52 protein-coding genes and 3 pseudogenes (2 of these 55 only partly in view) are annotated in these 55,796 nt (G+C 71.6%); 36 read left to right on the top strand and 19 right to left on the bottom strand.

All coding sequences use genetic code 11. The annotated features are described in order from the left end of the window. From ACFZBP_RS32315 to ACFZBP_RS32260, 12 genes are all read left to right on the top strand, one after another. On the top strand, window positions 1-189 hold the end of the coding sequence (locus ACFZBP_RS32315) for an NUDIX domain-containing protein (protein ID WP_383449889.1). It extends 441 nt beyond the left edge of the window; 189 of the gene's 630 nt are visible here — the last part of the coding sequence; the start codon falls outside the window, past its left edge; its stop codon occupies window positions 187-189. Between the two features lie 286 nt (window positions 190-475). After that, window positions 476-2,563, top strand: coding sequence for a tetratricopeptide repeat protein (locus tag ACFZBP_RS32310; protein WP_391418227.1), 2,088 nt, complete (start codon window positions 476-478; stop codon window positions 2,561-2,563). Window positions 2,564-2,698: 135 nt separating this feature from the next. Continuing rightward, the gene (gene ald, locus ACFZBP_RS32305) at window positions 2,699-3,823 is read left to right on the top strand and encodes an alanine dehydrogenase (protein ID WP_391418225.1); all 1,125 of its coding nucleotides are present in this window, start codon (window positions 2,699-2,701) and stop codon (window positions 3,821-3,823) included. Between the two features lie 399 nt (window positions 3,824-4,222). Beyond that, the gene (locus tag ACFZBP_RS32300; protein ID WP_383449892.1) at window positions 4,223-5,359 is read left to right on the top strand and encodes a ParA family protein; all 1,137 of its coding nucleotides are present in this window, start codon (window positions 4,223-4,225) and stop codon (window positions 5,357-5,359) included. Next, window positions 5,344-5,955 (top strand): hypothetical protein, encoded by a 612-nt coding sequence (locus ACFZBP_RS32295; protein ID WP_391418219.1) that lies wholly within the window; start codon window positions 5,344-5,346, stop codon window positions 5,953-5,955. The genes ACFZBP_RS32300 and ACFZBP_RS32295 overlap by 16 nt, the downstream gene beginning before the upstream one ends. Window positions 5,956-5,973: 18 nt before the next feature. After that, window positions 5,974-7,131, top strand: a complete 1,158-nt coding sequence (locus tag ACFZBP_RS32290) for a segregation/condensation protein A (protein ID WP_391418213.1) — start codon at window positions 5,974-5,976, stop codon at window positions 7,129-7,131. Further along, window positions 7,128-7,811 (top strand): SMC-Scp complex subunit ScpB, encoded by a 684-nt coding sequence (gene scpB, locus ACFZBP_RS32285; RefSeq protein WP_391418207.1) that lies wholly within the window; start codon window positions 7,128-7,130, stop codon window positions 7,809-7,811. Before ACFZBP_RS32290 ends, scpB begins: the two co-directional genes overlap by 4 nt. Further along, window positions 7,811-8,938 (top strand): pseudouridine synthase, encoded by a 1,128-nt coding sequence (locus ACFZBP_RS32280; protein WP_383449896.1) that lies wholly within the window; start codon window positions 7,811-7,813, stop codon window positions 8,936-8,938. Before scpB ends, ACFZBP_RS32280 begins: the two co-directional genes overlap by 1 nt. A gap of 212 nt (window positions 8,939-9,150) precedes the next feature. After that, a complete protein-coding gene (locus ACFZBP_RS32275; protein ID WP_383449897.1) occupies window positions 9,151-9,696 on the top strand; it encodes a TIGR03086 family metal-binding protein in 546 nt (181 codons plus the stop codon). Between the two features lie 81 nt (window positions 9,697-9,777). Then, complete coding sequence (locus ACFZBP_RS32270) at window positions 9,778-10,494, top strand: NUDIX domain-containing protein (protein WP_391418296.1); 717 nt, start codon at window positions 9,778-9,780, stop codon at window positions 10,492-10,494. Continuing rightward, window positions 10,491-11,513, top strand: coding sequence for an ADP-ribosylglycohydrolase family protein (locus ACFZBP_RS32265; RefSeq protein ID WP_391418202.1), 1,023 nt, complete (start codon window positions 10,491-10,493; stop codon window positions 11,511-11,513). Before ACFZBP_RS32270 ends, ACFZBP_RS32265 begins: the two co-directional genes overlap by 4 nt. Before the next feature lie 3 nt (window positions 11,514-11,516). After that, entirely contained in the window at window positions 11,517-12,266 is a 750-nt protein-coding gene (locus tag ACFZBP_RS32260) for a DNA polymerase beta superfamily protein (protein WP_383449899.1), read from the top strand. Here the strand turns inward: ACFZBP_RS32260 and ACFZBP_RS32255 are convergent. From ACFZBP_RS32255 to ACFZBP_RS32245, 3 genes and pseudogenes are all read right to left on the bottom strand, one after another. Beyond that, window positions 12,192-12,935, bottom strand: a complete 744-nt coding sequence (locus tag ACFZBP_RS32255) for a DNA polymerase beta superfamily protein (RefSeq protein WP_391418197.1) — start codon at window positions 12,933-12,935, stop codon at window positions 12,192-12,194. The two genes, ACFZBP_RS32260 and ACFZBP_RS32255, sit on opposite strands and share 75 nt — an antisense overlap. A 21-nt stretch (window positions 12,936-12,956) precedes the next feature. Then, window positions 12,957-13,409, bottom strand: coding sequence for a Rieske 2Fe-2S domain-containing protein (locus ACFZBP_RS32250; protein ID WP_391418193.1), 453 nt, complete (start codon window positions 13,407-13,409; stop codon window positions 12,957-12,959). Next, window positions 13,406-13,576: pseudogene (locus ACFZBP_RS32245) on the bottom strand (DUF6529 family protein); the annotation flags it as partial. The gene ACFZBP_RS32250 and the pseudogene ACFZBP_RS32245, both read right to left, overlap by 4 nt. A 115-nt stretch (window positions 13,577-13,691) precedes the next feature. Here ACFZBP_RS32245 and aroH point away from each other — a divergent pair. The 5 genes from aroH to der all read left to right on the top strand — a co-directional run bounded on the left by aroH (window position 13,692) and on the right by der (window position 18,329). After that, window positions 13,692-14,060, top strand: coding sequence for a chorismate mutase (gene aroH, locus ACFZBP_RS32240; protein ID WP_062724417.1), 369 nt, complete (start codon window positions 13,692-13,694; stop codon window positions 14,058-14,060). Then, entirely contained in the window at window positions 14,057-15,142 is a 1,086-nt protein-coding gene (locus tag ACFZBP_RS32235) for a prephenate dehydrogenase (protein ID WP_383449901.1), read from the top strand. The genes aroH and ACFZBP_RS32235 overlap by 4 nt, the downstream gene beginning before the upstream one ends. A 292-nt stretch (window positions 15,143-15,434) precedes the next feature. Next, complete coding sequence (gene cmk / locus ACFZBP_RS32230; protein WP_383449902.1) at window positions 15,435-16,121, top strand: (d)CMP kinase; 687 nt, start codon at window positions 15,435-15,437, stop codon at window positions 16,119-16,121. Window positions 16,122-16,174: 53 nt separating this feature from the next. Then, window positions 16,175-16,777 (top strand): 1-acyl-sn-glycerol-3-phosphate acyltransferase, encoded by a 603-nt coding sequence (locus tag ACFZBP_RS32225; protein ID WP_391418294.1) that lies wholly within the window; start codon window positions 16,175-16,177, stop codon window positions 16,775-16,777. 73 nt (window positions 16,778-16,850) lie between these two features. Continuing rightward, a complete protein-coding gene (der, locus tag ACFZBP_RS32220; RefSeq protein WP_391418186.1) occupies window positions 16,851-18,329 on the top strand; it encodes a ribosome biogenesis GTPase Der in 1,479 nt (492 codons plus the stop codon). 80 nt (window positions 18,330-18,409) lie between these two features. Here the strand turns inward: der and ACFZBP_RS32215 are convergent, their stop codons facing one another. Beyond that, a complete protein-coding gene (locus ACFZBP_RS32215) occupies window positions 18,410-18,760 on the bottom strand; it encodes a hypothetical protein (protein ID WP_383449904.1) in 351 nt (116 codons plus the stop codon). A gap of 80 nt (window positions 18,761-18,840) precedes the next feature. Beyond that, entirely contained in the window at window positions 18,841-19,623 is a 783-nt protein-coding gene (locus ACFZBP_RS32210; protein ID WP_391418182.1) for a hypothetical protein, read from the bottom strand. 536 nt (window positions 19,624-20,159) lie between these two features. Here ACFZBP_RS32210 and ACFZBP_RS32205 point away from each other — a divergent pair. Continuing rightward, on the top strand, window positions 20,160-20,831 hold the full coding sequence (locus ACFZBP_RS32205) for a transglycosylase family protein (protein WP_391418180.1): 672 nt from the start codon (window positions 20,160-20,162) through the stop codon (window positions 20,829-20,831). A gap of 116 nt (window positions 20,832-20,947) precedes the next feature. Then, window positions 20,948-21,553 (top strand): transglycosylase family protein, encoded by a 606-nt coding sequence (locus ACFZBP_RS32200; protein WP_391418177.1) that lies wholly within the window; start codon window positions 20,948-20,950, stop codon window positions 21,551-21,553. Here the strand turns inward: ACFZBP_RS32200 and ACFZBP_RS32195 are convergent. Genes ACFZBP_RS32195 through ACFZBP_RS32185 form a run of 3 tightly spaced genes read right to left on the bottom strand, consistent with a single transcriptional unit; the run spans window position 21,486 to window position 25,452 of the window. Continuing rightward, a complete protein-coding gene (locus ACFZBP_RS32195) occupies window positions 21,486-22,181 on the bottom strand; it encodes an ATP-binding cassette domain-containing protein (RefSeq protein WP_391418173.1) in 696 nt (231 codons plus the stop codon). The two genes, ACFZBP_RS32200 and ACFZBP_RS32195, sit on opposite strands and share 68 nt — an antisense overlap. Then, on the bottom strand, window positions 22,178-24,964 hold the full coding sequence (locus tag ACFZBP_RS32190; RefSeq protein WP_391418168.1) for an ATP-binding cassette domain-containing protein: 2,787 nt from the start codon (window positions 24,962-24,964) through the stop codon (window positions 22,178-22,180). Before ACFZBP_RS32190 ends, ACFZBP_RS32195 begins: the two co-directional genes overlap by 4 nt. A gap of 11 nt (window positions 24,965-24,975) precedes the next feature. Continuing rightward, the gene (locus ACFZBP_RS32185) at window positions 24,976-25,452 is read right to left on the bottom strand and encodes a hypothetical protein (RefSeq protein WP_383449910.1); all 477 of its coding nucleotides are present in this window, start codon (window positions 25,450-25,452) and stop codon (window positions 24,976-24,978) included. 155 nt (window positions 25,453-25,607) lie between these two features. Between ACFZBP_RS32185 and ACFZBP_RS32180 the strand changes: the two genes are divergently transcribed. The 4 genes from ACFZBP_RS32180 (at window position 25,608) to ACFZBP_RS32165 (ending at window position 29,018) form a co-directional block, all read left to right on the top strand. Then, window positions 25,608-26,153, top strand: a complete 546-nt coding sequence (locus tag ACFZBP_RS32180) for a hypothetical protein (protein ID WP_391418164.1) — start codon at window positions 25,608-25,610, stop codon at window positions 26,151-26,153. Then, window positions 26,128-27,423: an ABC transporter substrate-binding protein gene (locus tag ACFZBP_RS32175; RefSeq protein ID WP_391418162.1), complete on the top strand. Its 1,296-nt coding sequence runs from the start codon at window positions 26,128-26,130 to the stop codon at window positions 27,421-27,423. Before ACFZBP_RS32180 ends, ACFZBP_RS32175 begins: the two co-directional genes overlap by 26 nt. A gap of 90 nt (window positions 27,424-27,513) precedes the next feature. Beyond that, window positions 27,514-27,957, top strand: coding sequence for a hypothetical protein (locus tag ACFZBP_RS32170; RefSeq protein WP_391418159.1), 444 nt, complete (start codon window positions 27,514-27,516; stop codon window positions 27,955-27,957). Between the two features lie 20 nt (window positions 27,958-27,977). After that, a complete protein-coding gene (locus ACFZBP_RS32165) occupies window positions 27,978-29,018 on the top strand; it encodes a helix-turn-helix transcriptional regulator (RefSeq protein WP_383449914.1) in 1,041 nt (346 codons plus the stop codon). 40 nt (window positions 29,019-29,058) lie between these two features. Here ACFZBP_RS32165 and ctaD read toward each other — a convergent pair. Further along, window positions 29,059-30,591: pseudogene (gene ctaD / locus ACFZBP_RS32160) on the bottom strand (cytochrome c oxidase subunit I); the annotation flags it as partial. Window positions 30,592-31,060: 469 nt separating this feature from the next. On the opposite strand from ctaD, the gene ACFZBP_RS32155 reads away from it, so the two are divergent. Next, window positions 31,061-31,276, top strand: coding sequence for an I78 family peptidase inhibitor (locus tag ACFZBP_RS32155; protein ID WP_062724402.1), 216 nt, complete (start codon window positions 31,061-31,063; stop codon window positions 31,274-31,276). Window positions 31,277-31,399: 123 nt separating this feature from the next. Here ACFZBP_RS32155 and ACFZBP_RS32150 read toward each other — a convergent pair whose 3' ends face one another. Next, complete coding sequence (locus tag ACFZBP_RS32150; RefSeq protein WP_391418154.1) at window positions 31,400-32,443, bottom strand: phosphatase PAP2 family protein; 1,044 nt, start codon at window positions 32,441-32,443, stop codon at window positions 31,400-31,402. Between the two features lie 237 nt (window positions 32,444-32,680). Next, entirely contained in the window at window positions 32,681-33,871 is a 1,191-nt protein-coding gene (locus tag ACFZBP_RS32145; RefSeq protein ID WP_391418150.1) for a mannosyltransferase family protein, read from the bottom strand. A 259-nt stretch (window positions 33,872-34,130) separates the two neighbouring features. On the opposite strand from ACFZBP_RS32145, the gene ACFZBP_RS32140 reads away from it, so the two are divergent. Together ACFZBP_RS32140 and ACFZBP_RS32135 are read left to right on the top strand one after the other, a co-directional pair. Then, the gene (locus ACFZBP_RS32140) at window positions 34,131-35,732 is read left to right on the top strand and encodes an MFS transporter (protein WP_383449917.1); all 1,602 of its coding nucleotides are present in this window, start codon (window positions 34,131-34,133) and stop codon (window positions 35,730-35,732) included. A gap of 213 nt (window positions 35,733-35,945) precedes the next feature. Further along, window positions 35,946-37,136 carry an acyl-CoA dehydrogenase family protein gene (locus tag ACFZBP_RS32135; RefSeq protein WP_391418145.1) on the top strand — a complete coding sequence of 397 codons (1,191 nt, stop codon included), beginning with the start codon at window positions 35,946-35,948 and terminating at the stop codon, window positions 37,134-37,136. A gap of 39 nt (window positions 37,137-37,175) precedes the next feature. On the opposite strand, the gene ACFZBP_RS32130 is transcribed toward ACFZBP_RS32135, so the two are convergent. After that, a complete protein-coding gene (locus ACFZBP_RS32130) occupies window positions 37,176-37,613 on the bottom strand; it encodes a cell division protein SepF (protein ID WP_234766830.1) in 438 nt (145 codons plus the stop codon). A gap of 322 nt (window positions 37,614-37,935) precedes the next feature. Here ACFZBP_RS32130 and ACFZBP_RS32125 point away from each other — a divergent pair, with 322 nt between their 5' ends. The 4 genes and pseudogenes from ACFZBP_RS32125 (at window position 37,936) to ACFZBP_RS32110 (ending at window position 42,477) form a co-directional block, all read left to right on the top strand. Further along, window positions 37,936-39,225 (top strand): DUF5685 family protein, encoded by a 1,290-nt coding sequence (locus ACFZBP_RS32125; protein ID WP_383449919.1) that lies wholly within the window; start codon window positions 37,936-37,938, stop codon window positions 39,223-39,225. A gap of 253 nt (window positions 39,226-39,478) precedes the next feature. Continuing rightward, complete coding sequence (locus ACFZBP_RS32120) at window positions 39,479-40,384, top strand: trypsin-like serine protease (protein ID WP_391418141.1); 906 nt, start codon at window positions 39,479-39,481, stop codon at window positions 40,382-40,384. A gap of 185 nt (window positions 40,385-40,569) precedes the next feature. Continuing rightward, window positions 40,570-41,117, top strand: a pseudogene (locus ACFZBP_RS32115) (hypothetical protein). Window positions 41,118-41,394: 277 nt separating this feature from the next. Further along, window positions 41,395-42,477 carry an alpha-lytic protease prodomain-containing protein gene (locus ACFZBP_RS32110; protein ID WP_391418139.1) on the top strand — a complete coding sequence of 361 codons (1,083 nt, stop codon included), beginning with the start codon at window positions 41,395-41,397 and terminating at the stop codon, window positions 42,475-42,477. A 427-nt stretch (window positions 42,478-42,904) separates the two neighbouring features. On the opposite strand, the gene ACFZBP_RS32105 is transcribed toward ACFZBP_RS32110, so the two are convergent. Next, a complete protein-coding gene (locus ACFZBP_RS32105) occupies window positions 42,905-43,936 on the bottom strand; it encodes a DUF3533 domain-containing protein (protein ID WP_391418136.1) in 1,032 nt (343 codons plus the stop codon). A 160-nt stretch (window positions 43,937-44,096) separates the two neighbouring features. Here ACFZBP_RS32105 and ACFZBP_RS32100 point away from each other — a divergent pair, with 160 nt between their 5' ends. From ACFZBP_RS32100 to ACFZBP_RS32090, 3 genes are all read left to right on the top strand, one after another. Beyond that, on the top strand, window positions 44,097-47,546 hold the full coding sequence (locus ACFZBP_RS32100; protein ID WP_391418134.1) for a DNA polymerase III subunit alpha: 3,450 nt from the start codon (window positions 44,097-44,099) through the stop codon (window positions 47,544-47,546). Then, on the top strand, window positions 47,543-48,517 hold the full coding sequence (locus ACFZBP_RS32095; protein WP_391418122.1) for a hypothetical protein: 975 nt from the start codon (window positions 47,543-47,545) through the stop codon (window positions 48,515-48,517). The genes ACFZBP_RS32100 and ACFZBP_RS32095 overlap by 4 nt, the downstream gene beginning before the upstream one ends. 176 nt (window positions 48,518-48,693) lie before the next feature. After that, the gene (locus ACFZBP_RS32090) at window positions 48,694-49,602 is read left to right on the top strand and encodes an alpha/beta fold hydrolase (protein WP_391418120.1); all 909 of its coding nucleotides are present in this window, start codon (window positions 48,694-48,696) and stop codon (window positions 49,600-49,602) included. A gap of 71 nt (window positions 49,603-49,673) precedes the next feature. Here ACFZBP_RS32090 and ACFZBP_RS32085 read toward each other — a convergent pair whose 3' ends face one another. Further along, window positions 49,674-50,717, bottom strand: a complete 1,044-nt coding sequence (locus tag ACFZBP_RS32085) for a lytic polysaccharide monooxygenase (protein ID WP_391418113.1) — start codon at window positions 50,715-50,717, stop codon at window positions 49,674-49,676. A gap of 181 nt (window positions 50,718-50,898) precedes the next feature. Between ACFZBP_RS32085 and ACFZBP_RS32080 the strand changes: the two genes are divergently transcribed. Next, the gene (locus ACFZBP_RS32080) at window positions 50,899-51,348 is read left to right on the top strand and encodes a GNAT family N-acetyltransferase (protein ID WP_383449927.1); all 450 of its coding nucleotides are present in this window, start codon (window positions 50,899-50,901) and stop codon (window positions 51,346-51,348) included. A 24-nt stretch (window positions 51,349-51,372) separates the two neighbouring features. On the opposite strand, the gene ACFZBP_RS32075 is transcribed toward ACFZBP_RS32080, so the two are convergent. Next, window positions 51,373-51,510: a hypothetical protein gene (locus ACFZBP_RS32075; protein ID WP_383449928.1), complete on the bottom strand. Its 138-nt coding sequence runs from the start codon at window positions 51,508-51,510 to the stop codon at window positions 51,373-51,375. Between the two features lie 139 nt (window positions 51,511-51,649). On the opposite strand from ACFZBP_RS32075, the gene ACFZBP_RS32070 reads away from it, so the two are divergent. Further along, entirely contained in the window at window positions 51,650-52,282 is a 633-nt protein-coding gene (locus ACFZBP_RS32070) for a methyltransferase domain-containing protein (protein WP_391418109.1), read from the top strand. Between the two features lie 37 nt (window positions 52,283-52,319). Here the strand turns inward: ACFZBP_RS32070 and ACFZBP_RS32065 are convergent, their stop codons facing one another. Both ACFZBP_RS32065 and ACFZBP_RS32060 read right to left on the bottom strand, forming a co-directional pair. Further along, on the bottom strand, window positions 52,320-52,820 hold the full coding sequence (locus tag ACFZBP_RS32065) for a DUF402 domain-containing protein (protein WP_383449930.1): 501 nt from the start codon (window positions 52,818-52,820) through the stop codon (window positions 52,320-52,322). Next, window positions 52,801-53,730, bottom strand: a complete 930-nt coding sequence (locus ACFZBP_RS32060) for a GNAT family N-acetyltransferase (protein ID WP_391418106.1) — start codon at window positions 53,728-53,730, stop codon at window positions 52,801-52,803. Before ACFZBP_RS32060 ends, ACFZBP_RS32065 begins: the two co-directional genes overlap by 20 nt. A gap of 70 nt (window positions 53,731-53,800) precedes the next feature. Between ACFZBP_RS32060 and ACFZBP_RS32055 the strand changes: the two genes are divergently transcribed. Continuing rightward, the gene (locus ACFZBP_RS32055) at window positions 53,801-54,169 is read left to right on the top strand and encodes a GntR family transcriptional regulator (RefSeq protein ID WP_383449932.1); all 369 of its coding nucleotides are present in this window, start codon (window positions 53,801-53,803) and stop codon (window positions 54,167-54,169) included. Here the strand turns inward: ACFZBP_RS32055 and ACFZBP_RS32050 are convergent, their stop codons facing one another. Together ACFZBP_RS32050 and ACFZBP_RS32045 are read right to left on the bottom strand one after the other, a co-directional pair. After that, window positions 54,170-54,952 (bottom strand): DUF72 domain-containing protein, encoded by a 783-nt coding sequence (locus tag ACFZBP_RS32050; RefSeq protein ID WP_391418104.1) that lies wholly within the window; start codon window positions 54,950-54,952, stop codon window positions 54,170-54,172. A gap of 16 nt (window positions 54,953-54,968) precedes the next feature. Further along, on the bottom strand, window positions 54,969-55,796 hold the 3' portion of the coding sequence (locus tag ACFZBP_RS32045) for a DUF5925 domain-containing protein (protein WP_391418102.1). 267 nt of this gene lie beyond the right edge of the window; only the last 828 of its 1,095 coding nucleotides appear in the window; its start codon lies off the right edge, out of view; it ends in the stop codon at window positions 54,969-54,971.

Below are 55,796 nucleotides of genomic sequence, written 5' to 3'. Positions count from 1 at the left end.
GAGGCCGACATGGAACACGCGCGCGTGCCGGTCGACGAACTGGTCCGGGGTGTCCTCGCGGGCGAGCTGCACAACAACTGCCTCGTCGTGGGCGTGCTGTCGCTGGTCGCGGCGCGGGCCTCCGGCGGGGTGGACGGGTTGCGGTCGGCGGATGTGGAGTGGCCGGCGCGGCCGTTCGCCTCGCTGTAGGCGCCGTACGGATGCGCCGTGGGGGTGCGGTGGTCTGCGGGCTGCCGCGCCGACGTGGCTGGTCGCGCCCACGCGGCGGAGCCGCATATCGACACAGCCCCGCGCTCCTTTGGGGGCGCGGCCCGCGCGCCCGCTCGATGGTGCCGGTCGTACCATCTGCTGATCCGGTCGGGGGATGTATCCGCCGTGCTGCGCCCAGATCGTCGCAGAGCGTGAACTAGGCTCTGGAAACGCCCTGACCGGAGTCCCGGCGGGCTTGCGCGTGCGTGGGACGGGAGCGTGGCCCGTGACGGATCAGGTGGTGGACACAGGCGGCGTGCAGGTGTCGGCTCGGACTTCCGCCGCGAACCAATTCCTCGGCCGCACCCGCGAGTTGAAGGAGCTCCGCGCCGACATCGAGCGCGCGGGCCTGGACACCCTCTCCGGGCGCAAGGCGCCACGCGCGCGCGTGCTGCTCATCGCGGGCCGCCCGGGCTCGGGCCGCACGGCGCTCGCCGAGGAGCTCGTACGGCAGGTGGCGGACCGTTACGCCGACGGCGTGCTGCGCGCCCGCCTCAGCGAGGCCGACGGCACCCCCGTCCCCGTCGAACGCACCGCCCGTGAACTGCTCACCGCCCTGGACCGCCCCGCCCCGGCCGGCGCCGCCGAGGACGACCTCACCGCGGAGCTCCGCGAGACCCTCGCCGACCGCCGGATCCTGCTGCTGCTCGACGACGCGGCCGAGTCGGAGCAGGTCGACGCGCTGCTCCCGGACGCCCCGGAGTGCCTGGTCGTCGCCGTCTCCCACGGCCCGCTGACCGGGATCCCGGACGTGCGGCCCTGCACGCTCGGCGGTCTCGACACCAAGTCGGCGGTGGAGCTGCTGTCCCGGCACGCCGGCTCGGTCCGCATCACCGTCGACCCGCGGGCCGCCGAGGGCCTGGTCGAGGTGTGCCAGGGCCAGCCGGCCGCGCTGACACTGGCCGGCCGCTGGCTCGCCGCCCGCCCCAAGGTGGCCGTCTCCGACCTCGCCAAACAGGTACGTGCCGAGGGCGAGGAGGGCAGCCCGCTCAGCCGGGTCTTCCGCCTCGTGTACGGCGCACTGCCGACGCCCGCGGCCCGGATACTGCGGCTGCTCACCCTCGCGCCGGGCGGCGTCGTCGACCCGCACACCGCCTCCGCGCTCGCCGGCTGCTCCGTGGACGGCGCCCGCGCCACCCTGGACGACGTCGTCGCCCTCGGCCTGCTGCGCGTCGTGGACTCGCCGCTGCCGCAGTACGAGGTCCCGGCGTGTCTGCACCCGCTCCTGAAGGCGCTCACCGAGACCCAGGACCGCCCCGCCGAGCTCCAGCTCGCCCGCGCCCGGATGCTGGAGCGGACCGTACGGCTGCTCCAGTCGTGCCGGGCGATCACCGAGACCGACAGCCCCGAGACCCGCCAGAAGCTCCTCGGCATGCCCCAGGCCCTGCGCTTCCCCAACCCGCGGGCCGCCGCCGAGTGGCTGGGCATCCGCAGGCCCGCCCTGCTGGCCTCGGCCCGTGCCGCGGTCGCCGACGGCGAGCTGGACACCCTCGCCCGCCGACTGATGTCCCAGCTGGTCAGAGCGCTGGTCGCGCACTTCGGCACCCAGGAGGCCGCCGCCGAACTGTACGGCATCCACAGCATGGTCCTCGACGTCGCCGAGCGCCGGAAGCTGCCCCGCGAGAAGGCCGCCGCGCTGCTGAACCTCGGCGATCTCGACGCCCGCACGGGGCGTACCCGGGGGGCGCTGGTGCGGTACCGGGCCGCTCTGGACGCCGGATGGGAGGCGAACGACCCGTACGCGACCGGCCGCGCGATGGAATCCGTAGGCGGCGCCCATCTGGAGCTCGGGGACTACGACCGGGCCGCCGACTGGTTCGGCCGGGCGCTCGCCCAGCGGCTGGCCCGGGGCGAGCGGGCCGACGCCGCCCGGCTGTACGGCCGTATCGGCGAGGCGCACACCTATGCGGGCCGGTACGGCGACGCGCTGCGCAGCTGGCGGGCCGCCATCGCCGGGCACCGCAAGAACGGCGATGTCGCCGGGCACGCACGGGCGTTGAGCGAACTGGCCCGGGTCCAGGAGTACGCCGGCCGGCCCGAGGAATCGCTGCGCACCTGCCAGGAGGCGGTGGAGTGGGCGCGGCGGGCCGAGGACGTACGGCTCCAGGGGGCCCTGCATCTGCGGCTCGCCGACACGCTGGACCATCTCGGCGACTCCTCGGCGGCCCAGCTGCACCGCGGGGCGGCCGAGCGGATGCTGGGAGAGGAGCCTCGGGAGTCCGATGCGGCCGTGCCTGAGCCCGGGCAAGACGCTTTCGAGCCGGAACACGACGCTAACGCCTGCGAAATCCGTAGTACATCTGCAGAAGATTGATGCAATGAAAGGCTAGACAGCGGGAACACCTTCATTAGACTGGCTCTGCCGCACCTTCTCCTGCGGTGTACCCCGGTGTGCCCCCGCATGCCTGGGAATGTCATGCAATGCCCCACACCCTCTGAGCCAAGGACCGTGATCGACGTGAAGGTCGGCATCCCCCGCGAGGTCAAGAACAACGAGTTCCGGGTGGCCATCACCCCCGCCGGCGTGCTGGAGCTGGTGCGCCACGGCCACCAGGTCGTCATCGAGCAGAACGCCGGTGTCGGCTCGTCGATCCCGGACAGCGAGTACGTCGCCGCAGGCGCCCGGATCCTGCCGACCGCCGACGAGGTGTGGGCCACCGCCGACCTGCTGCTGAAGGTCAAGGAACCCATCGCCGAGGAGTACCACCGCCTCCGCAAGGACCAGACGCTCTTCACCTACCTGCACCTCGCCGCCTCCAAGGAGTGCACGGACGCCCTCGTCGAGTCCGGCACCACGGCGATCGCCTACGAGACGGTCGAGCTGCCCTCCCGGGCCCTGCCGCTGCTCGCCCCCATGTCCGAGGTGGCCGGCCGGCTCGCCCCGCAGGTCGGCGCCTACCACCTGATGCGCGCCAACGGCGGCCGCGGTGTGCTGCCGGGCGGTGTCCCGGGCGTGCTGGCCGGCCGGGCCGTCGTCATCGGCGGCGGCGTCTCCGGCTGGAACGCCGCGCAGATCGCCATCGGCATGGGCTTCCACGTGACCCTGCTCGACAAGGACATCAACAAGCTCAAGGAGGCGGACAAGGTCTTCGGCACGAAGATCCAGACCGTCGTCTCCAACGCCCTGGAGCTGGAGAAGGCCTGCCTCGAGGCCGACCTCGTCATCGGCGCCGTCCTCATCCCGGGTGCCAAGGCCCCGAAGCTGGTCACCAATGAGCTGGTCTCCCGGATGAAGCCGGGAAGTGTCCTTGTCGACATCGCGATCGACCAGGGCGGCTGCTTCGAGGACTCGCACCCCACCACGCACGCCGAGCCGACCTTCCCGGTCCACAACTCGGTCTTCTACTGCGTCGCCAACATGCCGGGCGCGGTGCCCAACACCTCCACCTACGCGCTGACCAACGCGACGCTGCCGTACATCCTCGAACTCGCCAACAAGGGCTGGGTCGAGGCGCTGCGCCGCGACGTCGCGCTGGCCAAGGGCCTCAACACGCATGACGGCAAGGTCGTTTACCGGGAGGTCGCCGAGGCGCACGGCCTGGAGCACGTGGAGCTCGAAACGCTGCTCGGCTGAGCCGATCGGCTAAGTCACTTTCTGGTAAAGGCGATACGTCAACACGAGTCGTCAACCGAACGCACCCGGCCGGACCTTGCCCGCAAAGGTCCGGCCGGATGTGTGTATGGTCACTTTGCGACTCTCGGTCAACTCGCCTCGAACGCAACCCTTCGCCCGATTCGCACACCCGTGAAACCTGCCGTGCGACGGCCGTACGCCCTTGACAGCGGGATGTTTCATTGTCGACACATCTGCCCGGTCCGGCGGATTGTGTTGCTGCGGATGCCCGACACGCCATAGAGTCGCCGACTGTCGGCATGGTGCCACGCTGACCTGTCTAGAAGTTTCCTGGTCACCAAGGAGGTAAGACGACTTGTGAATGAGTCGACATTTTCTCCCGGGGGTGGTCAACCAGGAATGCCGGTACGGGGCCAGGGTCCCGCGGGATTCGAGGCTGTCGGCTCCGTTGCGGTGCGCACCTTCGCAGCCCACCAGAGTCACCAGATCTCAGGGTTGACTCAGACAGCACACCAGAGCATGGATGGCCATCACGTGAACGCCATGGCCGGCGACGGAAGTGGCGCGCCCCACAACCAATTCGCCGACTACGACGAACTGCCCGACGGGCACTTCTACGACCCCGACGCGGAGTACGAGCCCGACCCCGAGTACGCGGCCACCCTCGCGCCCGACGCTGCCCGCCAGCGCCGCGAGCGCATCGGCCCGACCGGGCGTCCGCTGCCGTACTTCCCGATCCCGGGTCCGCTGACCGACCACGGCCCCGCGAAGATCATCGCGATGTGCAACCAGAAGGGCGGCGTCGGCAAGACGACGTCGACCATCAACCTGGGTGCGGCACTCGCGGAATACGGACGCCGGGTCCTGCTCGTCGACTTCGACCCCCAGGGCGCGCTCTCGGTCGGACTCGGCGTCAACCCGATGGAGCTCGACCTCACGGTCTACAACCTGCTCATGGAGCGGGGCATGTCGGCCGACGAGGTGCTCCTGAAGACGGCGGTCCCCAACATGGACCTGCTCCCGAGCAACATCGACCTGTCGGCCGCCGAGGTCCAGTTGGTCAGCGAGGTCGCCCGCGAGTCGACGCTGCAGCGCGCCCTGAAGCCGCTGATGGACGACTACGACTTCATCGTCATCGACTGTCAGCCCTCGCTAGGTCTGCTCACGGTCAACGCGCTGACGGCCGCCCACAAGGTGATCGTGCCGCTGGAGTGCGAGTTCTTCGCGCTGCGTGGCGTGGCCCTGCTGACCGAGACCATCGAGAAGGTCCAGGAGCGGCTCAACCCCGAGCTCGAGCTCGACGGAATCCTCGCCACGATGTACGACTCGCGCACGGTCCACAGCCGCGAGGTGCTGGCCCGTGTGGTCGAGGCGTTCGACGACCACGTCTACCACACGGTCATCGGGCGCACGGTCCGCTTCCCGGAGACCACGGTCGCCGGTGAGCCGATCACCACGTACGCCTCCAACTCCGTCGGCGCCGCCGCCTATCGCCAGCTCGCCAGGGAGGTGCTCGCCCGGTGTCACGCCGAGTGAGTCTGCCGGGGGCCGACGAACTGTTCCGTACGACAGGGGGTATGGCGCTCCAGCCGTCCACTCCCCGGCGCCCGGCCAACGGCGAGGCCCGGGTGCCGGCTCCCGCGGGGGAGAGCGATCCCGCCGCGGCCGCCGAGGACGCGCCGCAGTCGGTGCCCGTACAGGGTGGCGACGGTGACGGCGCGGAGCATGTGGCGGCCGACGCGGAGTCCGTCGACGCCGGTGAGTCCCGTAGCCGGGCCGCGGAGCGCTCCGCGCGTCGGCAGGGGGCGGAGCAGGAAGGTTCTGCCGGGGGTGCCTCCGGCGGTACGGCCGGGGCCGGTGCCGCTGCTTCCGCCTCCGCCACGCCGCGCAAGCGGGGGCGGAGCGCCTCGCGTCGGCCCAGTGGGCGCGAACGGCACGACGAGAAGATCACCGTGTACGTCTCCGCCGAGGAGCTCATGGACCTCGAGCACGCGCGTCTGGTGCTGCGCGGCGAGCACGGGCTGGCCGTCGACCGGGGGCGGATCGTCCGCGAGGCGGTGGCCGTGGTCCTCGCGGATCTGGAGAGCCGCGGAGACGCCAGCATCCTCGTACGACGACTTCGCGGGCGGTAGCGGTAGCCTGCGGGGGCCATGACCTCGAACGACGTTCCCGCCTCGGCCGCCGGTGCAGCAGCCGGTCGTCGGCGTGCGCTGGGGCGAGGACCGGGGGCTCCGGCCGTGGCTCCGCCGGTCGAGGCGGTTCCTTCGCCTCCTGCGGAGGCGGAGAGCGGGGCGTCGGCTGAGGTCCGGTCCACGGCTGCGGCCGGTGAGCCGTCGTGCCCACCCGTGCCGCCCGGCGGAACCGCTGCCCACCACGGCGGCGGCGATGACGACGAGCCGACCGCTGCGCAGCCGCCGGAGGCCGTTGCCGAACGACCCGCCCAAGAGACCGCAACGGCCCCTCCCGAACCGCCCGCCGCAGAACCGGAAGAACCCGACGACGGCGTCTTCAAGGTCCGGCTCTCCAACTTCGAGGGCCCCTTCGATCTCCTCCTCCAGCTGATCTCCAAGCACAAGCTCGACGTCACCGAGGTGGCGCTGTCCAAGGTGACCGACGAGTTCATGGCGCACATCAGGGCCATGGGGTCGGACTGGGACCTGGACGAGACGACCGAGTTCCTGGTCGTCGCGGCCACGCTGCTCGATCTGAAGGCGGCCCGGCTGCTGCCCGCCGCCGAGGTCGAGGACGAGGCCGACCTCGCGCTGCTGGAGGCGCGTGACCTGCTGTTCGCGCGGCTGCTGCAGTACCGGGCGTACAAACAGATCGCCGACATCTTCAGCCGGCGGCTCGACGACGAGGCGCGGCGCTATCCGCGGACCGTCGGGCTGGAGCCGCAGCACGCCGAGCTGCTGCCCGAGGTCGTCATCAGCATCGGGGCGGAAGGATTCGCCAAGCTCGCGGTCAAGGCGATGCAGCCCAGGCCCAAGCCGCAGGTCTACGTCGACCACATCCACGCGCCGCTGGTCAGCGTGCAGGAACAGGCCGGGATCGTCGTCGCCCGGCTGAAGGAGCTCGGCGAGGCGAGCTTCCGGGCCCTCGTCGAGGACACCGACGACACCCTCACCGTAGTGGCGCGGTTCCTGGCCCTGCTGGAGCTCTACCGGGAGAAGGCCGTGGCCCTGGACCAGGAGACCGCGCTCGGGGAGCTCACCGTGCGCTGGACCGGTGGCGACGGGGACGAGACGCCCACGGTGACCGACGAGTTCGACCGGCCGCCCGAGCCGCCGAAGGAGGAGAAGAAGGCGTGAGTGAGGAGACCACCGAGCTTCCGGCCGCGCTGCGCGGCGTCGCGGACCTCGACCTGAAGCCCGCCCTGGAGGCGATGCTGATGGTCGTGGACGAGCCCGCGACCGAGGAGCGCCTCGCCAAACTCCTAAAGCGGCCGCGCCGGCAGATCGCCGGTGCCCTGCGGGAGCTGGCCGACGACTACGTCGTGCAGGGGCGCGGTTTCGAGCTGCGGTTCGTCGCGGGCGGCTGGCGTTTCTACACCCGCCCCGAGTACGCGGCCGCCGTCGAGCGGCTGGTGCTGGACGGGCAGACCGCCCGGCTCACCCAGGCCGCCCTGGAGACGCTGGCCGTCGTCGCGTACCGCCAGCCCGTCAGCCGCAGCCGCGTCTCGGCGGTGCGCGGAGTGAACTGCGACGGTGTCATGCGCACCCTCCTTCAGCGCGGGCTGGTCGAGGAGGCGGGCACGGAACCCGAAACAGGTGCGATCCTGTACAGGACGACGAACTACTTCCTGGAGCGGATGGGCCTGCGCGGTCTGGACGAACTCCCGGAGCTCGCGCCCTTCCTCCCGGAGGCGGAGGCGATCGAGGCCGAGACCCAGGAAGGGGTGCCGTCGTTCGACCCGGACGCTCCCGATGACGGTCCGGGCGCCCCGGTGAGCCGGGGTACCGACGACGCAGACGACCAGACGGAACTTTGATGCGAAGCAGCAGCGGCAGGAACAGCAGCGGAAACAACGGCGGGAGCCGTGGTGGCAACAGCGGCGGCCGCGGCGGGAGCAGCGGGGGCCGCGGCAACTACCGCGGCGCCGGTAACAACCGCGACGACAAGCAGGGCGGCCGGCCGAAGAAGCCGCGCCCGGAGGAGCGGCGCTACGACGTAGGCCCCGGCGCCACCCAGGACGGCCCGAAGTCCGGGCGCGGTGCCTCCGCGCGCGGCGGCGCCAAGGGCGGGCCCAAGCAGGGCCGGCAGGGCGGCACCGGACGGGGCCGTTGGGCACCGGCGACCTCCCGTGAGTACGACGCCCGCGCCGAGGAGCGCAACCGGGAGCGCTACGCGGGCAAGAAGGACGTCAAGCTGCCCAAGACGTTCCCGGGCGCGGAGCAGGAGGGCGAGCGTCTCCAGAAGGTGCTCGCGCGGGCCGGCTACGGCTCCCGGCGCGCCTGCGAGGAGCTCATCGAGCAGGCGCGGGTCGAGGTCAACGGCGAGATCGTGCTGGAGCAGGGCAAGCGGGTCGACCCGGAGAAGGACGAGGTCAAGGTCGACGGGCTGACCGTCGCCACGCAGTCGTACCAGTTCTTCTCGCTCAACAAGCCCGCCGGTGTCGTCTCGACCATGGAGGACCCGGAGGGCCGTCAGTGTCTCGGCGACTACGTCACCAACCGTGAGACCCGGCTCTTCCACGTCGGCCGGCTCGACACCGAGACCGAGGGCGTCATCCTGCTCACCAACCACGGCGAGCTGGCCCACCGCCTCACCCACCCCAAGTACGGCGTCAAGAAGACCTACCTCGCTGCCATCGTCGGCCCGATCCCGCGCGACCTGGGCAAGAAGCTCAAGGACGGCATCCAGCTGGAGGACGGCTACGCGCGCGCGGACCACTTCCGGGTCGTCGAGCAGACCGGCAAGAACTACCTGGTCGAGGTCACCCTGCACGAGGGCCGCAAGCACATCGTGCGCCGCATGCTGGCCGAGGCGGGCTTCCCCGTCGAGAAGCTGGTGCGCACCTCCTTCGGGCCGATCACCCTCGGCGACCAGAAGTCGGGCTGGCTGCGGCGGCTGTCGAACACCGAGGTCGGGATGCTGATGCAGGAGGTCGACCTGTAGGTCGTCGCCGCGGGTCGCTTCTGAGCGTCGGCCGGTTCTGGGTTGTTCCAGGACCGGCCGATTCGTTTTCGCCGCTCCACCGGTCTGTATCGGTGACGGAGGGAGCGGGAAATGGACTCGACGGCGGACACGACCGCGGGGACGGACACGGCCGGCCAGGAGACGCCTCGGACGGCGCCTGAGGGGCCGCTGACGGCCTTGCGAGGGCTGTCATGACCTCCGGGGAGCTGCTGGAGCGTTCGCTCGCCTACGCGCTGGGGAGCGTCGCCGAGGTGGGGGCGGGGAGCCTCGGGGACCGGACGCCGTGCGCCGGGTGGGACCTGCGGCAGCTGCTCGGGCATCTCGACGACTCCCTGGACGCGCTCTACGAGGGGCTGACGGGTGGACGGATCGGGCCGTTCCCGCGTGCCGACCGGGCCTGCGGCTTCCGTACGCGCGCGTGCGCCGTGCTCGGTGCCTGGGCGGCCGGGCCCGCCGGGCAGCGGGTGCTGGTCGGTGAACGGCCGCTGGACGTACGGGTGATGGGTGCCGTCGGCGCCGTCGAGATCGCCGTGCACGGCTGGGACGTCGCCCAGGCCTGCGGTCGGCCCAGGCCGATCCCGGTGTCGCTCGCGGCCGAGCTGCTGAACGTCGCCCGCTGCGTGGTCACCGAGGCGGACCGGGGCGTGCGGTTCGGGCCGCCGGTCGAGGTGCGGCCACGCGCGCGTGCGGACGTCCGGCTGCTGGCCTTCCTGGGGCGCCGCGAGTCCTGTGCGTGACCGGGGGTTGTGGTGGCCCCCTCGGCTCTTTATAGTCGTACTGACTATTAAAACTGTCGAGGGGGTGGGCCGTTCATGGGCATGGACTACGACAAGTACGCGCACGAACCCTTCGCCGTCACCGCCGACCTCGCCGTCCTCACCCTCCGCGACGGCGCCCTGCACGTCCTGCTCGTGGAGCGCGGGCAGGAGCCCTACAAGGGCCACTGGGCCTTGCCCGGCGGCTTCGTGCAGCCCGACGAGTCGGCGGAGACGGCGGCCCGGCGTGAACTCGCCGAGGAGACGGGCCTGTCGGACGTCTCCGGGCTGCACCTGGAGCAGCTGCGGACCTACAGCGAGCCCGACCGCGACCCCCGGATGCGCGTCGTCACGGTCGCCTTCACCGCCCTGCTGCCCCACCCTCCCGAACCGCACGGCGGCAGCGACGCGGCCCAGGCGCGCTGGGTGCCGTACGACACGGCCGGTCCCCTCGCCTTCGACCACGACCGGATCCTGGCCGACGCCCATGACCGCGTCGGCGCCAAGCTGGAGTACACCGGCCTCGCCACCGCCTTCTGCCCGCCCGAGTTCACGCTCGGCGAGCTGCAACGGGTCTACGAGACGGTGTGGGGCACCGCCCTCGACCGGCCCAACTTCCGCCGCAAGGTCCTCGCCACGCCGGGCTTCGTCGAAGCCGTGCCCGGCGCCGCCCGGCTCACCGGCGGCCGCGGCAAACCGGCCGCGCTGTACCGCGCGGGCACCGCCGCCACCCTCCACCCGCCCCTGCTGCGGCCCACCCCGGAAGGACGCCCCGCATGACCACGACCACCGTCCGCAAGCGCGCCGCCACCGGCTCCCTGCTCGGCCTCGCCCTCGGGGACGCGCTCGGCTTCCCGACCGAGTTCAACGACGTGCCCTCGATCCTCGCCAAGTGCGGGCCGTGGGCGTCGATGGAGCTGCCCGCACCGGCGATCGTCACCGACGACACGCAGATGACGCTGGCCTTGGGGAAGGGGCTGCGGACGGCGACGGACCTGGGTGTGCTCGGGCCCGAGGCGATGGTGGAGCCGGTGCGCGCGGAGTTCATCGCGTGGAATCGCTCACCGGAGAACAACCGCGCCCCAGGCAACACCTGCCTCAGGGCCTGCGACCTCCTGGAGCGCACGGACCTGCCCTGGCAGGACGCCAGCCAGATCGGCTCCAAGGGCTGCGGTGCAAACATGCGCGTGGCGCCGGTCGGGCTCGTCCCGGGGCTGAGCGACGAACAGCGGGCGGGCGCCGCCCAGTTGCAGGCCGCCCTCACCCACGGACATCCGACGGCGCTCGCCGCCTCCGACCTGACCGCCCACGCCGTACGCCTCCTCGCACAGGGCGCGGAACCGACCGGACTGGTCGGGCTGCTGCGGTCGTACGCCCTGGAGAACCGCGGCCACTACCACGAGCGCTGGCTCGGCGACCTGTGGACGCGCAGCCAGGACCCGACGCCCGAGCACTTCATCGCGCGCGGCTGGGACGAGTGCCTGGCAGTCCTGGACCGGCTCCAAAAGGCCGTGCGGACCGTCTCGCCCGAAACCGACCCGTGCCTGACGACCGGTGCGGGCTGGATCGCGGAGGAGGCCCTGGCCACCGGGCTGCTCTGCTTCCTCTGGTTCGTCGACGAGCCGCTGACGGCCCTGCGGCGGGCCGCCTGCACCTCCGGCGACTCGGACTCGATCGCGTGCCTCGCCGGCGCGTTCGCGGGCGCCCACCTCGGGGCCGACGCCTGGCCGACGGAGTGGGCGGACCGGATCGAGTACCGGGGTGACCTGCTGACCCTCGGGGCGCTCTGGGACGCTTGACGGATGATCGACGCCCTGGACATCGACCTCGCGCCCGTCATCGCCGAGCAGCCCGACCCGGTGCTGTTCGCGACGGTATCCGGCGCCCATCTGTACGGCTTCCCCTCGCGCGACTCGGACGTCGACCTGCGCGGCGTGCACCTGCTGCCCACCGCCGACCTCGTCGGGCTGCGGGAGCCGGACGAGACGCGGTCGCGGATGTGGGTGCGGGACGGCGTCGAGATGGACCTGGTCACCCACGACCTGCGCAAGTTCGTACGGCTGATGCTGCGCCGCAACGGCTATGTCCTGGAGCAGCTGCTCTCGCCGCTCGTCGTGCACACCACGGACGCCCACCGGGAGCTGGCCGGGCTGGCGCCGGGCGTGCTCACCAGCCATCACGCCCATCACTACCGCGGCTTCGGCAATACGCAGTGGCGGCTGTTCGAGAAGACCGGCGAGCTGAAGCCGCTGCTCTACACTTTCCGGGTGCTGCTCACCGGCATCCATCTGATGCGCAGTGGCGAGGTGCAGCCGCATCTGCCGACGCTGATCGGGGAAGTCGACGCCCCGGGCTATGTGCCGGAGCTGATCACCGCCAAGGCCGAGCAGGAGCACGGCGCCGCCGACGTCGACCACGCGCGCGTGGCGGCCGACGTGGAGCGGCTGCACGGCGCGCTGGACGAGGCGCAGGCCGCCTCAGTGCTGCCGGATGCCCCGACCGCCCACGACGCCCTGCACGCCTTCGTCGTACGGGCCCGGCTGGAGGGCTGACGCGCGGCGGACGCCGATCAGGAAGTCCTCGACCCGGCGGCGGTCCGGCTCGGCCGGGAGCGGGCTGTGGCGGGCGGCCTCCTCCGCCTCCCGCGCCAGCCGGTTCATCCGGGTCTCCACCTGCGGCCACGGGACCTCGCCGCGCTTCACCTCCAGCAGCGGCTCGCGCTGGTCGCCGACGTCGATCGTGAGCCGGCCGGTGCGCAGCAGGTCGCGGGCGCTCGTCAGAAGGCGCAGGAGGTGCATCGCGTGCTTCCAGCGCGGGGCGCCGTGGGAGCGGACGTCCGCCTCCAGCTTCTTGCGCTGGCCGAGCGCGTAACGCGTGAACGTCTCCAGGGCCTGCCGGGACAGGAACGCCCCGCGCAGGGCGAGCAGCTGGCGGCCCGTGTCGTCGGCGTACTCCACGAGCGGGGAGTGCAGGCACTCCAGGATGTTCGGGTTGGCGCGCAGGGCCAGCTCGCAGAAGCGTTCCAGCTCCCAGCTGAACTGCTCCTCCAGCGGGCCGTCGACATGCGTCGGCGGCTTGTCGAAGCGCCAGAAGAGGGACGTCGGGGCGAGGAAGACGCCGCGGCGGTCGGTGTCGCTGTCGTCCGTCGCCAGGCCGAAGGCGCGCGAGCCCATCACACAGGCGTAGATCGTGTGGTCGCGGACCAGCGTCTCGGGGCGCATGCCCGGAGCGTACGCGGCGGATCAGACCAGGCGGATCGAATTTCCGTCCACGGTGATCTTCTTCTCGGGCAGCGGACGCGTCGCCGGCGGATGGGCCACCGAGCCGTCCGTGATGTTGAACTTGCTGCCGTGGCACGGGCAGTTGATCGTGCCGTCCGCGACCGTCGCGACCGTGCACTGCTGATGCGTGCAGATGGCGGAGAACCCCTTGAACTGGCCGGTCTCCGGCTGGGTCACCACCACCTTGTCGTCGGCGAAGATCTTGCCGCCGCCCACCGGGATCTCGGACGTGGTGCCCAGCTCCTTGCCTTCCTGGCCGGTCTGACCGTCCTGGTCGTCCTGGCCGGGGGAGGTGGTGGAGGTCGAGACGGAGTCGCCGTTGCCGTCGGAATCGCCACAGCCCGCGACGAGCGCCGTCGCGCCTGTCGCGCCCGTCGCGATGAGGATCGTGCGCCGCGTCGGACGGTAGGTCATGTCGTCACTCCGAAAGTGCGGAAGAACCAGAGGGCGGAAGAACCCGGGGGGCGGAGGAACCAGAGGGCGCCGGGAAGTCGCTCCGAGCGGAGCAACAGCATCCTTGCACTGAAAGCACCGAAGAAGAAGCAACCTGGGGCAGAGTGCAGGAAAACGCGCGTCTCGTGCATCCGGCCGGCGGGGCGGGCTGTCTCAGCGGGCGGGCGAGACGGGTCAGGCTCACCCGGGCTGACTAGGCTGGACAGCCGAACAGTGATCCGTACGTCAGCAAGGAGCAGCGCCGTGGCGGTACGAGCGGTCCGGGGGGCCGTCCAACTGGAGCGGGACGAGGCCGGCCACATGGACGAGCAGGTCGGTGCCCTGCTCACCGCGATCCTTGAGCGGAACGACCTCACCGCGGACGACCTGATCAGCGTCTGGTTCACGGCCACGCCCGACCTGCACAGCGACTTCCCGGCGGCCGCCGCCCGCAAGCTCGGCAGCGGCTTCGCCGACGTACCCCTGATCTGCGCCCAGGAACTGGACATCGAGGGCGCCATGCCCCGGGTCGTACGGGTCCTCGCGCACATCGAGTCCGACAAGCCCCGCGCCGACATCGCGCACGTCTACCTCGGCGCCGCGGCCGCCCTGCGCAAGGACATCGCCCAGTGAGAACCGCACTCGTCATCGGCACCGGCCTCATCGGTACGTCCGCCGCCCTCGCGCTGGCCGGGCGGGGCGTCACCGTCCACCTCGCCGACCACGACCCCGAGCAGGCCCGGACGGCCGCCGCGCTCGGCGCGGGAACGGACGAGGCGCCCGAGGGCCCCGTGGACCTCGCGATCGTCGCCGCCCCGCCCGCGCACGTGGCCGGCGTACTCGCCGACGTCATGCGCCGGGGCGCGGCCCGCGGCTACCTCGACGTGGCCAGCGTCAAGGGCGGGCCGCGCCGTGAGCTGGAGGCGCTCGGGCTCGACCTGTCGTCGTACATCGGCACGCATCCCATGTCGGGCCGTGAGAAGTCCGGTCCGCTGGCCGCGACGGGCGACCTCTTCGAGGGGCGGCCCTGGGTGCTGACGCCGACCCGGGACACCGACACCGAGGTGCTGAACCTCGCCCTGGAGCTGGTCTCGCACTGCCGCGCCGTGCCGGTCGTGATGGACGCCGACGCCCACGACCGCGCGGTCGCGCTCGTGTCCCACATGCCGCATCTGGTGTCCAGCATGGTCGCCGCGCGGCTGGAGAACGCCGAGGAGGCGGCCGTACGGCTGTGCGGTCAGGGCATCCGTGATGTGACGCGGATCGCGGCGTCCGATCCCGGGATGTGGATCGACATCCTCTCCGCGAACCCCGGGCCCGTCGCCGACCTGCTCACGGATGTCGCCGCCGACCTCGAGGAGACGGTGCGGGCGCTGCGGGCCCTGCAGTCCTCCGACGAGGACAAGCGAGTGGAGGGGACGGCCGGTATCGAGGGCGTGCTGCGGCGGGGGAACGCGGGGCAGGTGCGGGTGCCCGGCAAGCACGGGGCCGCTCCGCGGGTCTACGAGGTGGTCGCCGTGCTCATCGACGACCAGCCGGGGCAGCTGGCTCGGATCTTCGCGGATGCCGGGCGGGCCGGGGTCAACATCGAGGACGTGCGGATCGAGCATGCGACGGGGCAGCAGGCCGGTCTGGTGCAGCTGATGGTGGAGCCCAAGGCAGCGCCCGTCCTGTCGGCGTCGTTGCGGGAGCGGGGCTGGGCCATCCGGCAGTAGCGGATTCCCGCCCCCGCCGCCCCTACCCGTCCCATCCCTGGGGGCTGCGCCCCCAGACCCCCGCAATCGGCCCTTCGGGCCTCGTCCTCAAACGCCGGACGGGCTGAAGTACTCAGCCCCTCCGGCGTTTGAGGAGCGGGTTCTGGGGCGGAGCCCCAGAAGGAGGGGACGGGTAGGGGCGGCGGGGGCGAACCCTGGGCGGCCGGACGAGTGAGTTGAACCCAGTAACCTTGTGCGGGGCGCCCTCGCGTCCCCGCACTCCCGTCACACCGCATCTGGAAGGTGTCCCCCCGTGGAAAACGGTGCCGCCAAGCCCGTGATTGTCGCCATCGACGGCCCCTCCGGCACGGGCAAGTCGAGCACGTCGAAGGCCGTTGCCGCGCAGCTGGGGCTGAGCTACCTGGACACCGGTGCCCAGTACCGGGCGATCACCTGGTGGATGGTGACCAACGGGATCGACATCGAGGACCCGTCCGCCATCGCCGCCGTGGCAGGCAAGCCCGAGATCGTCTCCGGCACCGAGCCGGGCAACCCGACGATCACGGTGGACGGCACCGACGTGGGCGGGCCGATCCGCACCCAGGAGGTCACCTCCAAGGTCAGCGCGGTCAGTGCCGTGCCGGAGGTGCGGGCACGGATCACCGAGCTGCAGCGCTCCCTGGCCAGGTCCGCGGAGATCGGCATGGTCGTCGAGGGCCGTGACATCGGCACGACCGTGCTGCCCGACGCCGACCTGAAGATCTTCCTCACCGCCTCCCCGGAGGCCCGCGCCGCCCGCCGCAGCGGTGAGCTGAAGGGTGCCGACGTCAACGCGACCCGGGAGGCGCTGATCAAGCGGGACGCGGCCGACTCCAGCCGCAAGACCTCGCCGCTCGCCAAGGCCGACGACGCGGTCGAGGTGGACACCACCGAGCTCACCCTGCCGCAGGTCATCGAGTGCGTCGTCACGCTCGTCGAGGAGAAGCGGGCGGGGAAGTGACACAGGCTTCGGAGCGGGGCGCCGAGGTCGGGCGGAGGATCGGCGTCGGCCTGATGTACGGGCTGTGGAAGCCGCGCGTGCTCGGCGCCTGGAAGGTGCCCGCGAGCGGTCCGGTGATCTTCGCCGTCAACCACTCGCACAACATAGACGGCCCGATGGTCATGGGCGTGGCGCCCCGGCCGACGCACTTCCTGATCAAGAAGGAGGCGTTCGTCGGCCCGCTGGACCCGTTCCTGACCGGGATCGGCCAGCTGAAGGTGGACCGCGAGACCACCGACCGTACGGCGATCACCCGGGCCCTCGACGTCCTGTCGGCCGGCGGTGTCCTCGGGATCTTCCCGGAGGGCACCCGCGGCGAGGGCGACTTCGCCTCCCTGCGTGCCGGGCTCGCCTACTTCGCCGTGCGCAGCGGGGCGCCCATCGTCCCGGTCGCCGTGCTGGGAAGTTCCGAGAAGCGGGGACGGTTGATGAAGGGGCTGCCTCCGCTGCGCAGCCGTGTCGACGTCGTCTTCGGCGACCCCTTCGAGGCGGGCGACGGCAGCGGACGACGTACGCGCAAGGCCCTGGACGAGGCGACCGAGCGCATCCAGAAGCAGCTCGCCGCGCACCTGGAAAACGCCAGGCGGCTGACCGGTCGCCGGGCGACACTGGACTGACTGAGTAGTGGATCGGCCGGGGGACACCCGGTGTTCCACCGATCACCACGATGAACGACGAGGTACGGACTTCATGAACGACCACATCCACTCCGAGGGCTCGCTCGAAGAGCACGACCACGGAGAGCTTGGCGATGCCGAGTACGCGGAGTTCATGGAGCTCGCCGCGGAAGAGGGCTTCGACCTCGAGGACGTCGAGGGCGCGATCGAAGCGGCCGGTCACGGTCCGCTTCCCGTGCTCGCCGTCGTCGGACGGCCCAATGTCGGCAAGTCGACTCTCGTCAACCGGATCATCGGGCGCCGCGAGGCCGTCGTCGAGGACAAGCCCGGCGTCACCCGCGACCGCGTGACCTACGAGGCCGAGTGGGCCGGGCGCCGCTTCAAGGTCGTCGACACCGGCGGCTGGGAGCAGGACGTCCTCGGCATCGACGCCTCCGTGGCCGCGCAGGCCGAGTACGCCATCGAGGCCGCCGACGCCGTCGTGTTCGTCGTCGACGCCAAGGTCGGCGCCACCGACACCGACGAGGCGGTCGTACGACTGCTGCGCAAGGCCGGCAAGCCCGTGGTGCTGGCCGCCAACAAGGTCGACGGACCCAGCGGTGAGGCCGACGCCACGTACCTGTGGTCGCTCGGTCTCGGCGAGCCGCACCCCGTGTCCGCCCTGCACGGCCGCGGCACCGGCGACATGCTGGACGCCGTCCTGGAGGCGCTGCCGGACGCCCCCGCGCAGACCTTCGGCGGCGCCGGGGTCGGCGGCCCGCGCCGTATCGCGCTCATCGGCCGCCCGAACGTCGGCAAGTCCTCCCTGCTCAACAAGGTGGCGGGCGAGGAGCGCGTCGTCGTCAACGAACTGGCCGGCACCACCCGTGACCCGGTCGACGAGCTCATCGAACTGGGCGGCGTCACCTGGAAGTTCGTCGACACGGCCGGCATCCGCAAGCGCGTCCACCTCCAGCAGGGCGCGGACTACTACGCCTCGCTGCGCACCGCGGCCGCCGTCGAGAAGGCCGAGGTGGCGGTCATCCTGATCGACGCCGCCGAGTCCATCTCGGTCCAGGACCAGCGGATCGTGACGATGGCCGTCGAGGCCGGACGCGCGATGGTCATCGCCTACAACAAGTGGGACACCCTCGACGAGGAGCGCCGCTACTACCTGGAGCGGGAGATCGAGACCGAGTTCGGCCAGGTCGCCTGGGCGCCGCGGGTCAACGTCTCCGCACGTACCGGCCGGCACATGGAGAAGCTGGTCCCCGCGATCGAGACCGCCCTCGCCGGCTGGGAGACCCGTGTCCCGACGGGCCGCCTCAACGCCTTCCTCGGCGAGCTGGTCGCCGCCCACCCGCACCCGATCCGGGGCGGCAAGCAGCCGCGCATCCTCTTCGGCACCCAGGCCGGCACCAAGCCGCCGCGGTTCGTCCTCTTCGCCTCCGGCTTCATCGAGGCGGGCTACCGCCGCTTCATCGAACGCCGGCTGCGCGAGGAGTTCGGCTTCGAGGGCACGCCGATCCATATCTCCGTGCGGGTGCGGGAGAAGCGCGGCAAGAAGAAGTAGCGGCGAGCGGCAGCAGCCGACATGACTGAAGGGCGGCCCGGTGAGGGCCGCCCTTCAGTCATGTTCAGCCGCAGTTCCGTTCAGCCTCTGCGGGCCGGCGGCAGCGCGGCCGGGACGTGGTGCATTCCCGTGCCCTGCGAACCGATGTGCCCGACGCGCTGCCACTGCGGCTGCTGGCTGTTGCCGTGCCGGGCGCTGTGGGCCCCCGCGCTGTAGGCGCTGTACGAACTGCTGAACGACCCCGGGCGATGGCCGCCGTACGTGCCGGTACTGCGCTGGATGTTCCCGAACGCGACGAACCCCAGGTCCTCCTCACCGCTGCGATCACCCGGCAGCGAACGGAAGGACTTGACGTACTCGGCGTAGAGCGCGTCGTAGATCGGCGTGGGCGAGGGACTGCCCTGGTGGCGGGGAACGTCGTATGCATGCACGTATGTCCAAACGACCCCGGGCCTCATGAGATGCGGTCAGGCAGGGCCTTTAGGGGCGCGGCGCCGTGTCGTGGGCGCGATCACGTCCCCGCGAGCGGCAACGCAGCTCCCACCAACTTCCCGTTCGCCGCCGCCTTGTCCAGCGCGTCCCGCAGCAGATCCTCCCGGGGCTGGCGCCCGATGGACCCCACGGGCGCGGCGAACATCAACACCTGCTGGTGCTTGTTCGCGGCGGCCCGCCAGCCGTCGGTCACCTGAAGCGGCTGATGCGCCTGCCACCAGGCGACCGGCTGGCTCCCGTTCGGCCCCGGCTGCAGCACCGCGTGCAGCTGCCCCATCGCCAGCAGCACCGACCAGCCGTGCAGCACCGGCGGCACGTCGGCCAGCTCCGTCACCGGCATGAACCCCTGCTCGATGAGCAGCGGCAGGAAGTCGTCCCCGGCGTCGACCGCCCCGGGGCGCACGATGGGCCCGGTCGGCTCCACGACCAGGGCGGGGTGCAGCTCCCCGGCGATCAGCACCAGCCCGCTGGTCACGCCGAGCACGGCCTGCTCCGGGACGATCGTCTCCGGCTCCAGGTCGACGCGGTCGCCGGTGATGGACTTCACCGCGCCCCGCAACTGCTCCTCGGTGACCTGGACGACCTGGGAGGGCAGGCAGGTGGCGTGGGCGAAGGCGAGCACGGCGGTCTCGTCCCCGATGAACAGGACGGTGCTGGTGCGCTCCTGTTCGGAGTCGCCCGGGGTGCGGCAGGAGGTGCAGTCGTAACTGCCCGGGGCGTTCTCTCCGGCGAGCAGCCGGTCGGCCTCTTCGTCGCCGATCTCGGCACGTACCTCGTCGCTGACGTCGAGCATGCGCGGCACGGGGGGCTCCCTCGGGATGTGGCGTGGCGGGACCGGGTGGCTCCCGGCCCGTGAACCGGGCGGGTCCCGGGCTCATGAAGAAGACAACGGACGATCTGTGGCGGGAGTCACGCACCACGGCGAACGGAATCGAACCATCCATCGCGCACCGTCACGCCCGGTGCGGAATCGCCCACTCACGGTCAACTCCTCGGAAATCCAAGGAAGTTGGTTGCGTGGGGTGTGTCACAGATCGTCGGAGGGGGTGGTCGACAAATCCTGAAATCAGCGAATGAAGTGGGTGGCCGAAAATCGCCGATACCTGGGGTAACGGCGAACTGGCCTGGAACGACAAGGAGTTGGTTGATGCCGACCGGCCGCTGTCCCTAGATTCCTCGGCCGTGTGCAACGAGCACCGCTCGGGTACGTCCGCCGAACCGCACCAGCCAGCGCACAGCACCACCTCCGGCGGACGGGGCAGCGTCGCTCACCCGCCCCATGGCGTGGTGAGCGGCGCCCAGCCTTGGGGGACCCCGAGCGCTTCGAGAGGGAACTACATGTCCGAATGTGCCGATAACACGCGCGACAACACTCGCAAGGCGCCGAAGGCTTCGGCTCCGAACGGGAACCGGACCCGTACGACGGCGGTCCTCGCCGGAGCGGCACTGCTCGCTCCGCTCGGGCTGCTGGCCGCGACCGGCAACGCCGCAGCGGCGGACAGCGCAGTGTGGGACCGCATCGCCCAGTGCGAGAGCGGCGGCAACTGGCACATCAACACCGGCAACGGCTACTACGGTGGACTGCAGTTCGCCGCATCCACCTGGCGCGCCTACGGCGGCACGGCCTACGCGCCGACGGCCGACCGGGCGAGCAAGGACCAGCAGATCGCCGTGGCCACCAAGGTGCAGCGCGCCCAGGGATGGGGCGCGTGGCCGACCTGTTCGGCCCGGGCCGGAGCGTCCGGGAGCGCACCCGCGGCCTCCGCCGCGGGATCGGCGCCCTCCGCGACCGAGGCGGCCCCGTCCGCTTCCGCACCGACGCCGGAGCGTTCGGCGGGGCACACCAACCGCAGCGCGTCCCGCGGCGACTACACCGTCCGTGCGGGCGACACGCTGAGCGGCATCGCCGCCCGCCACGGGACCACCTGGCGGCAGCTCTACACCGTCAACAAGTCCGTCATCGGCACTGATCCCCACCTGATCGTGCCCGGGCAGCGTCTCGAACTCTGAGTGTCGCTCCCTGCCCAGGGCACCGTGCCCCGCCTGGTCCGCCGACCGGGTGGGGCACCCGCGTCCGTCGGACGCGCCGCCCCGGAAGGTCGCAATAAGCTGCCTAGCGTGCTCATATGAAATGCACACCGCTCAAGATCGTCCTGGCCGCCGCCCTGTTCACCGCCGTGGCCCCGGGAACGTCGAACGCCACGCACGCGCCGAACGCCACGCAGGTGACGCGTCCGTCGCACGCCACGCACGCGACACACACTGCGCGCGCCACACATGCGACACGCGCAAGCCATACGGCGCCCCGACCGGCCTACGGACCGCCGCCCAAACGCGTGGCGTACGAGTGTGCCAAGGACCAATGGCCCTGGGGCTGTGTCGCCCAGTGCGAGAGCGGCGGGAACTGGCACATCAACACCGGCAACGGACACTACGGGGGACTGCAGTTCTCGCAGCAGACCTGGGAGGGCTTCGGCGGGGGCAGGTACGCCGCGCGCGCCGATCTCGCCAGCCGCCAGCAGCAGATCGCCATCGCCCGGAAGGTGGTGGCCTCGCAGGGCTGGGGAGCCTGGCCGCACTGCTCCAGACGGTACGGGCTCAAGGGCCGTATGGAGCTGGGGACACCCGGTGTCCTGGAGCGGCTGACCGCGAAGGCGACGGTGGTCATCCGGAAGGGCTCGACCCGGTTCGGCGCGCGACACGGCGCTCCCATTCGCCCGCCTCGCCGCTGAACACGACCGCGCCGCGCCGCAGTTCGTGGACGAGAGCCGCCCGGCCGTGCAGGACGGGCGGCAGCCGTTGCTCGGCGACGACCACGCACGCGTGGAGTTCGCTCAGCAGTCTGTACGTGTGCGCGGCCACCGTGGGTGACATGCCCTGTGTGGGCTCGTCCACGAGCACGACACGCGCGCGTGCCGACAGGGCGCGGGAGAGTGCGAGCATGCGTTGCTCGCCGCCGGACAGGGTGCCGGCGCGGTGGGCCAGAAGGGGTTCGAGGCCGGGATAGGCGTCGAGGGCGATGTCGTACGAACCGGCCGTGAGTTCGAGGTGCTCGCGCACGGTGAGGGAGGCGAACACCGCCTGTCGTTCGGGGACCAGGCACAGTCCGCGGCGGGCCCTCTCGTGCGCGGGCACATGGGTCACGTCGGTGCCGTCCCAGACCACCGCGCCGCCGGACAGGGGCACGGTTCCGGCGAGGGCCCGCAGGGCGGTCGTACGGCCGGAGCCGTTGCGGCCCAGCAGGACGGTGAGGCCGGGGCCGGGGGCGGTGAGGGTGACGCCGTGGAGGGCCTCCAACGGGCCGTAGCGCACGCGCGCGTCGCGCAGGGAGATCTTGGTCGTGGGCGGGGGAGTGGTCATGCGGGGGTCTCCTGGGAGGCCGCCGCGTCGAGGACGCGGTCGGGAGGGCCCGAGGCGACGATGCGGCCCGCAGCCATGACGTGCACGGTGTCGGCGAGGTCGGCGACGAGGTCCAGGTCGTGTTCGACGACCAGCAGGGCCATGCCGTCTGCGGCGAGGGTCTTCAGGACGCGGGTCAGTGCGGCTACTTCGGCGGTGTCGAGGCCGGCGGTGGGTTCGTCGAGGAGCAGGACGCGCGGGTTGCCCGCGAGGGCCCTGGCCAGTTCTACGCGTCTCAGTGTGCCGGTGGGGAGGTCTGCGGCGGGGAGGGTTCTCACGGGGCCGTCGAGGCCCAGGAGGCGGAGGGAACGCTCTACGGCGGACGGGTCTCGGGTTCTTCCCTGTTCCGCGCCTACGCGGACGTTTTCGGTGACGGTCAGTGAGGGGAAGACGGCTAGTTGCTGGAAGGTGCGGGCGATGCCGAGACGCGTGCGGGTGTGTGCGGGGAGGCGGGTGATGTCGTGGGGGCCCAGATGGACTTGGCCGTGGGTGGGGTGGTGGGTGCCGGCGAGGCAGTGGAACAGGGTTGATTTGCCTGCGCCGTTGGGGCCGATGATGGCGGTGATCCTGCCGGGTGGGACGGTGACGGTTACGTCGTTGAGGGCGGTGAAGCCGTTGTAGTGGGCCTGGAGGTGGTGGGTGGTGAGGGTGCTCGTTCTGGGGGCGGGGGTGTGGGTGGGCACGCGGCCTTCGGCCGCGTTGGAGGTCCCACCCGCACCGTCCGTGCGGCTTTCGTCGTCGGGTGCGGGTGGCCCTTGTGGGGGTTCGGCGCCGCCGGCGGCTGCCGCCCGGTGGGGGGTCGCTGCCGGGCCGGGGCCTGTGAGTCCGTCCGGAGCGGGGGGTGTCCTCGCCACGTCTGCCGCTGTCAGCCCCGTCAAGGTCCGCGGTTGCGTGACCCCACGCCCTACCGGCCGCAACCGCCGACGCACCCTCACCCCTGCCTCCGTCAAGCCCGGCCTCCGTCTCCTCCGCGACCGCCACGCCTCGTACGGGCCCCCGGGGAAGCGGCCCACCAGTACTGCCAGGACGCCGATCAGGGCCGCTGCCACGCCGCCGCGGGTGCCTGCGTCGAGGCCGACCAGGAGGGCTGCGGCGGCCAGGGCGCCCAGGGTGCTGTCGGCGCCGAGGACGATGACCGCGGCGAACCAGAGGAGGCCGCGGACGGGGTCGTACGCGGACGGGTCGAAGGCGCGCAGGCCCATGCCGAGCAGGCCGCCGCCGAGGGCCGCGAGGGCGGCACCGACGACGAAGGCCAGGAGCTTGAGGGAGGGGACCTGGACGCCTGCCGCCGACGCCCCGGACTCGTGGTCGCGCATGGCGGCCAGGGCCCGGCCGATGCGGCCCCCGCGCAGCAGCCAGGTCATGAGGAGGGCGGCGCCCAGGAGCAGCAGTTCGAGGACGTAGTACGCGCGGTCGCCCTCGAAGCCCGTCGGGCGGCCCAGGGACAGGCCCGAGATCGCGTACGGCTGGGCGAAGACGAAGCGGCTCACGCCGACGCCGACCGCGAAGGTCACCAGCGCCAGCGCCAGGCCCCGGCGGCTGATCGCGGGCCAGCCGGTGAGCAGGCCCAGGGGAGCCACCAGGACGACCGCCAGCGCCAGGGCCGCGAGCTCCGGCAGGCGGGGCAGGCCCGGGAAGCGGCCCGCCGCCAGCAGGGCGGTGAACAGGGCGCCGAGTCCCGCGTACGCGGCCTGGCCGAGGGAGATCTGGCCCCCGCGGCCCGTGACGACCACCAGGGAGAGCAGCACCACGGCCAGTGCCGGCACCTGCACCGACGTATGCAGGTCCGAGCCCGCGAAGCCGAGGGGCAGGAGGAAGAGCACGAGCGCCACGATCCAGGCGCCCCCAGGTGTCGGTACGCGCGCGGTGGCCGTGCGGGGGAGGGCGTCGCGGGCGCCGACCCGGGGGAGGGCCAGGGCCGCGATCAGCAGGGCGACGACGAAGAGGTTCGTGCTGACGGCTTGGAGGAGGGGGGCGCCCCAGCTGGACGGGTGCAGGCGCGTCAGCTGGCTCTGGGCGACCCCGATCGTCACGGCCGTCAGCACCGCGACCGGCAGGCTGCGCATCCGGGCGGCCACCGCGACCGCGACGACCTCCATGACCAGCAGGGGCATCCCGTACGGGTCGAGACGCACGTACGGCGCCAGCAGGACGCCCGTCAGGCCCGCGGTGAACGAGCCGAACGCCCATCCCGCCGCCGCCACCCGGTCCGCGTCGACGCCCCCGAGGACGGCCAGCTGCCGGTCGTCCACCACGGCACGCAGTTCCCGGCCGAAACGCGTCCAGCGGACGACCGCCGTGACGCCGGCCGCCAGCAGCAGGGCCACCGCCAGCTGACCCCAGGGATCGGCCGACACCAGCTCCGGCGCGTCGTCCCGCGCCCCCTGGCCCCAGAGCAGCACCGCGCCGCCCACCAGCAGCACGAACACGCCGATGGACGCGACCAGGGTCTGCGCCGGGTCGCCGCCCAGGACGGCCAGCGGCCGGAAGACGAACCGTTCCAGCAGCACCCCGATGCCGGGCGCCAGGACCAGCAGTGTCACCGTCGCGCCCGCCCACAGCGGCCAGCCCCACTCGACCACGCAACCGCGCAGCGCGTACGCGCACACCATGGCGATGGCGCCGTGCGCGAAGTTCAGCACGCCGGTCGCCCGGTAGGTGACGACCAGGCCGATCCCGGTGAGCGCGGCGGCGCCGCCGACCGACAGGCCGGCCAGCGTGAGGTCGTAGGTCAGCGAGGACATCGGCGTCCGCCTCAGTCGTCCGCTTCGGCGGGCTCACAGATCGGGCACGGGCCCAGTTCGCCGCTCCGCACCAGTTTCGCGTCGACGGGCACGGCCTCCGCCTTCCCGGCGACCAGCGGGCAGTCCGCCCGGTGCCAGAGGGTTCCGCCGGGCACCATCAGCAGGTCCCCGCTGACCGCCTGCGGCGCCGCGGCCGCCTGACCCGACTCCTCGGCGCCGGCCGGCTCCACGGCCACCAGCAGGCCGTACAGCTCCTCCACGCGCGCGGCGGCGAGCGCGCCCCGGCCGTGGGTCAGCAGCACCGAACCGGCGATGATCAGCGCGGCGCCGGGGACCGTGCAGGACGCGAGATACGGCAGCTGCCGTTCGGCGAACCGCTCGCCGGAGACGCCGTACCAGCCGATGACACACAGCACCGCGCCGACGGCGAGCGCGGCCCAGCCGGCCCACAGGACAGGGTGCACGGTCCGCAGTCGCGCTGTCCGCATCGCTGGCTCCCACACGTCGGTTTTCGGTGCACGCACATCAGGTTTGGTGCATGTACCTGTCCATGTCAGCCAATGGCTTGCACTATGCCTCCTGCAAGCTGACCCTGAAAGCACCGGGCGCGCACAGCCCGGATCGACACCCGGTGGTGAGCCAGATGGTTCTCGGGAGCGACGTCAGGCGGAGCAGCACATTCAGGGGACGGGGGGCCGCACCGGTGGCCGCCCTGCTCCTCTTCCTCGCCCCGGCCCTTGCCGCGTGCAGCGACGACGAGGGAGGCGGCGGCGGGGCGACCCCGCCGACACCGACCGTCGAACGGACGACCCCGGCCGCGACGGCGCCGCCCGACGTGGGCGGGGCCGAGACGGAGATCAAGCAGAACTGGCAGAAGTTCTTCGACCCGGCGACCTCCACGAAGGAGAAGCAGGCCGTGCTGGAGAACGGCGACCGGATGGGACCGGTCCTTGAGGCGTTCAGCGGTGACGAGCGCGGCGGGCAGGTCGAGGCGAAGGTCTCCAAGGTCGAGTTCACCTCGCCGACCGAGGCGAACGTGACGTACGACCTGACCCTGAAGGGCGCGACCGCCCTGCCGAACGCCTCCGGGACCGCCGTCGATCAGGACGGCACCTGGAAGGTGTCCGTGAAGACGCTGTGCGCGCTGGTCCAGTTGAGCGGCAATGGGTCGCCGGTCCCGGGGTGCTGAGGCGGCGATCGTCGTGGTGCTGCTGGCTCTGAGCACGGCGTGCGGCAGCAGGCTGCCGGAGAGCGACTTCGAGCACCGCGACCGCGGCGGCTCCCCGGCGCCGGCCGACGACCGCACCCCCATCCGGGTCGGCGTCATCACCAGCGCCACCAGCCCGGTCGGCGGCAACGCCTTCACCGGCCCGCGCGACGGCGCCAAGGCCTACTTCGACCGCCTCAACGCGCGCGGCGGCGTCGACGGCCGCCGGGTCGAGGTCCGCGCGTGCGACGACGGAGGCAGCGGCGTCGGCGACAACGAGTGCGTGCACCGGCTGATCGACGAGGACAAGGTCGTCGCCCTGGTCGCCACCACCGCCCTCGACTACGCCGGCGCCTCCCGCGTCGCACGCGCCCGCGTGCCCGACATCGGCGGCCAGCCCATCGGGGCCGCCTACGACACCTACCCGCACCTGTACGGCATCTACGGCAGCCTCGCGCCCCGCGACGGCACGACCGGCTGGGACGGCAGGCAGTACGGCGGCACCGAGGTCTACCGCTACTTCAAGCGCGAGCACGGCGCCCGCACGGCCGCCGTCGTCTCCTACAACCAGCCCGCGTCCGTCGCCTACGCCCGGCTCGTCGAGCGGGGACTGAAGGCCGAGGGCTACAAGGTGGTCACCGAGCAGGTCGACTTCGCGCTGCCCAACTTCCGCGCGGTGGCCGCCGACCTGAAGGAGCAGGGCGCCGACCTCGTCTTCGACGCCATCGACACACATGGCAACGCCCAGCTGTGCGAGGCGATGGACGACGTCGGCGCCGAGGTCACCGCCAAGGTCACCAACGTGCAGAACTGGACGTCCACCGTCGCCGACGACTACAAGGACGCCCCGCGCTGCCGCAACGCCCTGTGGGCGACCGGATCGTCCCGCAACCACCAGGACACGGAGCAGGACGCCGTACGGGAGTTCCGGGACGCCACCAAGGGGCTGAAGACGCACTCGCAGTGGCAACTGGAGGGCTGGGCGGCGGCCATGTGGTTCACGGACGCGGCGAAGTCGTGCGCCCAACAGGGCGTCACGCGCGCGTGCGTCGACGGCTTCATGAACCGCAGCCAGGGCTACACCGCCGACGGCCTGCTGATCCCGGTCAGGTTCGAGCGGCTGGCCGAACCGCCCAGAAGCCGCCACACCTGTCTGTCGGTGGCCCGCTGGGAGGACGGCCGGGGCTGGGTCTCCCAAGGAGACATGAACACCACGTGCTTCGACGTCCCGCAACTGTCGTACCGGCCGTGACGGGCAACCATAAGGCCCTGTCACCGGTCCAACTGACGCAGCAGAACAGGGAGTAGCCCCAGCATCGAGCTCAGGGAGGTACCGCAGCGCATGACGCCCGTGTCGCACGCCGCACCACTGCGCGCCGACTGCATCGCGGATTCGGCCGGCGGACTGACCTTCGACGTCACGGCGGCCGGGACGACCGAGGCGGCCCACCTCGTGCTGCGCCACCGCGAAGGCCACGAGGAGGTCAGCCTTCCGCTGACGCCTGCCACCACCGGCCGCCTGCGCGCCGCCCTGCCCAGCAGCGTCGCCCTGCCGGAGGGCCACTGGGACGCGTACGCGAGTGTGACGGAGGGCGAGCCGCACCGCCTGGCACCGGGCGCGATGAAGGTGCACTCCCTGGCCTCCCGGGTCCCGTACCGGACCCGCCAGGGAAACCTCAGCGTCGAATGCCGGTTAGCGACAACGTCCTCGGGGGCGCGGGGAACCGCGCGATCAACCCCTACGAGCCCGCACCCGCCCGCGATATCCGTCCCCCCGAGCCGTTAGGCGACTGGCAGACTGGGATCATGCTGGACACCTCCGCCAGGCTCCTGCGACTGCTCTCCCTCCTCCAGTCCCACCGGGAATGGTCCGGCGCCCAGCTCGCCGAACGCCTCGGCGTCACGCCCCGCACAGTGCGCCGCGACGTCGACCGCCTGCGCGAACTCGGCTACCCGGTCAACGCCAGCCCCGGCACCGGCGGCGGCTACCAACTGGGCGCCGGCGCCGAGCTGCCACCCCTGCTGCTGGACGACGACGAGGCGGTGGCCGTGGCCGTAGGGCTGCGCACCGCCGCGGGCCACGGCATCGAGGGCATCGGCGAGACCTCCGTACGGGCCCTCGCCAAGCTGGAGCAGGTCCTGCCGAACCGGCTGCGACGCCGCGTGGGCGCCCTCAACGCCTTCACCGTGCCGATGCTGCGCGGCCCCCAGCCCTCCGCCGTGGACCCGGCCGTGCTGACCGAGCTGGCCCACCTGTGCCGGGACTCCGAGCGGCTCAGGTTCGAGTACCGCGACCACGAGGGCGCCCCCACCCGCCGTACCGTCGAACCGCACCGCCTGGTGTGCAGCGAGCGCCGCTGGTACCTGGTCGCCTGGGACCTCGACCGCGAGGACTGGCGGACGTTCCGCGCCGACCGCATCACGCCCCGGCCGCCGCACGGCCCGCGCTGCACGCCGCGCACCCCGCCCGCCGAGGACCTCGCCGCGTACGTCTCCCGGGGCGTCTCCACGCGCGCGTACGCCGAGCATGCCGTCATCCGGCTGCTGGTGCCCCTGGCACAGGCCGCCGAGCACATCTCACCGTCGGACGGGCAGCTGGAGGCGGACGGTCCCGACAGCTGTCTGCTGCGCACCGGCGCCGGCAGCCTCGACGTGATGGTGATCCATGTGATGCTGATGGGCTTCGAGTTCGAGGTCCTGGAGCCGGCCGAGCTCGTGGCGAGGATCAGGACGGCTCACGGCCTGCTTGCTCGCTCTTTGGCTCGGGCTGCGGAGCCTCCAACGCGTGCGCCGGATGGTGCAGGTCGAACGCCGGGGACTCGGAGCGGACCCGCGGCAGCGCGTTGAAGTTGTGCCGCGGGGGCGGGCAGGAGGTCGCCCACTCCAGGGAGCGGCCGTAGCCCCAGGGGTCGTCGACCTCGACCTTCCTGCCGTACTTGGCGGTCTTCCAGACGTTGTAGAGGAACGGCAGCGTCGACAGGCCGAGCAAGAACGCGCCGATCGTCGAGACCGTGTTCAGCGCGGTGAAGCCATCGGCGGCCAGGTAGTCGGCGTAGCGGCGCGGCATGCCCTCCGCGCCCAGCCAGTGCTGCACCAGGAACGTGGTGTGGAAGCCGATGAACAGCGTCCAGAAGTGGATCTTGCCGAGCCGCTCGTCGAGCATCTTCCCGGTGAACTTGGGCCACCAGAAGTGGAACCCGGCGAAGATCGCGAAGACGACCGTGCCGAAGACGACGTAGTGGAAGTGGGCGACGACGAAGTACGAGTCGGAGACGTGGAAGTCCATCGGCGGGGAGGCGAGGATCACGCCGGTCAGACCGCCGAACAGGAACGTCACCAGGAAGCCCGTCGCCCACAGCATCGGGGTCTCGAAGGACAGCGAGCCCTTGATCATGGTGCCGGTCCAGTTGAAGAACTTCACGCCCGTCGGCACCGCGATCAGGAAGCTCATGAAGGAGAAGAACGGCAGCAGCACCGCGCCGGTGACGAACATGTGGTGCGCCCACACCACGATCGACAGACCGGTGATCGCCATCGTCGCCGCGACCAGCGTCAGATAGCCGAACAGCGGCTTGCGGGAGAAGACCGGGATGATCTCGCTGATGATGCCGAAGAACGGCAACGCGATGATGTACACCTCGGGATGCCCGAAGAACCAGAAGAGGTGCTGCCACAGCAGCGCCCCGCCGTTGCCCGCGTCGAACACCACCGAGCCGAACCGGCGGTCCGCCTCCAGCACCAGCAGGGCCGCGGCCAGCACCGGGAACGCCATCAGGATCAGGATCGACGTGAACAGGGTGTTCCAGACGAAGATCGGCATCCGGAACATCGTCATACCGGGGGCGCGCATCCCGATGATCGTGGTGATGAAGTTGACCGCGCCGAGGATGGTGCCGAAGCCCGCCAGCGCCAGGCCCATGATCCACAGGTCGGGGCCGATGCCGGGCGACCGCTCCAGGCTGTTGAGCGGCGCGTAGGCGAACCACCCGAACGAGGCCGGACCGTCCGGCACGATCAGCGAACCCATCACGATCAGCCCGCCGAACAGGAACAGCCAGTACGAGAACATGTTCAGCCGTGGGAAGGCCACGTCCGGGGCGCCGATCTGCAGCGGCATCAGCTCGTTGGCGAAGCCCGCGAAGGTCGGGGTCGCGAACAGCAGCAGCATGATCGTGCCGTGCATGGTGAACAGCTGGTTGAACTGCTCGTTGCTCAGCAACTGCATGCCGGGCCGGGCCAGTTCGGCCCGCATCAGCAGTGCCATGACACCGCCGGCCAGGAAGAACAGGAACGACGTGATCAGGTAGAGATGGCCGATCTTCTTGTGGTCGGTCGTGGTCAGCCAGTCGACGACCACCCGGCCGCCCGGCTGCTTGCCTCGCACGGGTCGTGCCGTCGCCGGTACGGTCTGCGTCCCCATCGCTCGCTCGCCCCTTCGCTCGTCGCGCCCCGGGCCCGCTGAAGCCCGCGCCGCACGCGCCGACGCGAGCCCACGCCATGATGCTCGCGCCGACGGCGCTCCGACAGGGGGCGTACGGGGTTTCTGTGTCGGAACCATGTATTTTCTGTGCGGCATCGGATCCCGCGGCCCGTACGCCCAGCGCGGCGGCAGCCATTGTCGCGGCGGCGGGAAAAGAGGTCGGTGGCAGTTCCCCGGGAACTTTTCCCCCGGGCTATTGGCCGGGTCGGCACGACACGCGGAAATTACGATCGAATGCCTGCGGACGGCCTAGGGAACCGCCCGTCCGTGTGACGAAGAGTGGCCGAAACGCGTGTCGTGATTCTGTGACAAAAGCGTGACCCCAGAGGTACGTGTGACCTGGATGGCCGCTACAAAGGCTCTCTGTCCGCTCTGGCCCCGACCCGCGCGCAGGCCCTAGCGTGGCGGCATGGCACCCATTCCGAAACCCCCCGCCGAACCGCAGGACAGCCCGGACACATATGTCGGTCTGGCCGCCGACCGGGCCGAGCGACTCGCCCGTGACCGAGGGTGGTCGACGGTACGTTCGCTGCCGCCGGGGGCGATCATCACCATGGAGTACCGGAGCGGTCGCCTGAACTTCGAGGTGAAGGACGGCCAGGTGGCGCGGGCCTGGAAGGGCTGACGAAGCCGGCGAGGACCGGCCAACGGGCGAAGGCCCCGGTTCCTGTCGAGGAGCCGGGGCCTTCGCCCTCACCGTGCGGGCGGCCGGGGTGGTCGTGCGTACCGGACCCCGCCGTCCGGGCGGTCAGCCGCCCGTGAGGGGGCGGGCCGTCTGGGGCGTGCCGCGCGGGACGCGGTCCGGGTGCGGCGGGCGGCGGCTGCCGGCCGGGGTCACCGGAGTACGCTCCGCGCGGGCCGTGTGCGGGCCGGGCGCCAGGTAGACGGGCGAATGGACGGTCGCCCGGGGCGAGCGGGCGGCGGGGGCCGACTCGCGGGCGGCGGCCTCGTCCTCGGCGCCCACCGCGCACGGCTTGAGCAGCACCGGGGCCCCGACCGGGGTGGCCGGCACGGAGACGGTGACGGTGCCGGTGCGGCGCTCGCGCCAGCGGTCGCGCAGGTCGAAGATCCAGGCCTCGGACCGGGCGATCAGCGGCTCGAACCACGGCAGGGCGAGCAGGATGAGCAGGCCGGCGGCCCAGCCGAGCAGCACGTCGCTCAGCCAGTGTGTACCGAGGTAGACGGTGGACAGACCCACGCCCAGCGAGGTCACCGCCGACAGGGCCGACAGCCAGCGGCGCGCTCTCGGGGTCGAGGCCAGATAGGCCAGGATTCCCCAGGTCACCACGGCGTTGGCGGTGTGGCCGCTGGGAAATATATCGCCGCCCAGCCACATCTCGTTGGAGCCGACGGTCGTCGCGTAGTGCGGTCCGAGGCGGCCCATGCCGATCTTGGCGGCACCGACCGTGACGTTCAGCAGCAGCAGCGAGACGCCGAGCGCGAGCAGTGGGCGCAGCGTGTGCTGCCGCCAGGAGCGCCAGCCGAGCCATGCCGCGACCATCACGGCGGTCGGGCCGCGCTGGCCGAGCACCACGTAGTAGTCGACGAAGGCGTGGATCTCCGCCCACTGCTGGTAGGGCCGGAAGAACATGACCTGCCAGTCCAGCCGGACCAGCCAGGAAGTGATGATGATGGCCCACACGATGGCCGCGTAGAAGGCCAGGGTCGCGCCGAGGAGCACGATCCGGTGTCGGCTCATCGTCGGCACACTGATGTGGGCCGGTCGTTCCGGCTCACGATCCAGTCTGGCGAACACCCGGTCCAGACGGGTGGGCTTCGGTTTGGTACGCACCCAATCGACGTTACAGCGAGTGAGCTCGGATCCCGGTCGATTCACCGTCTTTGTGATGACGATGTGATGTGGGATTCCTCTCAGGAGGGGGTTTATTTCGAGCGAATGTGCAATCGCCGGAGAGTGTGGCCTTCAATTCCTTTGATCATTCCGGACCGGGCGTTTATCGCGCTTTTGTATTTGTTCACCGACGCATAATGCGGAATTCTCTCGGAGGTTCCCGGAGCTCACCGACGGTCAGGGTGGACCGCTGCCGTTCAGCCAGAACCCCCCGTACACCGCCGAGGCCACGGCCACAGCACCCACCAGCAGCGCCGACCTGCGGGTACGCAGGCCGGCGAGGGACCGGGCGAGCGGCAGGAGCAGCGGGAAGGCGGGCAGCAGCAGGCGCGGTTTCGAGCCGAAGTAGCTCGACGCGCACAGGGCGAGCACGGTGACGACACCCCCGTACACCAGCAGCGGCAACGGCTGGCGCTGCCGTACGCAGACGACGTACAGCCAGACCAGCAGACCGACGCCGACCAGCAGCCCGACCCCTGCCAGGGCCGACGGGAACGACGTGAACTTCTCGGCGACGAACCGGGCGAAGGCGTACCCGCCGTCGAAACCGTTGCGCCAGCCCGCCTGGACGTGGAGATAGCCCAGCGGACCCTTGCCGGTGCGGTGGCCGACCCACAGGACATAGGCGGCGGCGCCGAGCGGGGCGAGCAGCATCCCCAGCGCGCGGCGCACCGGAACACCGCGGAAGAGCCCCCCGCCGTCCGCGCCCGGCGCCCGGGCGGCCCCGCGCTCCCGCACGAACGCGGCGACGCCCGCCGCCCACACCGCCGCCACGACGGCCAGCCCCACCGGCCGGGTCAGCCCGGTCAGCAGGGCCAGGGTGCCCGCCGTGAGCCAGCGGCCGGTCAGGACCGCGTACAGCGACCAGGCGGCCAGCGCCGTGAACAGTGACTCGCTGTACGCCATCGACTGCACGATCCCGACGGGCAGGACCGCCCACAGCAGGACCGCGCAGACACCGACGCGACGGCCGTACACATGCTCCGCCACCGCGAAGATCCCCCAGGCCGCGGCGAGCGACGCCAGCAGGCTGACGACGAAACCGCCGTCGGCGTACGACAGCGGGGACACCCGCGCGACCAGCCGCTCCAGCCAGGGCAGCAGCGGGAAGAACGCGAGATTCGAGTGCACGTCGCCGTTGGGCAGCCGCACCTCGTAGCCGTACCCCAGCTCCGCGATCCTCGTGTACCAGAGCGCGTCCCAGCGGGCGGTCAGCAGCGTGTACGCGTCCTTGTCGCGCACCGCGCTCCACACGGCCAGGACGAGCAGGCCGAGGGCGCGTGCGGCCGCGTACCCGAGGAGCGCCGGGGCGGCCCGGCGCAGCGCCTCGGAACGGGCCGGGGTCACGCGCGTCGCAAGATCGGTCACGGGCTCGATTATCGGCTCGGGGCGGACGGCGAGGTCGGCGGGAGCTCGACGGAAGGGGACGGGAGTGGCGTACGCCACACTGGTTCCGCACAGGTGTGAGAGGTCCGCCACTCGGCGCCGAGACCGACTCGCGTACTCTGACGAGTCACTCGCCCTTCGTCGCGTGGGCCGGAGACCACCGCTCCTCTCCGGCCGGGCCACGGGGAGTCCCCACCCCGTGTGACCGCCGGGGGCGAGGGAACATCTGGGAGGTACGTACATGTCCGGGACGACCACGGCTGCCGCTCGGCTGCGCCGTCGGGCGGCCGGGGCCGGTGCAAACCGCTGGGTCGTCCTCGTCGTCCTCTGCGTCAGCCTGCTGCTCGTCGCGGTCGACGCGACCGTGCTGCACGTGGCTGTGCCCGCCGTCACCGAGGACCTCAGGCCCGGCGCGATAGAGCTGCTCTGGATCGTCGACATCTATCCGCTGGTCTGCGCCTCGCTGCTGATCCTCTTCGGCACGCTCGGCGACCGGGTGGGCCGCAGACGCGTCCTGCTCCTCGGCTACGGCCTCTTCGGCCTCGCCTCCGGCCTCGCGGCCCTCGCCCACGATCCACAGGTGCTGATCGTGGCCCGCGCCCTGCTCGGCGTCGGCGGCGCGATGATCATGCCGGCGACCCTGTCGATCCTGCGCCAGGTCTTCCCCGACCGGCGCGAGCGGGCCCTCGCCATCGGTATCTGGAGCGCCGTCGCCGCGGTCGGCGCGGCCGTCGGACCGCTGCTCGGCGGGTTCCTCCTCGAACACTTCTGGTGGGGCTCGGTCTTCCTCGTCAACATCCCGCTGATGCTGGTCAGCCTCCCGGTGGGACGGCTGCTGCTGCCCGAGTCCAAGGGCGACGGCAAGGGCCCCTGGGACGTCGTCGGCGCGCTGATGGCGGCGGCCGGGCTGTTCGGCATGGTGCTCGGCGTCAAGCGGCTCGGCGGCGGGGAGCAGGTGGCGAGCCTGCTCACCCTGGTGCCGCTGGTGGTCGGCGCGGCGCTGCTGGTGCTCTTCGTACGGCGGCAGCGGCGCCGGGAGTTTCCGCTGGTGGACCTGCGGATGTTCGCGCGGCCGGCGTTCAGCACCTCGGTCGGGTGCATCGTGCTGGCGATGCTCGCGCTCGTGGGGCTCGAACTGATCGCGGCGCAGTACCTGCAGCTGGTGCTGGGACTCTCGCCGCTGGAGACGGGTCTACGACTGCTGCCGCTGACGTTCGCGGCGATGGCGGCCGGGCTCGCGGGCGCGCGGATGCTGCGGCGGTTCGGGCCGCGGCGGATGGTGTGCGCCGGGTTCGTACTGACGGCCGTCGCGGTGCTGCTGCTGACGGCGATGGGCGGCGAGGACAACCCCGGGCTGCTGCTGTCCGGGTTCGTGCTGCTGGGCTTCGGGCTGGAGACGACGCTCTTCGGGGCGTACGAGTCGATGCTGAGCGAGGCTCCGCCCGACCAGGCCGGCGGGGCGGCGGCGATCGGCGAGACCTCGTACCAGCTGGGCGCGGGGATCGGCATCGCGCTGCTGGGCAGCGTGATGAACGCGGCGTATGCCCCGGGCCTGGCGAACGTGTCGGGTGTTCCGGCGTCGGCCTCCGCGGCGGCTTCGCATTCGCTGGGTGAGGCGTACGAGGTCGCTGCGCGGCTGGGTGGGCCTGCGGGGGTGGCTCTGCAGCGGGCGGCTCGGGACTGTTTTGTGCACGGGCTGCATGTGACGTTGCTGGTGAGTGCGGGGTTGTTGCTGCTGGGGGCCGTGATGGCGTTGCGGTTGCCGCGGGTGATGCAGTGCGAGGCGCCTGCGGTGGAGTTGCCCAAGCCTCGGGAAGTTGTGGAGTCCCGCGTCTCCGCTTGACCAAAGCCTTCTCCCACGCGTGCACCACCCGTTTCCAGTTCGTTGACGGGTGGACGTCTGCGGTGGGGGCTGATCGCCGTCGGCGGCTTGCGGTGCGTGGGAATCCGGCCTGGGTGCGTGGGCTCGTACTGGACGCGGAGGACACTGCGTCGTAGCGTCAAGCCCGAGCCGTGACTAGCAGCGCTAGTTTTAATCCTTCCCGGAGGGTGTCCCATGTCCGCGTCCTCGAAGTTGCCCCCGTTCGACCCCGCCGACCCCCTCGGTGTCGACGACCTCCTGGAGCCCGAGGACCTGGCGGTCCGGAGCACCGTGCGGGCGTGGGCGGCGGATCGGGTCGTGCCGTATGTCGCCGAGTGGTACGAGAAGGGGGAGCTGCCGGACATCCGGGAACTCGCGCGGGAGCTCGGGCAGATCGGTGCCCTCGGGATGTCGCTCGACGGGTACGGCTGCGCCGGGGCCTCGGCCGTGCAGTACGGGCTCGCCTGTCTGGAGCTGGAGGCCGCCGACTCGGGGATCCGGTCCCTCGTCTCCGTACAGGGCTCCCTCGCCATGTACGCCATCCATCGGTTCGGGAGCGAGGAGCAGAAGCAGACGTGGCTGCCCCGGATGGCCTCCGGTGAGGTGATCGGGTGCTTCGGGCTGACCGAGCCCGACCACGGGTCCGACCCGGCGTCCATGCGGACGTACGCCAAGCGCGACGGCGCCGACTGGGTGCTCAGCGGGCGGAAGATGTGGATCACCAACGGGTCCGTCGCCGGGGTCGCCGTCGTGTGGGCGCAGACGGAGGAGGGCATCCGCGGGTTCGTCGTGCCGGCCGACAGCGCCGGGTTCTCCGCTCCCGAGATCAAGCACAAGCTGTCGCTGCGCGCCTCCGTCACCAGTGAGCTGGTCCTCGACGACGTACGGCTGCCCGCCGACGCGGTGCTGCCGGAGGTCGTGGGGCTCAAGGGGCCGCTCAGCTGTCTCTCGCACGCGCGGTACGGGATCGTGTGGGGTGCCATGGGTGCGGCGCGGTCCTGTTTCGAGGCCGCTGTCGACTACGCGAAGACGCGGGAGCAGTTCGGCCGGCCGATCGGGGGCTTCCAGCTCACCCAGGCCAAGCTCGCCGACATGGCGCTCGAACTGCACAAGGGGATTCTGCTCGCCCACCATCTGGGACGGCGCATGGACGCCGGCCGCCTGCGTCCCGAGCAGGTCAGCTTCGGCAAGCTCAACAACGTCCGCGAGGCGATCGACATCTGCCGTACGGCGCGGACGATCCTCGGTGCCAACGGGATCTCGCTCGAATACCCGATCATGCGGCACGCGACCAACCTCGAGTCGGTGCTCACCTACGAAGGCACCGTCGAGATGCACCAGCTCGTGCTGGGCAAGGCGCTCACCGGACTCGACGCCTTCCGGTGAGGCCACCAGGAGGGGGCAGGGCCGGTGGACGGCCCTGCCTCAGCTCTGGTTGTAGAAGCCGTCCTCGCGGTGCGTCGCACGCTCACCGCTGATGATCTCCGTGTCGGCCGGGGTCAGCAGGAACACCCGGTTGGACACCCGGTCGATCGAGCCGCGCAGGCCGAAGATGAGACCCGCGGCGAAGTCGACGACCCGCTTGGCGTCCGCGGGCTCCATGGCCGTGAGGTTCATGATGACCGGGACCCCGTCCCGGAACAGCTCGCCGATGGCGCGGGCGTCCCGGAAGCTGTCCGGAGTGACCGTGCCGATGCGGCGGCCCTTCTCCTCGGCGACGTCCGTGGCCACCTTGACCCGCGGATCGGTGACCCAGGCATCCCCGGGCTCGGTCCCTTCGGAGTAGTCGTCGTCGTAATAACGCTCGTCATCGTTGTCGTCAACGAGGCCCAGCCAGGCACTCGCCTTGCGCACCGATCCCATGGACGCCTCCTCTCACAGCGGTCTCTCTTACATTCCGCATCCCTATGGTCATCCATGATGCGGACGTCGCGCCAAGTGGATAGACGCCGCGCGGGGGGTTTGTGACGGTACTGGTGCACAGCGAATACGTCGAGAGCCCGTGTACCCCAAGGGGCATGCCACGTACGGCTGCTGACTGTGAGTGAAATATGATTCTTCACGGCGTATGGGTGATGTGGGGTGCGTACGGGTGAACGAGCCCGGCATGGCGTTCACCACCGCGCTCGGTACGATGCGGCAGCTCAGCGTCGTGAGTACGCCGTAAGAACCTCGGGGGAGCGTCATGTTCGGAATGGTCAGGCCCTGCCGTCATCGGCTCGGAGAGAAGCTCACCGGGCAGTGGATGGCGCATTTGTGCGGGCTGTGCCTCGCGCTGCGTTCGGACCACGGCCAGTTCGCGCGGATCGTGACGAACTACGACGGGCTCCTCATCTCCGTTCTGACAGAGGCTCAGGCGGACCCGGACGGCGGACTGCGGCGTACGGCCGGACCGTGCCCGCTGCGCGGTATGCGCACCGCGTCCGTCGCGCAAGGCGAGGGCGCCCGGCTGGCCGCCGCCGTCTCGCTGGTGCTGGCCTCGGCCAAGGTGCGTGACCATGTGGCCGACGGCGACGGACTGCTGGCCCGTAAGCCGGTGGCGCTCGCCGCGCGCCGGGTGGCCGCGGGCTGGGGTGCGGCGGGCGCGCGGAGCGGCTCGGCCGTCGGGTTCGACACCGCCGTACTCGTCGACGCCGTGGACCGGCAGGTCGGCATCGAGACGCTCGCCGGTATCGGGACGTCGATCCTCGCCGTGACCGAGCCGACCGAGACGGCGACGGCCGCCGCCTTCGCGCACACCGCGATCCTGGCCGGACGGCCGCGGAACGCCGAGCCGCTCGCCGAGGCCGGGCGCCTCTTCGGACGGCTGGCCCACCTCCTGGACGCCGTGGAGGACCGGGCGGCCGACGCCGAGTCGGGCGCGTGGAACCCGCTCGCCGCGACCGGCACCTCGCTCGCCGAGGCGCGACGGCTCGCGGACGACGCCGTGCAGGGGGTGCGGCTGGCGCTGCGTGAGGTGGAGTTCACGGATGCGACGCTCGCGCATCTGCTGCTGGTGCACGAGCTGCGGCGGTCGGTGGACCGCGCCTTCGGCACGGTGCCCGCGTGCGCGTCCCATCAGCCGGGGCCCGGGCCGTACGGGCAGCCGCCGCAGCAGGGGCAGGGGCAGGGGCCGTACGGCGCGCCGCAGAATCCGTACGCCGGTGGCGGGAATCCGTACGCCGGTGGGAACCCCTACGGGGGCGGCCCGTATGCCGGAGGCGGAGGTGCCCCCGGTGGTGGCGCCGGGGGAAGCGGGGGTGGTGGCGGTGACTTCGGCGGGTTCGGGGGGCTCGGCGGTGGGGCGGCCCCTCAGCCGCCGAAGCGGCGTGGGTTCTGGGCCGGCTGCGGGATGTTCTGGCTGCTGTGCTGCACCTGCAAGTTGTGCTGTGCGAAGGAGTACGAGGGGCCGTGGTCGCGCAAGAAGCGCGAGGGCTGCTGTCGTGACTGCGACTGCGACGGGTGCGACTGCTGTTGCCCTTGCGACGGTTGCTAGGCGCTTCGATCGAGGGGCGGGGACGGGGTCGAGGGCCCCGCTGAACCGGGGCTGATGGCCAGAACGCAAAGGTGGTTCAAAAGTTGACGGCCGAAAGGCGCTCTTGCGCCAACCGGCCGTTCGGCCGAATACTCCCCCTCAGCGCTTGTCAGGGGCACGACGTGTTCGGAATCCGGAGACGACGGCCGGCTGACTGCGCCTCACGGGCCCCGACCCCACGCGGGCCCCCGACTTCCCTTGGAGGGAACGAAAAGTGAGGATCAAGCGCACCACCCCCCGCAGTGGCATTACGAGACGGACCCGGCTGATCGCCGTTTCCTCCGGCCTCGTCGCCGCAGCCGCGATCGCGATCCCCAACGCGACCGCCGCGGAGACTCCCGCCACCTTCAGCGCCGCTCAGCTCAAGAGCGTCAGCGGCTCCGTGCTGAAGGCCGATGTCCCCGGCACCGCCTGGGCCGTCGACAGCAAGACCAACGGCGTCACGGTCACCGTCGACTCCACGGTCTCCAAGGCGGAGATAGCGAAGATCAAGGAACAGGCCGGGGCCAACGCCGACGCGCTCACCATCAAGAGCGTCCCCGGCAAGTTCAGCAAGTTCATCCAGGGCGGCGACGCCATCTATGCGAGTAGCTGGCGCTGCTCGCTCGGCTTCAACGTCCAGGACAGCAGCGGCAACCAGTACTTCCTGACCGCCGGCCACTGCACCGACGGCGCGGGCACCTGGTACTCCAACTCCGGCCGCACCACGGTCATCGGCTCGACCGCCGGCTCCAGCTTCCCGGGCAACGACTACGGCATCGTGCGGTACTCCGGTTCCGTCAGCCGGCCCGGCACCGCGAACGGCGTGGACATCACCCGCGCGGCCACGCCCAGCGTGGGCACCACCGTCATCCGTGACGGCTCCACCACCGGCACGCACAGCGGCCGGGTCACCGCCCTGAACGCGACCGTCAACTACGGCGGCGGTGACGTCGTCGGCGGTCTGATCCAGACCACCGTCTGCGCCGAGCCCGGCGACTCCGGCGGTTCGCTCTACGGCAGCAACGGGACCGCGTACGGTCTGACCTCCGGCGGCAGCGGCAACTGCACCTCCGGTGGCACGACCTTCTTCCAGCCGGTCACCGAGGCCCTCAGCGCGTATGGCGTCAGCGTCTACTGACGGTCCACTGACGTCCGCTCGACGCCCTGATCCGGATGGCTTGATCCCTACGGCCTGATCCGGGCGGAACGAAGCGCGGCCAGCAGCATGTGAGCCCCCGTACGCAACTGTCGTGCGGGGGCTCCTCCTTGTCGTGGCACGGGGTTGCCTTCGGGAGTACGGGCCGTGACTCCTGGGGGGCGCTGATGATCGAGGAGCTGATGGCGGCGGGGGTGGCGCTCGCGTCCGTCGGTGCGGTGTACGTGATGGCCGGCGCGCGGGTCGTCAAGCAGTACGAACGAGGCGTGGTCTGCCGCCCTCGGCAGGCTCCGGCCGCAAGTGCGCGGGCCCGGGTTCACGATGATCGTGCCCGGTGTGGACAAGCTGCGCAAAGTGAACATGCAGATCGTGACGGGGGCGGCGGGCGCGGGTGATCAACGCCGACGCGGGGCTCCAGGCGTCCAAGAAGCCGGCGGAGGCGGCGCATCAGATGGCCGATGCGCCTGCGGCTCTTCAGCTTCGGCTGCTGCAGACGGTGATGGCGGTGGCGGCGGAGAAGAACTCCACGTTGATGCTTCCTGATTTCGGTGGAGTTATTGCGGTTTCTGGAGAAAGGGGCGTAGCAGGGGCGGGTTCCGGGGAGCAGTCGTCCGTGGCGCCTGCATCGGGGTCGGCGGTCGGGGAGGGCGAAGTTCCGTCTCTTGGGCCGCGCTTGGAATCGGATCCCGAGGGGTCGATTTTGAGACAGGAGTAGACCTCACGCCTTGCGTATGGTTCGCTCGCTTGCAGTGTTTGCTGTGCGAAGAGGCCCCGTATGACTGTGCACGGTCAAAGAGGCGGGGGCGTGCAACCGTGTTCTACGCGCGTCCGGAAGTCGACCTTGTGCGCTCCCCCGGGGTCTCGGAATAGTGAGCGTTGTTCAACCGGTGCGGGTGCGGCTTTTGTTGTCTGTCGCTCCCGTGGCCGTACGCCTTCCGGTCCGACGAGGTCCCCACAACCTTTCGGGCCGACCCCCCACAGGAGGACGTGAGTTGAAGCACCGACGCATACCCAAGCGGCGTGCAGCCGTGGCAGGTGCGGGTATCGCCGCACTGGTCGCCGCGGGCGTGACCTTGCAGACTGCGAACGCGAGTGAGACGCCCGAGGCGTCGACGCCGAAGATCCTTTCGGTCGGCGCGGCCGGAAAGCTCGCCTCGACGCTCGCGAAGGACCTCGGCGGGGACGCCGCGGGTACCTACTACGACGCGCAGACCAAGAACCTTGTCGTGAACGTCCTCGACGAGGCCGCAGCCGACGCCGTCGAGGCGGCCGGCGCCAAGGCCAGAGTCGTGGAGAACTCGCTCGCCGAGCTGAAGAGCGCGCGGGCGACGCTCAAGCAGGACGCGACCATTCCCGGCACCGCGTGGGTGACGGACCCGGCGACCAACAAGGTGGTCGTCACCGCCGACCGTACGGTGTCCGACGCCGAGTGGGCCAAGCTCGGCAAGGTCGTCGACGCGCTGGGCGCCACTGCTGAACTCAAGCGGTCGAAGGGGGAGTTCAAGCCCTTCGTCGCGGGTGGTGACGCGATCACCGGTGGCAGTGGGCGTTGTTCGCTCGGCTTCAACGTCGTCAAGGGCGGCGAGCCGTTCTTCCTGACCGCCGGGCACTGCACCGAGGGCATCACGGACTGGTCGGACTCCAGTGGCAACCAGATCGGCACCAACGAGGTCTCCAGCTTCCCGGACAACGACTACGGGCTGGTCAAGTACACCGCCGAGGTCGACCACCCGAGTGAGGTCAACCTCTACAACGGGTCCTCGCAGGCCATCAGCGGGGCCGCCGAGGCCACCGTCGGGATGGAGGTCACCCGGAGCGGGTCGACCACCCAGGTGCACGACGGCAAGGTCACCGGGCTGGACGCCACCGTGAACTACGGCAACGGTGACATCGTCAACGGGCTGATCCAGACGGACGTCTGCGCCGAGCCGGGTGACAGTGGTGGGTCGCTGTTCTCCGGTGACAAGGCGATCGGGCTCACGTCCGGTGGCAGTGGTGACTGCACCTCCGGTGGGGAGACGTTCTTCCAGCCGGTGACGGAGGCGCTGTCGGCGACGGGTACCGAGATCGGCTGACGGTCGCTGCGGCTTTACCTTTACGGAGTCCCGCCCCCTGTGTTTGGGGGCGGGACTTTCGCGTTGGGTGCGGCCGATTGGGCGGGGATGCCTGCGGCGGCCCGCTGCGGTGAGTGGGGGTTCGCGTAGCGCGGTTCGGTGAGGGGTGGGGCGGGGCCGTGCCGGGGGGGGGGGGGCGCGGCGGGGGCGCGCCCCCCCCCCGGGGGGGGGGGGGGCCGTGCCGGGGGGTGTCCGTCCTCGGTCGGGCGGCTCGGTTGCCTTGAGATGTGCTGTGTGTTGACGCCCGCCGCTGCGGGCGGACACCCCCCGGCACGTCCCCTTGCCGCCGTACGCGGGTGCTGCCACGTTTCGGTGCAGGCCCACTGCAATCCCTGGGGGCGCGGGGCTGTATCGATCCGCGGCTCCGCCGCGCGGGCGCGACCAGCCACTACGGACCCGCAGTCGGCGTCTGGCCGGGGTCCTTGCCGCGCACCTTCGCTGCCAGGAGGGTGACGGCTGTTCCCGCTGCTGCCCAGGCCGAGAGGACCAGGAGGGAGGGGGTTGTGTCGTTGCCCTTGAAGTAGGCGATGGAGCGGGTGGTCCAGGTGCCCGCGCCCGGGGGCAGGGCCGGGCCGAGGTCTCGCCAGAACGGGGGGAGGAGTGGGGGTGGGAGGGCGCCGCCCGCGCTGGGGTTGCCCAGGATGACGATGATCAGGATGACCAGGCCGATGCCGGCCAGGCCGAAGACGGCCTGGAAGGCGAGGGTGGCGGCGCCTACCGCGAAGGTGATCAGGGCGCCGACGCCCCAGAGGGCGGCGATGCTGCCGGGGAGTGCGCCCAGGACGGGGCCGACGATGAGGGCGCCGCCCAGTCCGGCTACGAGCGCGACCACGGCCATGGCGATGAGACGGATCAGTGAGCGTCTCGGGGTGGGGCGGCCGGCGCCCGAGCTGATCGTCATGATCGACGCGCAGAGGTAGCCGCCCACGCACCAGCCGACGGTCACGTAGAAGGACGTGAGGCCGTTGGCGTCGCGCGGGTCGGCGGGGGCCACGTCGAGGGTGCGGAGGGTGCGGGCCTCGGATTTCTCCAGGGTGGTGAGGAGGTTCTCCAGGGTGGTGGCCAGGACCCTGCCGCCCCCGGTGGCCACCAGGAGGGTGTCGGTGGTGCCGGTGGGGTTGAGGAGGAGGGCGCCGTCGATGTCGCGGTTCAGGATCTGGCGGCGGGCTGTCGCCTCGTCGGGCACCGTGCGGGGGGACAGGGGGTCGCCGGGCAGGCTTTCCAGACGGTCCACCGTTTGCCGGGCGGCCACCTCGGGGGCCACCACGCCGAAGGGGACGTTCCTGGGCTTCGGGTCGTGGAGGGCGCCCACGTAGGAGGCGATGAAGAGCAGGGCGAGGGCGACCACGCCGGTCACGAGCAGGGTGGCTCGGGGGGTGACGGCGTCCTTCACTTCGGCGAGGAAGGGGCTGGGAGGCATGCCCCCACGGTCGGGGGCCGGGGGTGTTTGCGCAGGTGGGGGGCGGCCGAATGGATGTCGTACGGATGTTCGAGAAATAGTCTATGGTGGGGGTGGGGGCATTGGGAACTGATGTTCGAGAGCCTGGCCGGGTCTCGGGAGTGTGAGTCGGGAGGTGCGTGTGTCGGGGTTCGCGCATCTGCACACCGCCTCCGGGTTCTCCCTGCGGTACGGCGCCTCGCACCCGGAGCGGCTGGCCGAGCGTGCCTCCGAGCGGGGGATGGATGCCCTCGCGCTTACTGACCGGGACTCGCTCGGGGGTGCGGTCCGGTTCGCCAAGGCCTGTGCGGCGGCGGGGGTGCGGCCGTTGTTCGGGGTGGAGCTGGCCGTGGAGGAGTTCGTGTCCGGGGGCTCGGGGGCGGGGCGGCGGCGGGCGCCGGTGCGGGGAGGTGCCTTCATCGACGAGTCGGCGCCTCGGGTCACCTTTCTCGCCCGGGACGGAGGCCGGGGATGGGCCGATCTGTGCCGGATCGTCTCGGCCGCGCACGCCGGTGAGGGGTCGGCGCTGCTGCCTCGGGGGGACAACCGGGGGGACGGGCTGATCGTCCTGCTCGGTGTCCAGTCCGATGTGGGGCGTGCGCTTGCCGCCGGTCGTCCCGATCGGGCGGCCCGGCTGCTGGAGCCCTGGCGGGAGGTCTATGGGGACTCCCTGCGGCTGGAGGCCGTGTGGCACGGGCGTGAGGGCACCGGGCCGGGGTCGTTGCGGCTGGCCGCCCGTACCGTCGGTTTCGCCGCCGAGCAGCGGGTGCGGCCGGTGCTGAGCAACGCCGTGCGGTACGCGGATCCCGGGCTGGGGCCGGTCGCCGATGTGCTGGACGCCGCGCGGCGGCTCGTGCCCATCGACTCGACCAAGGAGCTGGACTCCGGCGAGGCCTGGCTCAAGGGCGCGGGGGAGATGGCGAAGGTCGCCGAGCGGGTCGTCGAGGCCGCGGGCTTCCGGCGCGATGCCGCGCACCGGTTGCTGGAGCAGACCGGCGCCGCCGCCGCCGAGTGTCTTGTCGATCCCGAGGACGATCTCGGCATCGGCACCGTCCACTTCCCCGAGCCGTATCTCGTCGGCGCCGGGCAGCGCACCGCCCAGCGGACGCTCGCCTCGCGGGCGGTGGCGGGCATGGTGCGGCGCGGCTATGACGGGCGCCGGGCGTACTGGGAGCGGATGCACCAGGAGTTGGACATCATCGCCCATCACGGGTTCGCCTCTTATTTTCTGACGGTTGCTCAGGTCGTCGACGACGTGCGGAAGATGGGGATCCGGGTGGCCGCCCGCGGGTCCGGTGCGGGGTCGCTCGTCAACCATCTGCTCGGGATCGCGCACGCCGATCCCGTGGAGCACGGGCTGCTGATGGAGCGCTTCCTGTCCAAGCGGCGGCTGGTGCTGCCGGATATCGATGTCGATGTGGAGTCCGCGCGGCGGCTCGAGGTCTATCGCGCGATCATCGACCGGTTCGGGAGTGAGCGGGTCGCGACCGTCTCGATGCCGGAGACCTATCGGGTGCGGCATGCGATCCGGGACGTGGGCGCGGCCCTGTCCATGGACCCGGCCGACATCGACCGCGTCGCCAAGTCCTTCCCGCACATCCGGGCGCGGGACGCCCGGGCGGCCCTGGACGAGCTGCCCGAGCTCAGGCAGCTGGCGGGGGAGCGGGAGAAGTACGGGGAGCTGTGGGAGCTGGTCGAGGCGCTCGACGCCCTGCCCCGGGGGATCGCCATGCATCCGTGCGGGGTACTGCTGTCCGATGCTTCCTTGTTGTCGCGTACGCCCGTCATGCCGACCAGCGGCGAGGGCTTGCCCATGTCGCAGTTCGACAAGGACGACGTCGAGGACCTCGGGCTGCTCAAGCTCGATGTGCTGGGCGTGCGGATGCAGTCGGCTATGGCGCACGCGGTCGCGGAGGTGGAGCGGGTCGCGGGGGAGCGGATCGATCTGGACGCGCTCGACTTCGAGCGGGGGGACGGCGACGCGGAGACGTACCGGCTCATTCGTTCGACGGAGACGCTCGGGTGCTTCCAGATCGAGTCGCCGGGGCAGCGGGACCTGGTCGGGCGGCTTCAGCCGGCCACCTTCCATGATCTCGTCGTCGACATCTCGCTCTTCCGGCCCGGTCCTGTCGCCGCCGACATGGTGCGGCCGTTCATCGAGGCGCGGCACGGGCGGGCGCCGGTGCGGTATCCGCACAAGGATCTGGAGGGGCCGCTGCGGGAGACGTACGGGGTCGTCGTCTTCCACGAGCAGATCATCGACATCGTGCACATCATGACCGGGTGCGGGCGGGACGAGGCGGACCGGGTGCGGCGGGGGCTGTCGGATCCCGAGTCGCGGGGGCGGATCCAGGTGTGGTTCGCGCAGCACGCGGCGGCGCGCGGGTACGACGCGGAGACCGTCCGGCGGACCTGGGAGATCGTCGAGGCCTTCGGGTCGTACGGCTTCTGCAAGGCGCACGCGGTCGCCTTCGCGGTGCCCACCTACCAGTCGGCCTGGCTGAAGGCCCATCACCCGGCCGCCTTCTACGCCGGGCTGCTCACCCACGACCCCGGGATGTATCCGAAGCGGCTGCTGCTGGCGGACGCGCGGCGGCGTGGGGTGCCGATCCTGCCGCTGGACGTGAACGTGTCGGGGGTCGCCCACCGTATCGAACTGGTGTCTGAATCGGGGGAGTCGGAGGGCGTCTGGGGGCTGCGGCTCGCCCTCTCCGACGTGTACGGCATCAGTGAGGCCGAGGCGGCGCGGATCGCGGACGGGCAGCCGTACGCCTCGCTGCTCGACTTCTGGGAGCGCGGTCGGCCCAGCCGGCCGCTCGCCCAGCGGCTCGCGCAGGTCGGCGCGTTGGACGCCTTCGGGGCCAACCGGCGTGATCTGCAACTGCATCTGACCGAGCTGCACCGGGGTGCCCGGGGCAAGGGGGGTGGCGGGGGTCAGCTCCCGCTGAGCGGCGGGCGGAGAACGGCGGCGGCCGGGCTGCCCGACCTCAGCTCGCAGGAGCGGCTCAGCGCCGAACTGGGTGTGCTGTCGATGGACGCCTCGCGCAATCTGATGGACGACCACCGGGAGTTCCTGGACGAGCTGGGCGTGGTCAGCGCGCGGCGGCTGCGCGAGGCCCGGCACGGGGAGACCGTGCTGGTCGCGGGGGCCAAGGCGGCCACCCAGACGCCGCCGATCCGGTCCGGCAAGCGGGTCATCTTCAGCACGCTGGACGACGGCACGGGCCTGGTCGACCTCGCCTTCTTCGACGACTCGCACGACGCGTGCGCCCACACCGTCTTCCACTCCTGGCTGCTGCTGGTACGCGGGGTCGTGCAGCGGCGCGGGCCGCGCAGTCTGAGCGTGGTGGGCTCCGCCGCCTGGAACCTCGCCGAGCTGGTCGAGCTGCGCGCCGAGGGCGGCCTCGATGTGGTGGCGGCACGGCTGGCGGCGCCCGTCGCGGAGGGGGACGGGGACGATCCGACCCACGGCCGGCGCATCCACCTGTCGACCGGATACGAGATGCACCCGTGGGCCGATCTGCGGCCGGCGGGTCAAGAGCCATCACAGGTAAGGAAGTTGTGGCACCAGAGTCCGGGGAGTGCGGGATGACCATCCTCTGCGTACGTTTCCAGCTGCCGCCGACGGACGACGCGGCCCTGCCCGGGCTGCTCGGACTGCTGGAGGACTTCACGCCCGTGGTGGAGGCGCTGCCGCCCGACGGGGCGCTGGCCGATCTGCGGGGCGCCGAGCGGTACTTCGGGCGCGGCGCGCTCGAACTGGCGTCGGTGATCCGGGTGCGGGCCCTCGCCCATCACGGGATCGACTGCGCGATCGGCGCCGGGCCGGGGCCGATGCTGGCCCGCGTGGCACTGCGGGACGCCCGGCCCGGGGTGACCTGTGCCGTTCCCGAAGGGCCGGACGCCATCGCGGAGTTCCTCGCCGACAAGCCCGTCGCCGCGCTGCCCGGCGTCGGCGCCGCGACCGCCCGCACCCTGTGCGAGTACGGCCTCGACACCCTCGGCCTGGTCGCCGCCGCGCCGCTGTCCACGCTCCAGCGGCTGGTCGGCGCGAAGGCCGGGCGTGAGCTGCGCGAGAAGGCGAACGGAATCGACCGGGGCCGGGTCGTCCCGAACGCCGTCTCGCGGTCGCTGGCCACCGAACGCCCCTTCACCCGCGACGAGCTGGACCCCGACCGGCATCGCCGCGCCCTGCTCTCGGCCGCCGACGAGCTGGGCGCCCGGCTGCGCGCCCTGGACAAGGTCTGCCGCACCCTGACCCTCACCGTCCGCTACGCCGACCGCTCCTCGATGACCCGCAGCCGCACCCTGAAGGAGCCGACGGCCCACTCGGCGGCACTGACCAAGGTGGCGTACGGCATGTACGAGGCGCTCGGCCTGCAGCGCGCCCGGGTGCGTGCCCTGGCCCTGCGCGCCGAGGGGCTCGACCCCGCCGAGCAGGCCTCCTATCAGCTCACCTTCGACCCGCTCGACGAGAAGGCGCGGCGCCTCGAGGAGGTCGCGGACCGCGCGCGGGCGAAGTTCGGGCCGCATGCGGTGAAGCCGGGGTCGCTGGCCGCGTAGTGACGGTTCGTCATGGTTTGTGAACCGCCCCTTACTATCACTGGAAGTTTTTACTGACGCGTAACTTCACACGTCTACTACTCGCCCGTAACTTGACGAGTGAACAGCATCCTCGTGATCCGGATCACAGGGCGTAAGGCCGTCGCACCTCCCTTGAGCCGCAAGGAGATCACACGATGCTGCCCTGGAAACGAGCGCTCAGACCCGTGGCCGCGCTGCTGCTGACCACCGCGGTCGTCGTCGTCCCCGCCACCACCGCCCAGGCGGCCGAAGCGACGGCGACCTCGCACTGGGGGTCCCCCCTGCTCGAGCGAAGCCGAGAGCTTGGGGGAGGCTGGAACGACTACTCCTGCAAGCCCTCCGCCGCCCACCCCCGCCCCGTCGTCCTCGTGCACGGCACCTTCGCCAACTCCGTCGACAACTGGCTGGGCCTCGCGCCCTATCTGGTGAACCGCGGCTACTGCGTCTTCTCCCTCGACTACGGCCAACTGCCGGGCGTGCCCTTCTTCCACGCCCTCGGCCCCATGGACAAGTCGGCGGGGCAGCTGTCGACCTACATCGACACCGTCCTCGCCGCCACCGGCGCCGCGAAGGCCGACCTCGTCGGTCACTCGCAGGGTGGCATGATGCCCCGCTACTACCTCAAGTTCCTTGGCGGCGCCGCCAAGGTGAACGCCCTCGTCGGCATCGCGCCCAACAACCACGGCACCACCCTGGCGGGGCTCACCAACCTGCTGCCGTACTTCCCCGGCGCCGAGGACCTGCTCACCAGCGCCACCCCCGCCCTCGCCCAGCAGGTCGTCGGATCCGAGTTCATGACCAAGCTCAACGCCGGCGGCGACACCGTCCCCGGCGTCCGCTACACCGTCATCGCCACCAAGTACGACGAGGTGGTCACGCCCTGGCGGACCCAGTTCCTGGACGGGCCCGACGTGAAGAACGTGCTGATCCAGGACAAGTGCGCGGTCGACCTGTCCGAGCACGCGCTCCTGGGCCTGACCGACCGGATCGCCTTCCACGAGGTGACCAACGCGCTCGACCCGGCACGGGCGACGCCGACCACCTGCGCGTCCGTGGTCGGCTGAGCGACCGCGCGACCGAACACCACCGGGGTCTGACCGGCCTGAGCCGCCGGTCAGACCCCGGAAGCCTTGCGTCAGCGGCGTCCGCCGCCCGCCGCCCGCCGGCGCGCCGACGCGAACAGGACCGCCGAACCGAGCGCCAGCGTCGCCGCACCGCCCATCGCGAGATACGCCGTACCGCCGTCACCGCCGGTCTCGGCGAGGTTCTCGGTGGCGCCGGCCGCCTTCGGCCGGTTGGCCCGGGCGGATCCGGCACCCTCCTCCTCGGCCGCCGCCACCGGCTCCGCCGACGTACTGGCGTCCTGGTCGCCGTGGCCGTGGTGCTCGATCGTCGACTGCTCGGCGCCGGCCTCGATCTGCTCCTCGGAGGGCGCGGAGGCACTCGGGGCGGGGGCGACCGCCTCGCTGTCGGACCCGGACCCGGACCCGGACCCGGAGTCGTCGGTGCTGCCGGAGCCGTTGCCCGAGCCGCCGGCGTCAGCGCCGCCGAACGTCACGTCCGAGCAGGAGTAGAAGGCCTCCGGGCTGTCCGAGCGCTGCCAGACCGCGTACAGCAGCTGCTTGCCGGAGCGCTGGGGCAGGGTGCCGGAGAACGTGTAGAAGCCGCCCGTGGCCGCCGGGTCGGTGGCCGTGGCCACCGGGTTCGCCAGGTCCAGGTCGTCCCAGGCCAGCGGTTTCGTCGGGTCGTATCCGGGCTTGGTGATGTAGACCTTGAAGGTGCCCTTGTGCGGGGCGGTCACACGGTACTTGAAGGTGTACGACCCGCTGCTCACGCCCGTCGCCGGCCAGTCGGCGCGGGCCAGGTCGAGCCCCTTGAACTCGTCGCTGTTCGCGCTGCACAGCCTGCCGTCCGGGATCAGCTCCTGGTGGCGGCCGTCCGCGTTGCCGATGCGTATGCCGTTCCAGTCGTACAGGGCCTGCGTACCGCCTGCCGCGACCGCCGCCTTGCACGCGTCGGACCTGGGGCTCTCCGGGCCCTCCGCGTAGCACTGCGAGACCCGGCTGACCGGATCGCCCATCGAACCGTGCGCGGAGGCGGGCGCGGTGGCGAGGGCGGTCAGGGCGAGCGGGGCCAGGCCGAGGGTGGCGACGGCGGCGGCCTTGCGGCGTGCGGGCATGGAAGATCTCCTCAAGGGGGTTCTGACGCGTGGGGTGAATCCCGGGGGGCGAATCCCGTGGGGGCGATCAGAAGCTAGCCCGAGGAAACCGCGAAATCGCCTGCTGGAGGCGGGTGATGGCGATCTTTAGGGTCGCCTTAAGGGAGTGCTGAGACTGCGATCAGGTAGGTACCGTCGCGGTATGACGGACGAGGACATCCGGGCGGCGGTCGCCGCCGACGTACCAGCCGTGAAGGCCGTGACCGACGCCGCCTACCACCGCTACATCGAGCGGATCGGACGGGCGCCCGTGCCCATGCTGGCGGACCACGCGGCGAACGTGGCCGAGGGAAAGGTGTTCGTCACGGGCGAGCCCGTGATCGGGCTCCTCGTGCTCGAGACACACGGGGACCATCTGTTCCTCGACAGCATCGCCGTCCACCCCGACGCGCACGGCAGGGGCGTGGGGCGGCGGCTGCTGCACTTCGTGGACGCACACGCGCGTGCGCTGGGCCTGCCCGAGGTCAGGCTCTATACGAACGCGCTGATGTGGGAGAACCAGAAGATCTACCCGAAGTACGGCTACGAGCTCATCGAGCGGCGCATGGACGGGCCGTACGACCGCGTCCACTACCGCAAGCGGCTCGACTGACGTGTCTCACCGGGGCCGACGGTCTCAGCCGTCCGGCCACCAGGTGCGCGCGATGTCCTTGCGGACCTCGGGTCGTCCCGAGGGGCGCTCGTCCGCCTCCTCCTGGACCCGGCGGGCATCCGACTGCCTCTTCAGGGGCTTCTGCACGGTCACACGGCGCATGGCTGCCTCCTTCAGGGGCTACCGAGTTCCTCGTTCTTGTGGAGGTAGACCCTTCCGGGGAGAGTTCCTCATCGCCGCTGGTCCTGTCAGTGGCGGCTGTCACGATCCGACTGTCAGTGGCGGGTGTCACTCTTGGCCCATGACGAACGGTGAACACGCCATCACGGACGCAGCGGCGGGCACGGACGTGGACTGGGACGCGGCCGCCGCGGACTTCGACGCCGAGCCCGACCACGGCCTGCGCGACCCCGAGGTGCGCCGGGCCTGGGCGTCCCGGCTGCGGTCCTGGCTGCCCGAGCGCGCCTGCGACGTGCTCGACCTCGGCAGCGGCACCGGCAGCCTGTCGCTCCTCGCGGCCGAACAGGGACACCGGGTCACGGGGGTGGACCGCTCCCCGGCGATGGTGGACCTGGCCCGCGCCAAGCAGGCCGGGCGGGACGCGGCGTTCCTCGTCGGCGACGCGGCGGCGCCACCGGTCGGGGAGGAGCGGTTCGACGTGGTGCTCGTCCGCCATGTCCTGTGGGCCCTGCCCGACCCGGGCCGGGTCCTGCGGCACTGGCGCGGACTACTGCGCCCCAAAGGACGGTTCGTGCTGGTCGAGGGGGTCTGGGGCACCACCGCACCGACGGTCGGCATACCGGCGGACCGGCTCACCGCCCTCCTCGCCCCGCTCGCCGGCGCCCTCCGCGTGGAGCACCTGTCCGGGGACGCGCGGCTGTGGGGGAGGGCGGTGGACGACGAGCGGTACGCGGCCGTGGCCGTGGTGGCCTGACCGGAGTGGCCGGACGAGGGCGTCGGACCAGGGCGGGCTAGGCCAGGAGCTCGCCGAGGCCGGCCCCGCGGGCCAGGTCCTCCAAGGCGTCCAGCGCCGCCACGGCGGCCTCGGCGGCCTTCGGATCCGTCCGTCCGAGGCCGCTCTCGGCGAACTCGTCCTCGTCCAGGCGGCGTACGTCCGTGCCGTCGGCGGAGCACCACAGGTCCAGGTCGAGGTCCTCCACGACCAGCTCGGCGCCGGACAGCGTCGCCGGGCGGGTGACGTCGCAGTACCAGCCCTTGAGGGCCCCCGTGGCGGCGCGGACCTCCTTCACCGCGTACCACCGGTCCCGCCAGTAGTACTCGGTGAAGACGTCGCCCGGCTCGAAGCGGACGAAGCCGAAGTCACGGACCCCGGTGCCGGCCCAGGGCGCGCGGACGGCGATCCGGGTGCCGTCGTCGGAGAGCAACTCGGCCGCGTAACGGATCTTCGTACGCCCGGCCTTGACCAGGACGACCTCCAGCAGACGTCCCTGGTCAGTCGAGTTCACGGACATGGCGCACCTCCGTCGCACAGATCTCATAGCCGAACCACTTGTTGATCGCGAGCATGGGCCCGTTGCCGGTGTCGTTGCCCGTGAAGGCCTCCGTGTACCCCGCGGCGCGGGCGCGGTGCAGGGAGTCGTTCTTCGCCAGCTTGGCCAGGCCGCGGCCGCGGAAGGCGCGCGCGGTACCGGTCATGACGGTGCCGTACCGGGTGCCGCCGTCCGTGCGGGCCGCGCTGAAGGCGGCGGGGCGGCCGTCGACCACGGCGACGGACGTCAGCTCGCGGCTGAAGAGCGGGTGCTGCCAGGTGTCCTGGAGCCAGGCCTCGTAGTCGGTGAACTCGTAGGTGATGTCGCTCGGTTCGTCGGACAGCGTCTCCGCGTCCAGGTCGAACAGCGGACGCGGATCGTCGGCGAAGTCGGCGCCCGTGCGCAGCTCGACGCCCGGTGGCAGGCTCCGCGGCGGGGGCAGTGTGCCGTTCGCCAGGTCCAGGCGGAGGAAGTGCGCCGAGCGGCTCTCGCGGTAGCCGCGCGCCTCGGCGAAGGCGCGGTTGCCGGGCTCGTCCAGGACCCAGGCGAACAGCCTGGTCGCGCCCACGGCGGCCAGATGCCGCTCGGCGGCCCGGACCAGCATCGAGCCGGCGCCCCGGCCCGTGCGCTCCGGATGCACGTACACGTTGACGTAGCCCTGTCCGGGCTCCGGGCTCTCATGGACCAGCCCGACCTGCGCCGTGCCGATCACCTCGCCGTTCTCCTCGGCGAGAAGCGGCTGGTAGCGGGCGTCGGGGTGCATGTGGGTGACGTCGTAGGAGACGGATTCCGGGGTGACCAGGTAGCACGGGAGGGCGAGGTGGCGGACGTGGGAGAAGCCCTCGGCATCGGCTCGCACGTCGGGGCGGAGCGGGCGCACGGTAATAGTCATCACCGCGCACGCTATGAGGCGGAGGCGCCGGGGTGCCTCTCATTTTCCGGTGGTACGGGACAATCGCCCTGTGACCTTGAAGATCCACATCGATGACAGTGCCGCGCCCTACGAGCAGGTGCGGGCGCAGATCTCCGAGCAGGCGCGGTCGGGGGTGCTGCCGGTGGGCTACCGGCTGCCGACCGTGCGGGGGCTGGCCGAGTCGCTGGGGCTGGCGGCCAACACCGTCGCCAAGGCCTACCGGGCGCTGGAGAGCGACGGGGTGATCGAGACGCGGGGCCGCAACGGCACGTTCGTGGCGGCCGCCGGATCGGCCGCGGAACGGGAGCTCGCGTCGGCCGCGGCGGCGTACGTCGAGCGTGCCCGGCGGCTCGGGCTGACGGAGGCGGACGCGCTCGCCGCCGTACGGGACGCCCTGCGGGCGGCCTACGGGGAGTAGTCAGCGCCCGGCCTTCGAGCGCCCGGCGAGTTCCGGCGTGCGGGTGACGGCGAGCCCTGCCCGGGCCGCCGCCCTCCCGAACACCACCGCGTCCCGCACCGCCGCCCCGCCGGGGTCGTTGTTGAAGTACGCGTACATGTCCTCGGTATCGGACCAGGTGGTCGCGACGCGGTCGACCCAGGTCTCCAGGGAACGCCGGCCGTAGCCGGGCCAGGGGTGGGCGCGGCCCTCGTGGAAGCGGACGTAGCCCCAGTCCGTGGTACGCCACAGGGGTGTCACCGGGCGGGCCTGGACGTCGGCCCAGCACAGGGCGGCCTGCCGGGACTCCAGAACCTCACGGGTGCGGGCCGTCCACCAGGACTCGTGGCGGGGCTCGACCGCGACCCGCGTGCCGGACGGGAAGCAGGCCAGACACGCGTCCAGGAGACCGGGGTCGGCGCGCAGGGTCGGCGGGAGCTGGAGGAGCACGGGCCCCAGGCGGTCACCCAGGCCCGCCGCGTGGGACATCAGACGGTGCACCGGCTCCTCGGGATCCTTCAGGCGCTTGATGTGGGTGAGATACCGGCTCGCCTTCACCGCGACCACGAAGTCCCGTGGCACCCGGTCCCGCCACGCCTCGAAGTTCTCCCGCGTCGGCAGGCGGTAGAAGGCGTTGTTGATCTCGACCGTGGCGAAGTGCTCCGTGTACTCCTCGAGCCACAGCCGCATGGGTACGTCGGCCGGGTACAGGACGCCCTTCCAGTCCCGGTACTGCCACCCCGAGGTGCCGACGAACAGGGTCATACCCTCCATCAAAGCACTACAGGTACAGCCCCGCGTCCGCCCCGTCCCGCGGGTCCGGCAGCGACGTCGGCGACGTGCCGCGCCGTAGCGCGTACAGCTCCGCCAGCGTGGCGCCCTCGCGGCCGATGCCCTCCTCCGTGCCCAGCCAGTTCGTCGCCTCCCGGCGCGTCAGCGCGCCCACCTCGATCCGGGCCAGACAGCGCCCGGGCCGGACGACGGCGGGGTGCAGGCGCTCCAGGTCCTCGTTGGTGGTGACGCCGACCAGCACGTTGCGGCCCTGGCCCAGCAGACCGTCGGTCAGGTTCAGCAGCCGCGACAGCGCCTGCCCCGCCGTGTGCTTCGCCTCGCCGCGGATCAGCTCGTCGCAGTCCTCCAGGAGCAGCAGCCGCCAGCGGCCCTTGCCCGTCGAGTCGTCCTCGCCGATCGCGATGTCCATCAGATAGCCGACGTCGCTGAACAGCCGCTCCGGGTCCAGGACGCAGTCCACCTGGCACCAGTCCCGCCAGGACCGGGCCAGCGTCCGCAGCGCCGACGTCTTGCCGGTGCCCGGCGGGCCGTGCAGCAGGAGCAGCCGGCCCGCGATGTCCTCCGGGGTCGTCTTCATCAGCCGGTCCATAGCGTCCGCCACCGGCGCGGTGTAGTTGGCCCGCACCTCGTCCCAGGTGCCCGCCGAGATCTGCCGGGTCGTGCGGTGCGGGCCGCGCCTGGGGGAGACGTACCAGAAGCCCATGGTCACGTTCTCCGGCTGCGGCTCGGGCTCGTCCGCCGCGCCGTCCGTCGCCTCGCCCAGCACCCGCGCCGCCAGTTCCTCGCTGGTCGCGGTCACGGTGACGTCCGCGCCGCG

It is taken from the genome of Streptomyces sp. NPDC008086, assembly GCF_042957325.1.
Taxonomy (GTDB): Bacteria; Actinomycetota; Actinomycetes; order Streptomycetales; family Streptomycetaceae; genus Streptomyces.
Note: the sequence above shows the minus strand (reverse complement) of the source record. Positions and strands in the feature narration are given on the sequence as shown.

Coding starts and splice junctions, on each gene's coding strand:
- ACFZBP_RS32070 (WP_391418109.1), top strand. CDS start 51,650: ATGACGAACGGTGAACACGCCATCACGGACGCAGCGGCGGGCACGGAC.
- ACFZBP_RS32155 (WP_062724402.1), top strand. CDS start 31,061: ATGGCACCCATTCCGAAACCCCCCGCCGAACCGCAGGACAGCCCGGAC.
- ACFZBP_RS32300 (WP_383449892.1), top strand. CDS start 4,223: ATGCCGGTACGGGGCCAGGGTCCCGCGGGATTCGAGGCTGTCGGCTCC.
- ACFZBP_RS32265 (WP_391418202.1), top strand. CDS start 10,491: ATGACCACGACCACCGTCCGCAAGCGCGCCGCCACCGGCTCCCTGCTC.
- ACFZBP_RS32095 (WP_391418122.1), top strand. CDS start 47,543: ATGACCATCCTCTGCGTACGTTTCCAGCTGCCGCCGACGGACGACGCG.
- ACFZBP_RS32140 (WP_383449917.1), top strand. CDS start 34,131: ATGTCCGGGACGACCACGGCTGCCGCTCGGCTGCGCCGTCGGGCGGCC.
- ACFZBP_RS32185 (WP_383449910.1), bottom strand. CDS start 25,452: ATGCGGACAGCGCGACTGCGGACCGTGCACCCTGTCCTGTGGGCCGGC.
- ACFZBP_RS32205 (WP_391418180.1), top strand. CDS start 20,160: ATGTCCGAATGTGCCGATAACACGCGCGACAACACTCGCAAGGCGCCG.
- ACFZBP_RS32050 (WP_391418104.1), bottom strand. CDS start 54,952: ATGACCCTGTTCGTCGGCACCTCGGGGTGGCAGTACCGGGACTGGAAG.
- ACFZBP_RS32065 (WP_383449930.1), bottom strand. CDS start 52,820: ATGTCCGTGAACTCGACTGACCAGGGACGTCTGCTGGAGGTCGTCCTG.
- ACFZBP_RS32200 (WP_391418177.1), top strand. CDS start 20,948: ATGAAATGCACACCGCTCAAGATCGTCCTGGCCGCCGCCCTGTTCACC.
- ACFZBP_RS32180 (WP_391418164.1), top strand. CDS start 25,608: ATGGTTCTCGGGAGCGACGTCAGGCGGAGCAGCACATTCAGGGGACGG.
- ACFZBP_RS32175 (WP_391418162.1), top strand. CDS start 26,128: ATGGGTCGCCGGTCCCGGGGTGCTGAGGCGGCGATCGTCGTGGTGCTG.
- ACFZBP_RS32255 (WP_391418197.1), bottom strand. CDS start 12,935: ATGCGCCCCGAGACGCTGGTCCGCGACCACACGATCTACGCCTGTGTG.
- ACFZBP_RS32130 (WP_234766830.1), bottom strand. CDS start 37,613: ATGGGATCGGTGCGCAAGGCGAGTGCCTGGCTGGGCCTCGTTGACGAC.
- ACFZBP_RS32260 (WP_383449899.1), top strand. CDS start 11,517: ATGATCGACGCCCTGGACATCGACCTCGCGCCCGTCATCGCCGAGCAG.
- ACFZBP_RS32135 (WP_391418145.1), top strand. CDS start 35,946: ATGTCCGCGTCCTCGAAGTTGCCCCCGTTCGACCCCGCCGACCCCCTC.
- ACFZBP_RS32075 (WP_383449928.1), bottom strand. CDS start 51,510: ATGCGCCGTGTGACCGTGCAGAAGCCCCTGAAGAGGCAGTCGGATGCC.
- ACFZBP_RS32060 (WP_391418106.1), bottom strand. CDS start 53,730: ATGACTATTACCGTGCGCCCGCTCCGCCCCGACGTGCGAGCCGATGCC.
- ACFZBP_RS32085 (WP_391418113.1), bottom strand. CDS start 50,717: ATGCCCGCACGCCGCAAGGCCGCCGCCGTCGCCACCCTCGGCCTGGCC.
- ACFZBP_RS32270 (WP_391418296.1), top strand. CDS start 9,778: ATGGACTACGACAAGTACGCGCACGAACCCTTCGCCGTCACCGCCGAC.
- ACFZBP_RS32165 (WP_383449914.1), top strand. CDS start 27,978: ATGCTGGACACCTCCGCCAGGCTCCTGCGACTGCTCTCCCTCCTCCAG.
- ACFZBP_RS32275 (WP_383449897.1), top strand. CDS start 9,151: ATGACCTCCGGGGAGCTGCTGGAGCGTTCGCTCGCCTACGCGCTGGGG.
- der (WP_391418186.1), top strand. CDS start 16,851: ATGAACGACCACATCCACTCCGAGGGCTCGCTCGAAGAGCACGACCAC.
- ACFZBP_RS32125 (WP_383449919.1), top strand. CDS start 37,936: ATGTTCGGAATGGTCAGGCCCTGCCGTCATCGGCTCGGAGAGAAGCTC.
- ACFZBP_RS32250 (WP_391418193.1), bottom strand. CDS start 13,409: ATGACCTACCGTCCGACGCGGCGCACGATCCTCATCGCGACGGGCGCG.
- ACFZBP_RS32090 (WP_391418120.1), top strand. CDS start 48,694: ATGCTGCCCTGGAAACGAGCGCTCAGACCCGTGGCCGCGCTGCTGCTG.
- ACFZBP_RS32290 (WP_391418213.1), top strand. CDS start 5,974: ATGACCTCGAACGACGTTCCCGCCTCGGCCGCCGGTGCAGCAGCCGGT.
- ACFZBP_RS32280 (WP_383449896.1), top strand. CDS start 7,811: ATGCGAAGCAGCAGCGGCAGGAACAGCAGCGGAAACAACGGCGGGAGC.
- ACFZBP_RS32190 (WP_391418168.1), bottom strand. CDS start 24,964: ATGTCCTCGCTGACCTACGACCTCACGCTGGCCGGCCTGTCGGTCGGC.
- ACFZBP_RS32225 (WP_391418294.1), top strand. CDS start 16,175: ATGTACGGGCTGTGGAAGCCGCGCGTGCTCGGCGCCTGGAAGGTGCCC.
- ACFZBP_RS32195 (WP_391418173.1), bottom strand. CDS start 22,181: ATGACCACTCCCCCGCCCACGACCAAGATCTCCCTGCGCGACGCGCGC.
- ACFZBP_RS32105 (WP_391418136.1), bottom strand. CDS start 43,936: ATGCCTCCCAGCCCCTTCCTCGCCGAAGTGAAGGACGCCGTCACCCCC.
- ACFZBP_RS32080 (WP_383449927.1), top strand. CDS start 50,899: ATGACGGACGAGGACATCCGGGCGGCGGTCGCCGCCGACGTACCAGCC.
- ACFZBP_RS32170 (WP_391418159.1), top strand. CDS start 27,514: ATGACGCCCGTGTCGCACGCCGCACCACTGCGCGCCGACTGCATCGCG.